Annotated in this window: 59 protein-coding genes and 3 riboswitches (1 of these 62 running past the window's edge); of the genes, 12 read left to right on the top strand and 47 right to left on the bottom strand. The window is 45.1% G+C overall.

What is annotated here, in order from left to right; translation table 11 throughout:
- The 13 genes from cobJ to BI182_RS03500 all read right to left on the bottom strand — a co-directional run.
- Nucleotides 1–149 carry the 5' end (the start) of a precorrin-3B C(17)-methyltransferase gene (gene cobJ / locus BI182_RS03560; RefSeq protein ID WP_070369545.1) on the bottom strand. The gene continues 589 nt to the left of window position 1, outside the view, so only the first 149 of its 738 coding nucleotides appear in the window; the start codon lies at nt 147–149; the stop codon falls past the left edge of the window.
- Between the two features lie 26 nt (nt 150–175).
- On the bottom strand, nt 176–1,231 hold the full coding sequence (locus BI182_RS03555) for a cobalt-precorrin 5A hydrolase (protein WP_286805587.1): 1,056 nt from the start codon (nt 1,229–1,231) through the stop codon (nt 176–178).
- Between the two features lie 4 nt (nt 1,232–1,235).
- Nucleotides 1,236–1,994, bottom strand: coding sequence for a precorrin-4 C(11)-methyltransferase (cobM, locus tag BI182_RS03550; RefSeq protein WP_070369546.1), 759 nt, complete (start codon nt 1,992–1,994; stop codon nt 1,236–1,238).
- Between the two features lie 30 nt (nt 1,995–2,024).
- Nucleotides 2,025–2,816, bottom strand: coding sequence for a sirohydrochlorin cobaltochelatase (locus BI182_RS03545; RefSeq protein ID WP_228879227.1), 792 nt, complete (start codon nt 2,814–2,816; stop codon nt 2,025–2,027).
- Between the two features lie 30 nt (nt 2,817–2,846).
- Nucleotides 2,847–4,145, bottom strand: a complete 1,299-nt coding sequence (gene hemL / locus BI182_RS03540) for a glutamate-1-semialdehyde 2,1-aminomutase (RefSeq protein ID WP_286805584.1) — start codon at nt 4,143–4,145, stop codon at nt 2,847–2,849.
- A 157-nt stretch (nt 4,146–4,302) separates the two neighbouring features.
- Nucleotides 4,303–5,268, bottom strand: a complete 966-nt coding sequence (gene hemB, locus BI182_RS03535) for a porphobilinogen synthase (RefSeq protein WP_070369549.1) — start codon at nt 5,266–5,268, stop codon at nt 4,303–4,305.
- Between the two features lie 165 nt (nt 5,269–5,433).
- Nucleotides 5,434–7,851, bottom strand: coding sequence for a hydroxymethylbilane synthase (gene hemC / locus BI182_RS03530; RefSeq protein ID WP_286805582.1), 2,418 nt, complete (start codon nt 7,849–7,851; stop codon nt 5,434–5,436).
- A gap of 22 nt (nt 7,852–7,873) precedes the next feature.
- Entirely contained in the window at nt 7,874–8,458 is a 585-nt protein-coding gene (locus tag BI182_RS03525; protein WP_286805580.1) for a precorrin-2 dehydrogenase/sirohydrochlorin ferrochelatase family protein, read from the bottom strand.
- Entirely contained in the window at nt 8,436–9,728 is a 1,293-nt protein-coding gene (gene hemA / locus BI182_RS03520) for a glutamyl-tRNA reductase (protein WP_286805578.1), read from the bottom strand. The genes BI182_RS03525 and hemA overlap by 23 nt, the downstream gene beginning before the upstream one ends.
- On the bottom strand, nt 9,703–10,545 hold the full coding sequence (locus BI182_RS03515; RefSeq protein WP_228879246.1) for an energy-coupling factor ABC transporter ATP-binding protein: 843 nt from the start codon (nt 10,543–10,545) through the stop codon (nt 9,703–9,705). The genes hemA and BI182_RS03515 overlap by 26 nt, the downstream gene beginning before the upstream one ends.
- Nucleotides 10,538–11,239: a cobalt ECF transporter T component CbiQ gene (gene cbiQ / locus BI182_RS03510; protein WP_228879248.1), complete on the bottom strand. Its 702-nt coding sequence runs from the start codon at nt 11,237–11,239 to the stop codon at nt 10,538–10,540. The genes BI182_RS03515 and cbiQ overlap by 8 nt, the downstream gene beginning before the upstream one ends.
- A gap of 35 nt (nt 11,240–11,274) precedes the next feature.
- Nucleotides 11,275–11,574, bottom strand: coding sequence for an energy-coupling factor ABC transporter substrate-binding protein (locus BI182_RS03505; RefSeq protein ID WP_070369555.1), 300 nt, complete (start codon nt 11,572–11,574; stop codon nt 11,275–11,277).
- On the bottom strand, nt 11,552–12,298 hold the full coding sequence (locus BI182_RS03500; protein ID WP_070369556.1) for an energy-coupling factor ABC transporter permease: 747 nt from the start codon (nt 12,296–12,298) through the stop codon (nt 11,552–11,554). Before BI182_RS03500 ends, BI182_RS03505 begins: the two co-directional genes overlap by 23 nt.
- 184 nt (nt 12,299–12,482) lie before the next feature.
- A riboswitch (cobalamin riboswitch) is annotated at nt 12,483–12,660 on the bottom strand.
- A gap of 198 nt (nt 12,661–12,858) precedes the next feature.
- Between BI182_RS03500 and BI182_RS03495 the strand changes: the two genes are divergently transcribed.
- Nucleotides 12,859–14,895 (top strand): putative bifunctional diguanylate cyclase/phosphodiesterase, encoded by a 2,037-nt coding sequence (locus BI182_RS03495; RefSeq protein ID WP_250934522.1) that lies wholly within the window; start codon nt 12,859–12,861, stop codon nt 14,893–14,895.
- A gap of 201 nt (nt 14,896–15,096) precedes the next feature.
- Here the strand turns inward: BI182_RS03495 and BI182_RS03490 are convergent, their stop codons facing one another.
- The 4 genes from BI182_RS03490 to BI182_RS03475 all read right to left on the bottom strand — a co-directional run bounded on the left by BI182_RS03490 (nt 15,097) and on the right by BI182_RS03475 (nt 19,650).
- Entirely contained in the window at nt 15,097–17,082 is a 1,986-nt protein-coding gene (locus BI182_RS03490) for an FtsX-like permease family protein (protein ID WP_286805573.1), read from the bottom strand.
- A complete protein-coding gene (locus BI182_RS03485) occupies nt 17,075–17,842 on the bottom strand; it encodes an ABC transporter ATP-binding protein (RefSeq protein WP_286805571.1) in 768 nt (255 codons plus the stop codon). Before BI182_RS03485 ends, BI182_RS03490 begins: the two co-directional genes overlap by 8 nt.
- 121 nt (nt 17,843–17,963) lie before the next feature.
- On the bottom strand, nt 17,964–18,974 hold the full coding sequence (locus tag BI182_RS03480) for a sensor histidine kinase (protein WP_286805569.1): 1,011 nt from the start codon (nt 18,972–18,974) through the stop codon (nt 17,964–17,966).
- A 1-nt stretch (nt 18,975) separates the two neighbouring features.
- Nucleotides 18,976–19,650, bottom strand: a complete 675-nt coding sequence (locus BI182_RS03475) for a response regulator transcription factor (protein ID WP_286805567.1) — start codon at nt 19,648–19,650, stop codon at nt 18,976–18,978.
- 306 nt (nt 19,651–19,956) lie between these two features.
- Here BI182_RS03475 and BI182_RS03470 point away from each other — a divergent pair, with 306 nt between their 5' ends.
- On the top strand, nt 19,957–21,021 hold the full coding sequence (locus tag BI182_RS03470) for a chitobiase/beta-hexosaminidase C-terminal domain-containing protein (RefSeq protein ID WP_286805565.1): 1,065 nt from the start codon (nt 19,957–19,959) through the stop codon (nt 21,019–21,021).
- Nucleotides 21,022–21,092: 71 nt separating this feature from the next.
- Here BI182_RS03470 and BI182_RS03465 read toward each other — a convergent pair whose 3' ends face one another.
- From BI182_RS03465 to BI182_RS03400, 14 genes are all read right to left on the bottom strand, one after another.
- On the bottom strand, nt 21,093–21,935 hold the full coding sequence (locus tag BI182_RS03465) for an MORN repeat-containing protein (RefSeq protein ID WP_070369563.1): 843 nt from the start codon (nt 21,933–21,935) through the stop codon (nt 21,093–21,095).
- Between the two features lie 53 nt (nt 21,936–21,988).
- Nucleotides 21,989–22,750: a creatininase family protein gene (locus tag BI182_RS03460; RefSeq protein WP_070369564.1), complete on the bottom strand. Its 762-nt coding sequence runs from the start codon at nt 22,748–22,750 to the stop codon at nt 21,989–21,991.
- Between the two features lie 264 nt (nt 22,751–23,014).
- The gene (locus BI182_RS03455) at nt 23,015–23,728 is read right to left on the bottom strand and encodes a type 1 glutamine amidotransferase (protein WP_070369565.1); all 714 of its coding nucleotides are present in this window, start codon (nt 23,726–23,728) and stop codon (nt 23,015–23,017) included.
- Nucleotides 23,729–24,206: 478 nt separating this feature from the next.
- Nucleotides 24,207–24,391: riboswitch (cobalamin riboswitch) on the bottom strand.
- A gap of 209 nt (nt 24,392–24,600) precedes the next feature.
- The gene (gene cbiT, locus BI182_RS03450) at nt 24,601–25,179 is read right to left on the bottom strand and encodes a precorrin-6Y C5,15-methyltransferase (decarboxylating) subunit CbiT (protein WP_148637939.1); all 579 of its coding nucleotides are present in this window, start codon (nt 25,177–25,179) and stop codon (nt 24,601–24,603) included.
- The gene (gene cbiE / locus BI182_RS03445; RefSeq protein WP_286805560.1) at nt 25,172–25,798 is read right to left on the bottom strand and encodes a precorrin-6y C5,15-methyltransferase (decarboxylating) subunit CbiE; all 627 of its coding nucleotides are present in this window, start codon (nt 25,796–25,798) and stop codon (nt 25,172–25,174) included. Before cbiE ends, cbiT begins: the two co-directional genes overlap by 8 nt.
- Nucleotides 25,786–26,931 (bottom strand): cobalt-precorrin-5B (C(1))-methyltransferase CbiD, encoded by a 1,146-nt coding sequence (gene cbiD / locus BI182_RS03440; protein ID WP_286805558.1) that lies wholly within the window; start codon nt 26,929–26,931, stop codon nt 25,786–25,788. Before cbiD ends, cbiE begins: the two co-directional genes overlap by 13 nt.
- A gap of 12 nt (nt 26,932–26,943) precedes the next feature.
- Nucleotides 26,944–27,675, bottom strand: a complete 732-nt coding sequence (cobI, locus tag BI182_RS03435; RefSeq protein WP_286805556.1) for a precorrin-2 C(20)-methyltransferase — start codon at nt 27,673–27,675, stop codon at nt 26,944–26,946.
- 2 nt (nt 27,676–27,677) lie between these two features.
- Nucleotides 27,678–28,307: a precorrin-8X methylmutase gene (locus BI182_RS03430; RefSeq protein ID WP_286805554.1), complete on the bottom strand. Its 630-nt coding sequence runs from the start codon at nt 28,305–28,307 to the stop codon at nt 27,678–27,680.
- A gap of 58 nt (nt 28,308–28,365) precedes the next feature.
- Nucleotides 28,366–29,250, bottom strand: a complete 885-nt coding sequence (locus tag BI182_RS03425) for a GHMP family kinase ATP-binding protein (RefSeq protein WP_228879280.1) — start codon at nt 29,248–29,250, stop codon at nt 28,366–28,368.
- Nucleotides 29,247–30,611, bottom strand: coding sequence for a cobyrinic acid a,c-diamide synthase CobB (locus BI182_RS03420; RefSeq protein WP_286805552.1), 1,365 nt, complete (start codon nt 30,609–30,611; stop codon nt 29,247–29,249). The genes BI182_RS03425 and BI182_RS03420 overlap by 4 nt, the downstream gene beginning before the upstream one ends.
- A 79-nt stretch (nt 30,612–30,690) precedes the next feature.
- Complete coding sequence (locus tag BI182_RS03415; protein WP_286805550.1) at nt 30,691–31,968, bottom strand: heme ABC transporter ATP-binding protein; 1,278 nt, start codon at nt 31,966–31,968, stop codon at nt 30,691–30,693.
- Between the two features lies 1 nt (nt 31,969).
- A complete protein-coding gene (locus BI182_RS03410) occupies nt 31,970–33,001 on the bottom strand; it encodes a FecCD family ABC transporter permease (protein ID WP_286805548.1) in 1,032 nt (343 codons plus the stop codon).
- A 94-nt stretch (nt 33,002–33,095) separates the two neighbouring features.
- Entirely contained in the window at nt 33,096–34,052 is a 957-nt protein-coding gene (locus BI182_RS03405; protein ID WP_228879300.1) for an ABC transporter substrate-binding protein, read from the bottom strand.
- Nucleotides 34,053–34,158: 106 nt separating this feature from the next.
- Nucleotides 34,159–34,351, bottom strand: a riboswitch (cobalamin riboswitch).
- A 5-nt stretch (nt 34,352–34,356) separates the two neighbouring features.
- The gene (locus BI182_RS03400) at nt 34,357–35,151 is read right to left on the bottom strand and encodes a sugar phosphate isomerase/epimerase family protein (protein ID WP_286805546.1); all 795 of its coding nucleotides are present in this window, start codon (nt 35,149–35,151) and stop codon (nt 34,357–34,359) included.
- Between the two features lie 129 nt (nt 35,152–35,280).
- On the opposite strand from BI182_RS03400, the gene BI182_RS03395 reads away from it, so the two are divergent.
- Nucleotides 35,281–36,021 (top strand): MJ1433 family protein, encoded by a 741-nt coding sequence (locus BI182_RS03395; RefSeq protein ID WP_286805544.1) that lies wholly within the window; start codon nt 35,281–35,283, stop codon nt 36,019–36,021.
- Between the two features lie 174 nt (nt 36,022–36,195).
- Here BI182_RS03395 and BI182_RS03390 read toward each other — a convergent pair whose 3' ends face one another.
- The 7 genes from BI182_RS03390 to BI182_RS03360 form a co-directional block, all read right to left on the bottom strand.
- A complete protein-coding gene (locus BI182_RS03390) occupies nt 36,196–37,164 on the bottom strand; it encodes a glycosyltransferase (protein ID WP_070369577.1) in 969 nt (322 codons plus the stop codon).
- A complete protein-coding gene (locus BI182_RS03385) occupies nt 37,157–38,296 on the bottom strand; it encodes an NAD(P)/FAD-dependent oxidoreductase (protein WP_286805541.1) in 1,140 nt (379 codons plus the stop codon). The genes BI182_RS03390 and BI182_RS03385 overlap by 8 nt, the downstream gene beginning before the upstream one ends.
- Before the next feature lies 1 nt (nt 38,297).
- The gene (locus tag BI182_RS03380; RefSeq protein ID WP_286805540.1) at nt 38,298–39,410 is read right to left on the bottom strand and encodes a DegT/DnrJ/EryC1/StrS family aminotransferase; all 1,113 of its coding nucleotides are present in this window, start codon (nt 39,408–39,410) and stop codon (nt 38,298–38,300) included.
- A gap of 15 nt (nt 39,411–39,425) precedes the next feature.
- Nucleotides 39,426–40,157 (bottom strand): glycosyltransferase, encoded by a 732-nt coding sequence (locus BI182_RS03375; protein ID WP_286805539.1) that lies wholly within the window; start codon nt 40,155–40,157, stop codon nt 39,426–39,428.
- A gap of 18 nt (nt 40,158–40,175) precedes the next feature.
- Nucleotides 40,176–41,207, bottom strand: coding sequence for an S-methyl-5-thioribose-1-phosphate isomerase (mtnA, locus tag BI182_RS03370; RefSeq protein ID WP_286805537.1), 1,032 nt, complete (start codon nt 41,205–41,207; stop codon nt 40,176–40,178).
- Between the two features lie 2 nt (nt 41,208–41,209).
- Nucleotides 41,210–41,965, bottom strand: a complete 756-nt coding sequence (locus tag BI182_RS03365; protein WP_070369582.1) for an MTAP family purine nucleoside phosphorylase — start codon at nt 41,963–41,965, stop codon at nt 41,210–41,212.
- Between the two features lie 119 nt (nt 41,966–42,084).
- On the bottom strand, nt 42,085–43,482 hold the full coding sequence (locus BI182_RS03360; RefSeq protein ID WP_286805535.1) for a DUF2284 domain-containing protein: 1,398 nt from the start codon (nt 43,480–43,482) through the stop codon (nt 42,085–42,087).
- Between the two features lie 278 nt (nt 43,483–43,760).
- On the opposite strand from BI182_RS03360, the gene BI182_RS03355 reads away from it, so the two are divergent.
- Together BI182_RS03355 and BI182_RS03350 are read left to right on the top strand one after the other, a co-directional pair.
- On the top strand, nt 43,761–44,453 hold the full coding sequence (locus BI182_RS03355; RefSeq protein WP_286805534.1) for an iron-sulfur cluster assembly scaffold protein: 693 nt from the start codon (nt 43,761–43,763) through the stop codon (nt 44,451–44,453).
- An 11-nt stretch (nt 44,454–44,464) separates the two neighbouring features.
- A complete protein-coding gene (locus tag BI182_RS03350; RefSeq protein ID WP_070369585.1) occupies nt 44,465–45,463 on the top strand; it encodes a GGGtGRT protein in 999 nt (332 codons plus the stop codon).
- 361 nt (nt 45,464–45,824) lie between these two features.
- Here the strand turns inward: BI182_RS03350 and BI182_RS03345 are convergent, their stop codons facing one another.
- The 3 genes from BI182_RS03345 to BI182_RS03335 all read right to left on the bottom strand — a co-directional run bounded on the left by BI182_RS03345 (nt 45,825) and on the right by BI182_RS03335 (nt 49,723).
- Nucleotides 45,825–47,147, bottom strand: coding sequence for a 5-methylcytosine restriction system specificity protein McrC (locus BI182_RS03345; protein WP_286805532.1), 1,323 nt, complete (start codon nt 47,145–47,147; stop codon nt 45,825–45,827).
- Entirely contained in the window at nt 47,131–48,972 is a 1,842-nt protein-coding gene (locus BI182_RS03340; protein ID WP_286805531.1) for an McrB family protein, read from the bottom strand. Before BI182_RS03340 ends, BI182_RS03345 begins: the two co-directional genes overlap by 17 nt.
- A 361-nt stretch (nt 48,973–49,333) precedes the next feature.
- Nucleotides 49,334–49,723 (bottom strand): hypothetical protein, encoded by a 390-nt coding sequence (locus tag BI182_RS03335; RefSeq protein WP_286805529.1) that lies wholly within the window; start codon nt 49,721–49,723, stop codon nt 49,334–49,336.
- A gap of 375 nt (nt 49,724–50,098) precedes the next feature.
- On the opposite strand from BI182_RS03335, the gene BI182_RS03330 reads away from it, so the two are divergent.
- Complete coding sequence (locus BI182_RS03330) at nt 50,099–50,611, top strand: SOUL family heme-binding protein (RefSeq protein WP_286805527.1); 513 nt, start codon at nt 50,099–50,101, stop codon at nt 50,609–50,611.
- Nucleotides 50,612–50,729: 118 nt separating this feature from the next.
- On the opposite strand, the gene BI182_RS03325 is transcribed toward BI182_RS03330, so the two are convergent.
- Nucleotides 50,730–50,999: a type II toxin-antitoxin system RelB/DinJ family antitoxin gene (locus BI182_RS03325; RefSeq protein WP_286805525.1), complete on the bottom strand. Its 270-nt coding sequence runs from the start codon at nt 50,997–50,999 to the stop codon at nt 50,730–50,732.
- 380 nt (nt 51,000–51,379) lie between these two features.
- Between BI182_RS03325 and BI182_RS03320 the strand changes: the two genes are divergently transcribed.
- The 6 genes from BI182_RS03320 (at nt 51,380) to BI182_RS03295 (ending at nt 55,247) form a co-directional block, all read left to right on the top strand.
- Entirely contained in the window at nt 51,380–51,976 is a 597-nt protein-coding gene (locus BI182_RS03320) for a TetR/AcrR family transcriptional regulator (RefSeq protein ID WP_286805523.1), read from the top strand.
- Nucleotides 51,977–52,002: 26 nt separating this feature from the next.
- Nucleotides 52,003–52,917 (top strand): EFR1 family ferrodoxin, encoded by a 915-nt coding sequence (locus BI182_RS03315; RefSeq protein ID WP_286805521.1) that lies wholly within the window; start codon nt 52,003–52,005, stop codon nt 52,915–52,917.
- Between the two features lie 133 nt (nt 52,918–53,050).
- Nucleotides 53,051–53,212: a YtxH domain-containing protein gene (locus BI182_RS03310; protein WP_286805520.1), complete on the top strand. Its 162-nt coding sequence runs from the start codon at nt 53,051–53,053 to the stop codon at nt 53,210–53,212.
- A gap of 17 nt (nt 53,213–53,229) precedes the next feature.
- Nucleotides 53,230–53,793: a hypothetical protein gene (locus tag BI182_RS03305; RefSeq protein ID WP_286805519.1), complete on the top strand. Its 564-nt coding sequence runs from the start codon at nt 53,230–53,232 to the stop codon at nt 53,791–53,793.
- A 243-nt stretch (nt 53,794–54,036) separates the two neighbouring features.
- The gene (locus BI182_RS03300) at nt 54,037–54,741 is read left to right on the top strand and encodes a hypothetical protein (protein WP_286805517.1); all 705 of its coding nucleotides are present in this window, start codon (nt 54,037–54,039) and stop codon (nt 54,739–54,741) included.
- 239 nt (nt 54,742–54,980) lie between these two features.
- A complete protein-coding gene (locus BI182_RS03295; RefSeq protein WP_250934491.1) occupies nt 54,981–55,247 on the top strand; it encodes a glutaredoxin domain-containing protein in 267 nt (88 codons plus the stop codon).
- Between the two features lie 222 nt (nt 55,248–55,469).
- On the opposite strand, the gene BI182_RS03290 is transcribed toward BI182_RS03295, so the two are convergent.
- The 5 genes from BI182_RS03290 to BI182_RS03270 all read right to left on the bottom strand — a co-directional run.
- On the bottom strand, nt 55,470–55,991 hold the full coding sequence (locus BI182_RS03290; protein ID WP_286805516.1) for a hypothetical protein: 522 nt from the start codon (nt 55,989–55,991) through the stop codon (nt 55,470–55,472).
- Nucleotides 55,919–56,254, bottom strand: a complete 336-nt coding sequence (locus BI182_RS03285; RefSeq protein ID WP_286805515.1) for a TfoX/Sxy family protein — start codon at nt 56,252–56,254, stop codon at nt 55,919–55,921. The genes BI182_RS03290 and BI182_RS03285 overlap by 73 nt, the downstream gene beginning before the upstream one ends.
- Nucleotides 56,255–56,714: 460 nt before the next feature.
- Entirely contained in the window at nt 56,715–57,062 is a 348-nt protein-coding gene (locus tag BI182_RS03280) for a hypothetical protein (RefSeq protein WP_286805513.1), read from the bottom strand.
- Nucleotides 57,063–57,152: 90 nt separating this feature from the next.
- Nucleotides 57,153–57,392 (bottom strand): 4Fe-4S dicluster domain-containing protein, encoded by a 240-nt coding sequence (locus BI182_RS03275; protein WP_353744735.1) that lies wholly within the window; start codon nt 57,390–57,392, stop codon nt 57,153–57,155.
- Between the two features lie 83 nt (nt 57,393–57,475).
- A partial coding sequence (locus tag BI182_RS03270; RefSeq protein WP_286805512.1) for an IS3 family transposase occupies nt 57,476–57,671 on the bottom strand: 196 nt, incomplete at its 5' end.

The following is a 57,671-nucleotide window of genomic DNA, read 5'->3' as shown; positions in this document are numbered from 1 at the left end:
ACTTCCTTGTCGCCAATTAAATCGGCAATAATATCGATGTAGGTTTTGTAGCCAACAATAATATCGGCATCTTCCAGGCTGGCTTTGGCCGCCTCGGTCATATGTTCATACAGACCGGGACCAATCCCGGTGACATAAATTTTGCTCATTTTTTCTCCTTTTATATACAAGGTTTTCAATTTTCATCCCGCCAGACCGACAGGGTAATACCGCCCAATTTCTGTTTTTCCAGCAGGCATTTTCCGAAGCCGGAGGCGACAAAGCCGCAGGGTTCGGAAACGGCATAAAGACCGGTGGTTTTAAAAACAAAATCGGACGCGTCAAAACGACTTTGGACCATTTGCACCATTTCATTGGGGATGATCACCTTTTTTGCGGCAAAGAAAGTACAGGCTTCGATAATTCCCGGTTCATCTGCTTTCAGACCGATGGTAGCCAGGGACTTGATCCCTTTCTCGCTGAGATTCAAAGCGGCCAGTGTCTCTGTGATGGCCTGAATGATCCGCTCGCCCGAGGTATCCCGACGACAACCGACCCCCAGTACCAGTTTTTTGGGCACCAGCTTGACGCTGGGTATTGGCAGGTCAGTTTTTTGGGTATCCAGCGTCGTGATAATCGCACCGGAATATTGATTGATTGTGGTTAAATCCACGACTGTTTTAATGTTTTGGGGCAGCACTACTGCATCCAGATCACAGTTTTCCTGATTAATCAGGGCAATCGGATCGCCATTCAAAATCAGCGCCGTGACATCCTTGGCATCAGTAAAATTATCGATGGTGCAATGAATTTTTTGAGCCAGTACATCCACCGCCATGGTACCTTTAACATCAGTGCCGGTAGTAATCACCGCCTGCGCCGACAGGCGTTTGGCGACCAGCCGAGCGGCGTCATTGGCGCCACCCAGATGGCCGGACAGCAGACTAATAACAAACTCGCCATTGGTATCCATCACCAGAATCCCCGGATCGGAGGATTTATGTGCCAGATGGGGGGCAATCGCCCGAACCACAATGCCGGTTGCCATAATGCAGCAGATGATCTGGTATTCCCCAATGATACTGCCCATAAAGGTAGTAATATCGGTGGTGATAATTTTTGTGGTTTCATTGGCGTATTTTTCTTTGGTGTAGATCTGACATTCCCGGTCATCCAAATGTTTTGCCAACCGGTTCGCCAAAACCATGCCATCCTTTGACAGGGTGACAATGGCCCATTTTTCAGTTTTCACGGTTTTATTCAACCCCTTGACGGTATTCGTGGGTAAAGCTGGGATCATACAACTTGGATAAGCTGTACTGATCGCCGAGGAAATCCCCCACTAAGATTTGGGCGGTCTTGGTAATATTTTCGTCCTTTACTTTCTGGGCAATGGTTTCCAGGGTTCCCATGACAATTTTCTGATCTTCCCAGGTTGCCCGTTGGATAATCGCAATCGGGGTGGTTGGGGCATAATGTTTCATCAATCGTGCCACCACATCGTCAATCATCTGAACCGACAAGAAGATACACATCGACGCCTGATGGGAGGCCAGATCTTCCAGCTTTTCTTTTTCCGGCACCGGAGTTCGACCTTCCAAACGGGTTAAAATAACGGTTTGGGATACATCCGGCAAGGTAAATTCTTTTTTAAGGGCGGCTGCTGAGGCCACAAAGGAGCTGACCCCGGGAATTACATCAAAGGGAATGCCCAGCTCGTCCAAGCGGTCCATCTGTTCCCGGATGGCACCATAAATAGAAGGATCACCGGTATGAACCCGGGCAATTTTCTTTCCTTCTTCCGTGCCCCGTTTAATCACGGCAATCACATCATCCAGGGTCATTGAGGCAGAATTAAAAATTTCGGCATCGGGCTTATGTCCGGCAATAATGGCTTTGTTGACCAAAGAACCGGCATAAATTATAATATCTGCTTCGTTGACAATTCGTTGACCCTTAACGGTAATCAGTTCCGGATCTCCTGGGCCTGCACCCACCATATACACTGTATTCATAAAATATTTCTCCTAAACTCTATAATGTCCCTACATTTCTGTAACGGGTTGTGCTTTCTTTAAATGATCTAAAAACATGTTCTGAATGCCGGTATATTCACCCAGGCCTTCCAGGATACATTCGACTTTAAACCGCTGTTCTTCAAGAACGGTTCGCCAGGAATCTTCTTCATCACTGGCCATGTCATTAATCGCATGATCACCGGCTACCAGCATAAAGGGCGCCAGATAAATCTTTTTATATTTCTTTTCCAGAAGTAACGGCACAATGTTTTCCAATTCCGGGAAACCTTCGACCGTCCCCACATAAACATCCTCATGGCCCTTCATTTTAAACATATAATCCAGGCAGGGATAGGTGGAATTGGCGTGGTGATCGCTGCCATGGCCCATATAAACCAGGGCTTCGCCTTTTTTGAGCTTGGGCATCTGTTTCATCACGATGTCCACCGTTTCTTCGTAATCTTCAACCGTGGTTAACAGCGGTCGGCCCAGGGTCAGGGATTCAAAGTCTTTTTCAAAGGCCTTCAGTTCTTTTAGGGTAATGTCATACTCATAACCGTTGATGATATGGGTGGTCTGACACTGCACGTGGGTATAACCAGCTGTTTTCAGCTTTTTAAGGGCTTCTTGCGGGGTATCCACGGATTCGTTGTCCCGGCTCTTCAGTTTGTTGATGATCATACGAGAAGTAAAGGCTCGATAAAAATCATGGTCCGGGAATGCTTCTTTTAAGCGGTTCTCGGTAGCTGTGATGGTTTTTTTTCGGGTCTCAGGGTAAGATGTACCAAAACTGATGACCAGTAACGCTTTTTTTTCCATTAAGTGGTTCTCCTATTTATGTTATTATTTCTATTTTGATTCAGATAAAGACAGTAATGCCTGGTAGTGATCTTCGATGGTTTTCTCAATGTCCGCTTTGGTGTGGGCGGCGGAGAGGAAAATACCTTCGAATTGGGCTGGCGGCATCAGGTTGCCAGCGTCCAGCATGGCTTTAAAATATTTGGTGTAGGCTTTGGTGTCCGAGGTCATCACGGCAGCATAGCCATCAATGGGGACATCGGTAAAGAAGCAGCAGGTCATCCCTTTGAAACGGACCATCTGGGCTTTGACACCGGTTTTTTCAATGTTGGCCTTAAAACCGGCTTCTAACAGCTTGGCGTTTTCTTCCATTTCGGTGTAAACCTCGGGATGATCCCGGAGGTAGGTCAGGGTGTTGAGTCCCATTTTCATGGCGATGGGATTTCCGGATAGGGTTCCCGCCTGATAAACACCGCCTAAGGGGGCTACGGTAGCCATAATATCCCGACGTCCACCGTAGGCACCAACCGGCATGCCACCACCAATGATCTTACCGAGCGTGGTCATATCCGGTTTAATATCCAGGACTTCCTGGGCACCACCGTAAGCCAGACGGAATCCGGTAATGACTTCATCAAAAATCAATACTGTTCCTTCGGCTTCGGTAATGACCCGCAGCTCTTTCATAAAACCCAGATCGGGTGGAACAACGCCCATGTTACCGGCCACTGGTTCGACGATGATGGCGGCAATTTCGCCGGGGTTTTCGGCAAAGAGGGCTTTGACGCTGGCAATGTCGTTATAGGTTGCTACTAAGGTATCTTTAGCTGTGCCCGGGGTCACCCCGGAGCTGGTCGGAACGCCAAAGGTCAAGGTGCCGGACCCGGATTTTACCAGCAGGCCATCGGCATGGCCATGGTAGCAGCCTTCAAATTTGATGATCTTATCCCGGCCGGTATAGCCTCTGGCGACCCGTAGGGCACTCATCGTCGCTTCGGTGCCGGAACTAACCATCCGCACCATTTCCATGGTGGGATAGGCCTCAGTGATCAGTTTGGCAACCTCAACCTCAATGGCGGTTGGAGCTCCAAAGCTGGTGCCTTTTTGCAGCATTTCCTGAATCCCGTCAAAATAAACGGGTGAGACATGACCTAATATCAGTGGCCCCCAGGAACAGATATAGTCGGTATACTCGTTGCCATCAACATCATAAATTTTGGCACCCTTGCCATGGTCAATAAAAACCGGTGGCATCTCCACTGATTTAAAGGCCCGTACTGGACTGTTGACACCGCCAGGGATGTATTTTTCGGCTTCGATAAATAATTGTTCTGATTTTTCTCGATTCATAATCTCTCCAATAATAATTATTTCACTATCGTGTAAAACTCAGGTGTTCGCTCCCAACCGTACCGACCAATGACCAAGGGGTCACAACATGATGTAACAATTGTCGGTACTGCGTTTGTCTTAAACAATAGATTCATGACTTATAAATGATTTGCTGTTATTGATAATCCTTCAGCATCGCCTGCAGTTCTTTGGCAAAATAGGTGATGATGATGTCGGCGCCAGCCCGTTTGATGCTGATCAGGCTTTCAAAAATCGCCCGGCGATCCATCAGATTGGCATCGACAGCATTTTTGATCATGGCATATTCGCCGCTGACCTGATAGGCGGCCATCGGTAAATAAGAAAGTTCCTTGCCCTGAGCGATGATATCAAGATACGGCATGGCAGGTTTAACCATCACAATGTCAGCTCCTTCATCGATATCCAGAACCATTTCTTTTAAGGCTTCCCGGGAATTGGCCGGATCCATCTGATAGCTGCGGCGGTCGCCAAAGGCTGGGGCCGAGTTGGCGGCATCCCGGAAGGGGCCATAAAAACTGGAAGCAAACTTGGCCGAATAAGCCATGATCGGAATCGATTCATAACCGGCTCGGTCAAGGGTTTCTCGCATATGATCGATGCGGCCGTCCATCATGTCCGAAGGGGCGACCATATCAGCTCCGGCTTCGGCATGGCTGAGCGCCGTTTTGCTTAAGGTTTCCAGGGTCTGAGCCCGGCGGATCTCACCGTTTTCTTCAAAGAAACAACAATGGCCGTCGCTCTTGTACTCACACAAACAGACATCGGTGATCACATACATTTCCGGATCAACCTTTTTAATCACCCGAATGGCTTCCTGAACCAGACCATCGGCTACAAAGGCAGGGGTAGCTTCACCGTCTTTTTCGTCAGGGACTCCAAACAAAATGACATAACGAATGCCCAGTTCTTTTAACGCCAGGGTTTCCGCCCCGAGCATATCCAAAGACAGGTGGTACTGGTCTTTCATCGAGCCGATTTCTTTGCGCACTCCCTGTCCATCGACTATAAACAGCGGATAAACCACATCATTCATGGACAGCTGGGTTTCCCGGATTAAATTCCGAACCGCCGTATTTTTTCGTAATCGTGTTGGCAACATATTGCTGACCTCCTAATTTACTTCTAGTTATTTGCATGCACCGTACCGACCAATTGTTAATCTGTTGTTCGCCGCGGAATCGGACAGGCTCTGCCATGTCCGCTCCGATGCGTACAACATGATGTAACCAATTGTCGGTACTACTTCAGCTCTTTTACTCAAGTTTTATTTCTGTGAATCCTTCAAAATCGCATCCAGCATGCCCTGAATGGTATAGGTTTCGGCTTCGATATCGACAGTGATACCCAGCTCAACACATTTCTTTGAGGTCTGGGGCCCAATCGATACGCATTTTGCGGTGTTAATGGCATCAATATGGGCGGCGCCGATTTTTTCGACAAAAAACTCGACGGTGGTGGAACTGGTAAAGGTAATATAATCAATTTCTTTGTTATTTAACATTGCCAGCGGATCAACAGTGGCATGATCTTCGCGGATGGTTTCGTAGCTTTGAACCTCGTCGACTGGACAGATTTTTGACAATTCTTCGACCACATAGATCCGGGCATTTTTAGATCGGGGAATCAGCACCCGGCTGTCTTTAGTGAGCAGCGGCACCAGACCGCTGACCAGTTCTTCGCCGACATATTTATCCGGCACAAAATCGGCTTGCAGGCCCCGGGCTAAGAGGGCATTTTTGGTACCTTCGCCAATGGCGGTAATATGCAGGTTGCCAAAGGCTCGGGCATCTTTGCCACAGCGGGCCAACGAATCAAAGAAGACTTCCACGCCATTGATGCTGGTAAAAATAATATGGCTGTAGTCCTTAAGGCACTTCACCTTTTCGTCACAGGCGGCTTCGTTAATGGGGACAATTTTGATGGTTGGGAATTCAATGGCATTGCCACCCAACTCCGTGATCTTTTCAACCATTTGAGAACTCTGTTCCCGGGACCGGGTGACGATAATGTTTTTGCCAAACAATGGTTTTTCATCAAAGAAGCGCAGTTTTTGCCTTTTATTCACGACTTCGCCGACCACAATCAGGCTCGGCGCCGTGATTTTTGCTTCCGCGGCAATATCATAGATGGTGGTCAGGTTTCCGGTGACCACCCGCTGATAGGGGGTGGAGGCCCGATGCACCACAGCCACCGGCATTTCCGGATTCATGCCGTTTTTAACCAGTTCGTCACAGATCTTTTCCAGATTTTTAACGCCCATTAAAAAGACGATCGTGCCTTTGAGTTTGCCCAGCACCGGCCAGTCCAGATCTGATGAACCGTCGTAGGCGTTCGATTTTAAATGCCCGGTGATGACATGAAACGATGATACACAGTCCCGGTGGGTAATCGGAATCCCGGCATAGGCCAGTCCGCCGATAACCGAGGTAATCCCGGGGATCACTTCAAAGGGTACCCCAGCGTCATAGAGGTCTTCCCCTTCTTCGCCACCCCGGCCAAAGACATAGGGGTCGCCGCCTTTTAAGCGCAGGACCAATTTACCTTCCTGGCCTTTTTGGACTAACAGGGCATTGATATCTTCCTGACGCATGGCATGATTGCCAGCCCGTTTGCCAACATAAATTATTTCGGCATCGGTGCGGGCGTCATTTAGAAAGCTTTCATTAACCAGAGCATCATAAACCACCACATCAGCTTTAGTTAGAATATCCTTGGCTTTAACGGTCAGTAGGCCGGGATCGCCGCAACCGCCTCCGGCCAGATAGACCTTTCCCGGTTTTTCATGCACTGCCTGATAACATGCTTTAGCTAATTGTTTTCCCAAATTTTCTGCCTCCTCAGGTGCACCTTTTATGGATCGGGTCACCACCCGACTCCCATCTTCCAGACCATACAATCCGTATACTGTAATTTCCGCTGCTTCTATTTCGCAAAATGCGCCCACCGGAATATGACAACTCCCGTTTAAGGCATTTAAAAAACTTCGTTCCGCTTCCATCTGAATGATGGTGTTTTGATCGCTGATGGCAGCCATCAGTTCGTTAACCATCTGATTGCCTTCCCGAACTTCCACCGCCAGGATGCCCTGGGCCGGTGCCGGGATAAAGCTATTCTCCGGTAAGGTCACGGTCTGGTAGGCTGAGTCTTCCAAGCGGCCAATCCGTTTTAACCCGGCTGCCGCCAGAATGATGCCATCCAATTGCTGCTCCTGCATTTTGCGGATTCGGGTGTCGATGTTACCACGAATACCCACAATTTCCACATCCGGCCGCAGTTTCTGCAGCTGAGCAATTCGCCGCTTGCTGCCGGTGGCCACCACAGCACCCTTGGGCAACTCATCCAGGGCAGTAATCCGATGGGGTGTCAACAGGACATCCCGGGGATCCTCCCGAACCGGTGGCACCGTTAAGACCAGGCCTTCCGGCAGCTTTGACGGCATATCCTTCATACTGTGGATGGCCATATCGATCTCACCGGATAGTAGCGCATCTTCTAACTCCTTGGTAAACAAGCCCTTGTCGCCAATTTTATCAAGCGGTTTATCCTGAACCAGATCACCTTTAGTTTTAATAATCACCATTTCAAAGTTTACCTGCGGATGGGCTTTCGCCAGTACATCAATCAGCCACTGGCTTTGGGTGCGGGCCAGGGTACTGCCCCGTGTTCCAACTTTTATATTCATTTATCCTATCTCCAATTGTCAGTTATTTTCCTAGTTTTGACCTGAGTTCCGCATTGGAACATCGGGACAAGGCTTTTAGTTCTGCGGCTTTTTCGTTCGGCGACCCATCGCCAGCTAAAACTGCCTGGCGCAGCAATCGCAATAAGGCGGTTTTTTCGGTGTAGCTGTCATCATAGTGCTCGGCCAACTCAGCAACAATCTGCTTCGTTAAGAAGGGACTTGCCCCTTCGGTACAGACCGACAGGGTTAAGTCCCCCCGGCGAATGACGCTGGGAAAAATGAAATCCGAATCATCGGGATCGTCGACCCGGTTACACCAGATTTTTTGGGCTTGACAGTCCTTTTTGATCTGCCCATTCAAGGCACGATTATCGGTTGCCGCCACCGCCAGATCAATGTCAGCCAACTGATCTTTGTGATAGCTGGCATAAATCAGGGTCAGCTGATTGTTCTCTGTTTTAATAATCCCCTCAGAAAAATCCGGACTCACAGCGATCACCTGCATGCCGTTTTCCAATAAGATGACAATCCGTCTGGCGGCCACCTTCCCGCCGCCGACCACCAGGGCCTTTTTATTTTTTAAATTAAATAACAGCGGTGTCATCATTTTGTTGATCTGCCAATGTTTTTTTGTCCTGAATACCCGGGAACAGGTAGGTCACGGTTTTTTCAATGCCAATAATTTCCTCTTCGCATTCCAGCGACTTCAGCTGTTTAATCGGCGGCATCACCATTTCCCTAAATTTAGAGCGGATTACCTTGGCCAGATAGACTTCTTCTTTTTCGGTCAGGTTTAATTTTCCGCAAAGGTTCTCAATCGTTTCCTCGGCCAGTTGCCGGGAGGTTTCGTTTAAATCCCGGACCATGTTGTCGACCTTGGCGTGCGTCACCCAGGACAACAGTCCATCGATTTCATCCTGAATTTCGGCTGCTATTTTTTCGGCGACTTTGACCCGATAGGCCATCTTTTCATCCATGATGTTTTTAAAATCATCAATGGTCAGCAGCGTAACCATCGGCAAATTGCCAACGGCTTCTTCGACATCCCGGGGCAGCGCCAGATCGATCACTGTCAGCGGTTTATGGAGCGGCTTCATTTCATCGGCCTTTAAAACAACATGGGGTGATGCGGTGGCGGTAATAATCACATCCATTTCAGGAATAATCGCATAGCGGTTTTCATAGTGGATCGTTTGGACGTTTTCATGAATCGCTTCGCACTGATCCATATTATGAAAGGTCCGGTTGGTCATGTAGGGATTCTGAAAGCCCTCGGCCTTCATATAGCGCAGTGCCAGCACGCCCATTTTTCCCGAACCGATGATCAGTATTTTTTTATCGCCATAATCATTAGGATACTCCCGCTTGATATGCTTCACTGCGGTTGAACTTAAAGATAAGGGGGTTTCGGAAATTTTATAATCGGTTTTTACTTTTTTAGTAAAAGTGATCGCTTCGCGAAACATTTTTGTCAGGTATTTGCCACAGCCTTTAATTGCCTGAGATTTTTCCAGCGCATCCTTGACCTGGCCAAGGATCTGGTCCTCACCCAGAATCATCGAGTCGAGACCGGTGACCACCTCATAGAGATGAACCATCGCTTCCCGCTCTTTTTTGACAAACAGATAGGGCGCCAGTTCTGCTGATTTTTCGCTGAGATAAAAATCGGTTAAGATCTTTCCAGCTGCTTCAGGGTGGCGGGTTGACACATAGATCTCGCTGCGGTTGCAGGTCGACAGAATGATCACCTCGGCGATATCCGGCTCACCTAAAAGGGTCCGGATCGCTTCATTCAGGGTGCGATGGAGAAAAGCCCCTTTCTCCCGAATTTCTAAAGGTGTATCCTTATGATTAATGCCCGCTACTACCAGTTTCATCCGTTTGAACCTCCTTTTTCTGATTCCTGATCGCTTCTTCCAGAGCGGCAATACTGCGAAACCCTTTAATCCCCAGACACTGTTCCAGGCGAGTCATCGTCGCCTGTTCCAGACTGGCCGTTTCCAGGGCTTCGGTGTTTTTAAAAACGTCGGTGGTTTCACCTTCGACCAGTACCCCGCCATGATGGAGCACATAAGTATAATCACAAAATTCATAAATAAAATCCATATCATGGCTGGATAAAATAATCTTGATGCCTTTGGCCAAAGCGCCTTCAATAATCGCTTTAACCCCGGCCTTGCTTTTGGGATCCAGCCCCAGGGTCGGTTCATCCATCAGGATGATCTCCGGCTCGACGGCTAACACCCCGGCCATGGCCACCCGTTTCTTTTGTCCATAACTCAGATAGTGAACCGGTCGGTCAGCCAACTGCGTGATACCAGTCGCTTCCATGGCCGCCTGCACCCGCTGATCGATTTGCTCCGCTGCCATGCCCATGTTTCGCAGGGCAAAGGCCACATCGTCATAAATGCCGGAATAAAAGACCTGCTTATCCGATTCCTGGATGACCAGCCCAATCGATTTGCGAAATTCATAAAGTTTTTTTTTCTGATAGGATAAAGGTTGATCCTTAAAAAAAACGGTTCCCCCGGTCGGCTTGAGTAGCCCAATCAAGGCCGACATCAGGGTCGATTTGCCGGCCCCGTTTTCGCCGATCAGGGCGATGCAATTGCCCCGGCTGCCGTCAATCGACACCCCCTTGAGAGCGATGGTGCCATCTGGATATTGATAGGTTAAATTTTCTGTTTTAATCATTTTTAAGACCTTTCCGATAGCTTACATGAAAGTCTCCCTGGTATTGCTTCAGCTCCAGGGTTTTTGTCATTTCCTCGTAGCTCTGGATGGCCATGAGAAATAAATTGCTTAACATCATTGCGATGGATTGGAGTGCAACTCTTACATTACGGTAGCCAAACCGCAGTTCCTGCGCAGTTGCCATCAGTTTTATTTTGTCCCAGTAATCAAAGATGAAGCGGTAGGTTAAAATAAATATTTCTAAAAACGTATTACTGATGTGAGCTTTTTTCATGACTCCGGCGATCTGCATTACCGGGGTGGTGTAAATTAAAAAAAGCATACAGGAAACACCAGCCATAGCTCGGCAAAAAACCAGACTGGCCAGCACCAGATTGGTGGTGGTGATGCCGATGGTGAACTGGGAAAAGTTAACGGCCCATAAATAATCGCCGCCACCTTTTGAGATCGTAAACAATAACGCCAGGGCTCCGGGAATAACAAAGAGCGAATCAAAAATCAAGGTATGTAGATAAATCCGTACCGGAATTTTTGCCCACAGCAGGGTACAACCCACCATAACACCAAAAACCCCTGCCATATACAGGGGTTGATTGATAAAAAAGACTGACAGGAGCATGACCAATGAAACCACTACTTTGACAGTAGGATTGGCATTACTGAGTTTATTGGTATGGGCAAAACGATCAATCATGTCCGTCTCCTTCTAAAGATGCTGTTAATATTTGGCTAAGCTGATTTATCAGCCTTTTCATTTTTTTTCGATTTTTTATAAAGATAGAAAAAGCAGATTCCCAGTCCGCCGACGCCTAGCAGCTGTTGGAAATGAAATAGGTTTTCTTCCAGATCGCCGGGATCAAACAAACTTTCAAACCAGGGCACATAATTTTCATCGATTGTGGTGATAGCTGTTCCGGCGGCATCATCGGCTCCCGAAAATTCAGCGTCCGGCAAAGCAATCTGAGGGATAACAATCAGGGCGCCAATCAGCAAAACCAGAATAACTTTAGTTATCAGTGAGAGTTTCATTGGAAATAATCCCCTTTTCTTTATATTGGTAAATAGCATTAACTACCAGGACGGTTAAAATACCTTCGATAATGGCCAGCGGTATCTGGGTAATCGCAAAGATACTTAAAAACTTAACCATTGAAGCGGCAATCCCGCCAACCGGATCCGGGAAAGCCAGGCCCAACTGGATGGAAGTGGTTACATAGGTTGCCAGATCGGCTAAACACGCCGCCAGAAAAACGGTTAAGGCCTTCGGCACGTTGAGTTTTGACAAACCTTTGTAAATCCCATAAGCCACAAAAGATCCCACAATTGCCATTGAAAAGGCATTGGCGCCCAGGGTTGTCAGTCCGCCATGAGCCAACAGCAGCGCCTGAAACAATAGCGCAATGGTACCAACCACTACAGTGGCAAAGGGACCCAGTACAATGGCACCCAAACCAATCCCGGTCATATGTGAAGAGCTGCCAGTTACCGAAGGAAGTTTAAACGCTGATAAAGCAAAGGTGAACGCCGTGGCAATGGCTAACAGCACTTTTTGTTCGGGTTTATCTTTAAATATTTTTCCCACCTGATATAATCCAAATGCGATAAACGGTAGGGAACATATCCACCAGAAGACTGCCCAGCCAATCGGCAGAAACCCTTCCATGATATGCATGGCGTTGACTGGCTGTGATGCCAGAACGACCATAAAAAACACAATACCGGCAACGGTCATGGTTCTTTTTGCTTTTTTCATCTTAACGATCAACCTCCATATTTTTATAACCTCTTGAAAAAACCTTTCCGAAAAAAAAACCTTTTACCCACATTACGATGGGAAAAAAGGTTTCATCATTATACGTATTCATCAATTCGATAACTAAACGCCAAAGAACCAACTTTTGTTAATGTTACTAACTTCCCTTTTCCCTGGAAGGACACTTTAGTACATCATTTTAGTAGGTTTCCTGACTTATAGCGTTTATTCCCCTTGCCTTCCCAGACAATACGTGCCCAGTGACATATTAAGGAGACATAACTAATTACAGTGACCGGATCGTTCTGGATTCTAACCAGATTCCCTCAATGAAATTTTCATCCTAAATGATTTTTTACATTTCTTATTTAATTGTGTTTATATTATAACATGGATATGACAAAAGTACAGGTTTTTTTAGATGCCTTAAGGCTAAAAAACGGCTTTCCTGAAATCACTGCAGATAATTTTTTAGTTAGCGTTCTATCACTCGCAATCAGATCCCAAAAATGATACAATAGAGCAGCATATTTGTAATTCTTTAATGGTAAAGAGGTGGTATGATGAACAACATTAAATTCAAGCGAACCATACCGGTTGTGTTCGATTTATTAAATGCCGAAGATGATCCTGCCCAAATATTATATTATCAAAATCTAATCACCTGTATGTGGGCGTCGCCCCTTTTATTTTTGGGCGCCCTGGCCAATATCATTGTTGTGTACTTTTTTTGGGACGGCAATTTATTTGAGGTACTGTTAAACAGCGGGATATTTTTATTGCTGGGGCTAAGCTTTGAATTCATTTCCCGAAAAGAATTGGCCATCAATTTATTTGATCATCTCGTTTCACTCACCCAATCCATCACTCTGGCTTTTATCGTCGTCCAATACTACCAGATTATCGGTCCGGCAGTATGGTCTGTTTCGTTTGTGATGATTATCCTTTCACTGATGCGATTAAAAATAACGATGCTTTATTACATTGCCATAACCACCTTTGTCTGCGGCTTGTATGTCACCTTTTTGTTGCCAGTTGACGGATTTCTTTTTAGCCCGGTTTATTTTTTAATTCAAAATCTGCTGTTCTGCTTTATTTTCTGCCTGGCTTCAGCAACTTTTTATCTGAATTTGAATCGCTATGATAAAGCCGTGGTTCGTCTGAATGCGGTTACTTCGCAAAAAGAAAAAATTGCCCGGCTCTACAAAAAACTAATCCTTACCAAAAAGACACTGACCGTTCAGAATCAGGAACTTCAGGCCTTCAATGAAGAAATAAGGAAGAACGAAGAACGGCTCCATTTTCTGGCGTATTACGATGGTCTGACCGAGCTCCCTAATCGCAAAATGATTCTGGAACGCTTGCATCTGCTCGTTAATCTTTCCGAAAATGAAAAGGCATCCTTTTTTATTGTCTTTATCGATCTGGATAATTTTAAAAAAATCAATGATACCATGGGCCATCTCTATGGTGACGACTATTTAAGGTATACTGCCAAGCGTTTGAAGGAGCTCGTTCATGAAGATGATTTACTTGGCCGATTGGGCGGCGATGAATTTGCCCTGATCATTCAGCGGAATATCAAAGAAGATGCTGCTTACAACTACGTGGAAAGCCTGCGCAATGAACTATGTGATAAAATCAAAACCAGCTGCTCAGAATTTAAAGTCAGTGCCAGCTTCGGTATCTCGGTCTTCCCGCAGGATGGCAAGGATCCCATTGAGCTGCTTAACAGTGCCGATACCTCAATGTACAAGGCCAAAGAGCTGGGCCGCAATAACATTCAATTTTTCAGACCGGACATGAAAGAAGAAATTCTTAATAAGATTCAAATGGAATCCCTGCTCTTGAAAGCCTATGAGAATAAGGAATTTTTCATTGAGTATCAGCCTCAGTTTAATGCCGAGGATCATCGCATCCGCGGCTTTGAAGCCCTGATCCGCTGGGACTCCCCCCACTATGGCCGGGTTGCTCCGATGAACTTTATCCCCCTGGCTGAAGAAATGGGGCTGATCATCGGCATCGGCCACTGGGTGCTTCTGACCGCCTGTCATAAATTCAAGGAACTGGATATGCGTTTTGATCAGAATCTCTGCGTCTCGGTGAATGTCTCGGCGGTGCAAATGCGGGACAAAAACTTTGTCGACACGGTTAAAAACGTTCTTTCCGAAACCAGCATGGATCCCAGGCAGTTGGAACTGGAAATTACCGAATCCCTCTTTATCGATAACATCGAAGAAACCATTGACATGCTCAATGAAATCAAAGCGTTAAATGTCCGAATTTCCCTGGATGATTTTGGCACCGGGTTTTCGTCCCTGAGCTATCTAAGGCGGCTGCCGATTGACACCTTAAAAATTGACAAATCCTTTATTGATGATCTCTCCGATCAGGATTCCTCAATCCGCATTGTCGGCGATATCATTTCACTTGGTCATAACCTGGATGCCCACATTGTTGCCGAAGGTATTGAAAACAGCACCCAACTGGACTATTTAAAAGCCAACAACTGCGATTGCATTCAGGGCTTTATGTTTGGCAAACCCATGAGCGTTAAAGACATGGAAGCACTACTTCAAAAAAATCCCCTGAAATAGGAAACGCACAAACTACCGTACCGACCAATTGTTAATCTGTTGTTCGCTGCGGGATCGGACAGGCTCTGCCATGTCCGCCCCGATGCGTAGGGTCTGACCCCTAGGTCACAACATGATGTAACAATTGTCGGTACTAGGTTATCTTTTTTGATAGTCAAAAATCCCCTGAAATCGGGGATTTTTTAGTTGCCGCAGTTGTTCTTAATGAATCATCTTATAGTATGATCTGGCGGTGAGCAGATAGACGCCGGTATAAACCAGGGCATAAACGACAACACCAGCCAGAGTGCATAAAAAGATCAGCGTTACGTTGGTCAGCCGGAAGGCAGCCAGCATTTTGGTGATCACCGGGAAGGCAAAAGCCACATGAACAATGGCACCGGCCAGGGGCAAAAAGAACACCATCAGAATCTGCTTACGGATGGTTTTTTTAACCTCGGTTTTATCCATTCCCACCTTCTCCATGATCTCAAACCGTTCACTGTCTTCATAGCCTTCGGAAATCTGTTTGAAATAAATAATCAACACCGTGGCCATCATAAAGAGTGATCCTAAAAATACCCCCAGAAACAAAAATCCACCAAAAAAGAAATACAATTCCGTCAATGCTTCATACAGGTTTTGGATGTTGATATCCGGATTGCTCTGGGTTATCGCTGTCCGCAAATTAGCCGAAAAGGTGTTGAGGGTGTCCTCGTCCCCATCGAGATTAAACATCAGGGCATGAAGAGTGGTCTGGGGATCATCGTCATTCTTCATGGTCTGATAAACAGCTTCCATGACGGCATCATCTTTGACAATCAGGTAGTAGGTTTGGCCCATATCCTGGGTCTTTTTAAAGTCCATTGGAATGGCTTCCAGCTGTTCAGTAATCAGATACTGCGCATCGCCAAAAACAATGGTCGCTTGGCCATAATTGTCACCCACCGAAAAGATCAGCATTTCATTTTCAGCCAGACTTTTATTGCCACCGGTTAAGCGGTTATAGTCGTCCAGGGGAATCAGGGTTATGTTCGAGATCCTTTCATAATACCTGGCATCGGTGCTTTCATCCTCAACCATATCCTTCAGAAAATGACTACCTTCCTGAAAAGCTCGAAAACGAGCCAGATCAAAAGAAATTTCATCGCTACTCCTTATCTTCAGTTTCTCTTTTTCCGATTCAACAGTCGCTTTGACCTCAGCGAAATCGGTGTTGTCTACTTCTCCGATAATACTGACATCCATGGGATAAAAATCCCGCCGCATCCCTTCCTGGCCGACATACAGCGATACCGTTGTCGACAGGGTAACTAACACCATGGTGCTTAGAATACAGATATTGGCCAGCCCGACAGCGTTTTGTTTCATCCGGTAAATCATCCCCGATACTGAAATAAAATTGCGGGACTGATAATAAAATTTTTTGTTCCTTTTCAGTTGTTTTAGCAGGGTAATGCTTCCAGAAATAAATAGGGCATAGGTTCCGATGATTACAAATACTACCGCTACAAAGAAAAGCATCAGTGCCTCAAGTGGCGTTTTAACTGACAGGGCAATTCCATAGCCCGCCCCCAGCGAAATCAGCCCGATCACGGTAACGATCCAGGAAGATTTTGGTTCTTTCTCCCCATGTTGTCCGCCTTTTAGGAGATCGATGGGGTTTGAGAGTTTTACTTGTAAAAAATTCGTCAGGAGCGTCAAGCCAAAGATCACCAGAAACACCCCGGTAGTGATTAACAGCCCCCAATAATCAATATGAAAACTTAAGGGGCTCTTGAAATGAACGATATTCAAAAGCAGTAAAAACAGCAGTTTGCCAATCAGTATGCCGCCGATCAGTCCCAGGCTCAGGCTGATCACCGTCACAAAGACGGTTTCATAAAATAACACCCGGGCGATATGCTTTTTTTCCAGGCCCAGGATGCTGTATAACCCGAGTTCTTTTTTGCGCCGCTTGATCAAAAAACTATTGGTGTAGAAAAGAAAGATCACCGCAAAAATACCGATTACGATGATGCCCAGAAAAAGTATGATTTTTAAATTCGTAGATCCGGGCATTTGATCGAGGCCCTTATTACTGTGGATCGAAACCATGGTGTAAAAAGCAATGATTGATCCGATACAGGTTAGAATATAAGGAATGTAGGTATTTCCATTCTTCTTGAGGTTAACCAGTGCCAGCCGGGGATAAAAGAATTTATTCACAATCCTCACCTCCCGACGCCAGCACCGACAACGTATAGGAGATTTTCTGATACATATCATCGTTGCTCATCGAACCCCGATAGATCTGATTGTAAATTTCGCCATCTTTAATAAACAAAACCCGGTTGGCATGACTGGCAGCTGCCACCGAATGAGTAACCATCAGAATCGTCTGACCCAGTTCATTGATGGCTGAAAAAATCTTTAGCAGATTCATTGCCGCCTTGGAATCCAGGGCTCCGGTCGGCTCATCGGCCAGTACCAGCTTGGGCTGGGTAATCAACGCTCGGGCCACAGCCGCCCGCTGTTTTTGTCCCCCGGAAACCTCATAGGGAAATTTCGGCAAAATTTCTTCGATGTTTAATCGTTTGGCCAAGGGACCCAGTCGGCTGTTCATTTCCTGATAATTTTTTTGAGCCAGCACCAGCGGCAAAAAGATATTATCCTGAATCGAAAAGGTATCGAGCAGGTTAAAGTCCTGAAAAACAAAGCCCAGATTGTCCCGCCGAAAGGCTGAGATCTCACTGTCCTTGATGGTAACAATGTTCTTTCCATCAAGAAATACTTCGCCACTGGTAGGCTTATCCAACGAGGCCAGAATGTTGAGCAGGGTCGTTTTTCCCGAACCGGATTCCCCCATAATAGCCACGTACTCGCCCTGGTCCACCGAGAAGCTGACGTTGGATAATGCCTGAACCTGATTTCCGCCAAAACGGGTGGTATAAATTTTCTTTAAATTCTTTACTTCAAGTAATCGCATATTTTTTCCCCTGATCTTAGATTTATTTTATCGATAACCAAAGTATAACGAAAAAGAAAAGCGCCAGCCATCGCTTTGGCTTACATTTCGGTTGTTAATCTTACACTTTTGTAAGATTGGCCTATAACGCTTCAAAGCCTCGGGTTGCCAGATCAATGCTGACCCGGGTACCCTGACCCACCTGGGAGGATACCGTGATCGAATGTGAGAGCTTATTTAACACCTGCTGACAAAGATAAAGACCAATCCCAGTGGATTTTTTATCCATTCTGCCATTGTAACCAGTAAAGCCCCGGTCAAAAATCCGGGCTATATCTTCGGCCCGGATGCCGACGCCGGTATCTTCGATGATCAGGGTTTTTTCTGCGCACTGATCCAGATAAATGGAAATCTTACCCTGATTAGTGTACTTCAGGGCATTGGAAATAATCTGTTCCAACACAAAAACCAGCCATTTTTCATCAGTCAGAACCCGGCAATCGAGTTCTGCCAACTCCAGCGATATTTTTTTATTGATAAAAATAATGCCATATTTTTTCACCGCCTGTCTAACCAGATCCCCCAGATCATACTCAACCAGTAGCAAGTCTGCGGACATGCTCTCCAGCCTTAAATACTGCAGCACCATCTCCACGTATTGTTCGATCTTAAAAAGCTCCTGCCGATATGCACTGATCCGTTCCCGTTCCCCCTCTTCGGTCTGCAGCAACAACCCCATGGCCGAGATCGGGGTTTTAATCTGGTGGGCCCATAAGGTGTAATAGTCAATCATATCGGTTTGACGGTTATCAAACTGAGAGATCAGTTCAGCCCGGCTCTTGGCCAGCACCCGGATCAAGGTTTGATAATTCTCTTCCAGTAAACCCCGGGGCTTTGGTAATTCCCCTAACCCGGCAGTGGCCCCGCTAATTGCTGCATTCAAACGCTGATGTTTTTGATAAAAGCGCCAAAAATCGATACTGGCAAAAACGACTGCCAGTGCCGTTACTAATTCGGCACTGTAAACAATCGGCTCCAGCGGCAGATAGTAGAGCGCATAGACCAGCGCATAGACCAGCATCATTAACACAAAGGCAGCAATTACCTTGATCCGGCTTTTCAGGTAGGCCTTAAAAACAAATGTCATGTTCATCTTAGTCTCCAATCAAATAGCCAATGCCCTTTTTGGTGGCAATAAAATCCGACAATCCGGCCTCATCCAGTTTTTTGCGGAGCCTGGCGATATTAACCGTTAGCGTATTGTCATCCACAAAGCAGTCACTGTCCCAGAGCCGTTTCATAATCACATCCCGGGAAACCACTTCGCCCTTGTTTTCCAGCAGAATCTGGAGGGTCTTAAACTCATTTTTGCTCAGCTCCACTTTTTGATCCGCATAATGAAGGCTGGCATCACCGAGATTCAAAATCGCACCTTTATGTTCCAGCAGGTTGACCTGACCCTGAAAGGAGTAGGTTCGCCGCAGTAGGGCCTGAATTTTTGCCATCACCACCGCCAAATCAAAGGGCTTGGAAATAAAGTCATCCCCGCCCATATTCATGGCCATAACGATATTCATATTGTCACTGGTGGAGGAAATAAAGATAATCGGCACCTTGGAAATTTTGCGGATCTCGCTGCACCAGTGGTAGCCGTTAAAAAATGGCAGCGAGATATCCAGAAGCACCAGCTGGGGATCGTAGGCCACAAAGTCATCCAAAATATAATGAAAATCGTCGATGGCCGCTGCTTCAAGTCCCCATTTTTCCAAATGATTTTTCAGTGCCCTGGCAATAATCTGATCATCTTCGATAATTAGTATTTTATACATAGAATCCATCCAATCATTTTTTATCCGGCAGACAAAATACTCATGAGCAAGGCGAAACAGGCATGATTCGTTGCCGGTTATTCACTATTATAAAGCAAATTAAGCAGATTTCAAAATCCAACTGATTAGATTGTTCATATTTTTTAAAACTCGTCAATAACAACTATATAAAAATCCGGTAAATGGGTATAGATTTAATAACGACACGGTTAATTATTTGGATGATCAATTCCCTGCCATTTTTTAACTTTTGTAGCGCAGAATTTTTACGTGTTTCGATTCCAACCCGGACAAGGAGGGGTAAAAATGACTGATCACGAACACTCACCTGACCGCAATGACGCCAAATCAGCTCATGACGAATTAAATTGGGCTGAACTGGAGCGAACTGAGGTCGACTCAAATCAAAACCACTCATCACCAATTGTTCCACCACCAAAAAAAAGCAAAAAAAAATTGATTATCATCCTGGCAATTGTTGGTAGTATTCTGATTCTTGGTAGCCTCACTTTTTTCCTGTACAATCAGTTTGCCTCAGCCAATCTGACCAGTGAAGAAAAAATTGAGAAAACCACCGATCAGGATGAACTAAAAAAACTCTATGACGAACTGCTCAGTTCCTATGCAACCTCCGGAAAATCCGAAGCTGAAATTCTGGCCTTACTGGAACGGGCCGCCAAAGAAACTGGGGATCAAAGCTACATTCAAAACAAAGACAGCTATCTGGTTAAAAAGCCCAGTTTTAACCTGGCTCCGGGCAGCTATGAGGGTACCCAAAACCTGGAAATCATCAAGGGTAACTCTGGTGATACAATTTATTATACCATTGATGGCAGTGTTCCTGACAAGACCTCGCCAAAATACACCAGTGCCATTCCCCTACCCCTTGGCGAAACCACGGTTAAAGCCGTCGCAGTGAGCGATAAAGGCTTTTCCAGTGCAACGATTGAAGGAAAATACATCCTGACCGCCCCCCAAGCCAATACCCAGTCTGTGCTAACCCCGGAAGAATTCATTAACAAAATCTATGGCGTATGGTATAAAACCGATTATGGCAATTCGTTGTCGATTTCTCAAACGACCTATACCGAGCACATCCCCAACCCTCTTAGCAATGCAACCGGTGATTATAGTGTTGTTTCAACCACTGATAACGGCGGGACCATCAAGGTTCTTAATTTTACGGTTGAAGGCTACAATGCAGGTGATATCCTGATTGAATTTGATTTTGGAACCCCTGGTGATAATCAGATGCGGCTCCGTCATGAAGGCAAACCCTGGTGGGACTATGCCGCTGCTGAATATATCGGTAGCGGTCAATATCATTTACCTTTCCAATTTGCCGGATCCGATATTATTACCCTGAATTAGCGCACTACTGCCAATACTAAAAACTCCCAGTCGTATGACCGGGAGTTTTTCTGGGTTACAGTTATTAAATTCTATTCCACACTCCAGGCTTCCACATTAGGAATGGTGTTTTCCTCGCCGCCATCGGTGGTGTAGGTATAGAGGTATTCAACGGTACCCCAGACCGTTACCATTTGACCTTCAACCAGCGGTGCTTCACCCGAATTCAAGCGATAATAAACCTGAACCATCTGATTAGGATCATCATTGACATCCATGATAAAATCACAGAAGTATTGCTGATTTTCATAATTTTCATAAACCTGAAAAACCCGCCCTGTCATCTTGACTTTTTTTCCAGTTTCGTTTTTGGCGTTATCAACGATTTCGGCGTAGGATATTTCTGCGGTTTGCGCTTTAAACGGATCCAGGCGCACCTTTCGCTGAACCAGCGTCTCGTTATAGTAGCCCATGTCAAAATCACCTTCGTAAATCACCTCGCCATAATAGTTGTAAAGCGTACCCTGTCCGTCATAACGATTATCAGTGTAATTGCCATCATATATGAGATTCTTATTAAGATATTCTTGTCCCGGCCCATTTAACAAATCATTCTGGTAGTAGCCTTCCTGCATAAACCCATCTTCCCAGACAGTTTGCCCGCTCCCCTGAAAATGACCTTGTTCCCATTCGCCCTCATAGGTCCAGGCCACTTCATCCTCGTCGGAAACAGTAAAGACACCATTCCCCTGGGGTAAACCTTTGACCAATTGACCCGTATAAGTGCCGGTTTTCTCACCAAACGACAAGGCCAGAGTGATTTCCTGATTTTTTACCGACTCTGACTTGTTGCCAAAAATTCCCGGGATCAGCGAACAGCCCGACAGGAACACGACTAAACCAAGCATTGTCAGTAGCACCATTAATTTTTTCATTACTTAACCACCTCTTTTCATTTTATCAGAACTATCCTTTTACCACCAAAAAACTAATACTCCCAACCCCGGCTATTCATTTCTTCAATGGCGCTGGCCACCAAATCGACAAAGATCTCAAGCATTTGCTCGCCTTTTTTTATGCTGGCTTTTGTGGGGTCGCCAGTGGCCCCAGTGGCCGTGAGTTCCTTGATATCCCAGATAATGTCAACCTTTTCATTGATCTTAATGACATTTTCCGGTACCTGGGATACCGCATCTTCCAGCTTGACCAGTTCCGGGCGTAGCGCCATCATAATCGAGGTTTCGCCTTCACCGCCATGGCCCAGTCCGTTCCAGACTTCAAAGCGGTCACCCATAATCGGGCCAACCTTGGTCCACCAATCCGGCAGATAAAGAAATTTTGCCTCGCGATGGCGATCCTTGACCTTATGGGCGGCTATTTCGAGCGCCGGAATATTACCGTCATGACCATTTAGAATATAAATGTGTTTGATGCCATTGTTAATCAGACTCTCAAAGATATCCTCGGCAATGGCAATCTCGGTTTCATAGCGCAAGGTGATTGACATCGGGTAAGAGTTATAATGAATCGAAGTCCCAAAGGGAACGCAGGGTAGCACTACCACATTGTTAAGCTTCTGCGCCACGCGTTTGGCCACCTCGGAGGGCACAAAAAAATCCGGCCCCAGGCAGCAATGCCAGCCATGGCTCTCGCAGGATCCAAAGGTCACAATGGCGGTGACCTGATCGGCATTTTTTAACAGTTCCTGAACTTCCAGGGCGGTCATTTCGTTAAGCATTACCTTTTTCATTATAAAATTCCTTTCAATCAAATTGTTTCTTAGACTTTTGCACAAGTGCCGTGAGCTTCGCATTCAGTTTCGCACGAAACAATTTTTACACTGTACGGCGTACAGGCTATCGCCTGTTCGCCTACACGTTACAAAATTGTTTGTGGAAACTAAACGCAAAGCAATTTTTGATCAACTCTTTTGAATTTTAGAATTGCTTAAATAGATTCTGATTTATATTTACCCACTTTTTCACCAGTCAGTTGTTGTGAATAAAGATTTTTATTAAATCCGGTCAGCTTCAACCAGTAGTTTCAGCTGGTCTAAAAAAGCTGCCATCCAGAGATTGTCCTGAAGGATGTATTCCGGGTGGGCCATGACTTCCTCCGGCCGCTGTACAAAATCACTGGGGATCATTTCATCGCCGCAATTTTTAATCAGATCTTTAATAATTGCCTGGGTATTTTCCAGATGAAACTGAAAGCCAAAAACCCGTTTCTGGTAGACGAAGGCCTGGTTTTGACAGGCGGCACTGGCTGCAATGACGGTGGCCTCCGGCGGCAACTCGACAAAGGTGTCCCCATGCCAGTGAAACACGACTGGATTGTCCGGGAAAAAGGCAAACAGTGGCGATGCTTTGGCTTCTTCAAAAAACGTGATCGGAAACCAACCGATTTCTTTTTGCTTATTTTTCACAACCTTCCCGCCGATGATATCCGCAATCAACTGACTGCCGAGACACAGTCCTAGGACTACCTTGTTGGCTTCAATAGCGGCTTTAATGAATGCTTTTTCGGCCTTCAGCCAGGGGTATTGCGCTTCTTCATAAATGTTCATCGGCCCCCCCATCACCACCAGCCAGTCAAAATCACTCACCTCTGGAAGCGCTTCATCGTTATACAATTGTGTCGCAGTGACGGGATAATTGTTGGCTTGGGCCCATTTTAGAATACTGCCGGGATTTTCAAAGGCGACGTGCTGTAAATAGTGAATTCTCATCTGTGACCTTCCTATCTGAATAGTTATCAGTATTTTTTATAGCAAGTATACCATTTTCGGCGCTTTTTCAAAAATATTTTTTATTAAAAGAAATTTATTCCAATAAAAAAAGCGCATCCATAAGAAAATGCACTTCTTTTATTGGTGCTCAAATTTTTGGCCAGAAAAATCTAAGCAGAGGAATAATGTTTTCTATCAAAAATGTAAATTAATGAAAGCAAGGTAAATTCGGGGATGTCACACACCATCCCCGAGGAAGGGTATTAAATACTGACTTGGAGATGTCCCTTTATTCGAAGAGATTCTAAAATTGGCTAGGAGAAAGTAACCAACTGCCGGAAATCACACACTTCCCGGTTCGCTTGCGATCGTCACCGACGGCAAGACGAAAAAAAATCCTTCTCCAACGGAGAAGGATAAAAGAATCATACTTACAAATCTAAATATAATGCTCTTAAAGTCCTCTAAATCGGAGGTTGTTAAGAAATCACTACAAACAGGTCTTCTGGCTTAACAATCAACTTTCCATCTCCCTTCCCGCTAATTTCTTAACAGTGGCTATGAGACGGTCATCATGTTTTACAGCTGCGATTACAGCAAAGGATTTACACCTTTTTCCCTTGAATATAGGACAAGTTCACTATTTAATTGAATTCATTTTACACTAAGAACGTCTTCTTGTCAATAGCAGTTTTGCTGCAATTCCGAAAGTGTCGCAAGCTTACCAATCAGTTTTGCACGAAACAATTTCTACACTGTACGGCGTACAGGCTATCGCCTGTTCGCCTACACGTTACAAAATTGTTTGTGAAAACTGCTTGGACGCAACCATTGTTCGTTTTATTGAGTTTCGTAAATACCGAAACGGTTGTTTACTTCACATCGCCGGTGATAATAAAAATTGGATTGGCGGCCTTTAACATCGTTAAACCACCGATGCCTTCGCCCCGGCTGATACCGACCTGAATCAGTTCGACATTGTCAAAATACTGATTCATCAACGTGGTGGCCTGGGCGGCGTTCTCCAGGGTCACAAAGTTGGCAATGACCCGGCCGCCGGGGCGGGTATTGGCTTTGCACCACTGAAAAAGGCTTTCCATATTCCCACCGGAACCGCCGATGATGACTCGGTCTACCGGCTCTTTGATTTCAGCCAGCGCCTCAGGCGCCTTACCGGGAATAATCACCACGTTATCGGCATTAAAATGGTCTTTGTTTTTTTGCACCAGCTCCAGTGCTTTCTCTTTGGCTTCCACGGCATAGACCTTGCCATTTTCTGCAGCATAGGCCGCTTCCATGGTCAGACCGCCGGTACCGGCGCCGATATCCACCACCACGTCACCCGATTCAATTCCCAGTAGCGAAATGGTTAAAATACGGATTTCCCGTTTGGTCATTGGGGCCTTGCCGCGAATATAGGCCTCGTCCTTGTATCCTGCTATCTTACTCATTGATCACCACCACGACTGCCAGTCCTTCCTCCTGATAACTCAGGGCTTCTGCCATCGTTAAGCGGGTGATCTTCTCATTAGGATAGGACAGCTCTTCGCCGACATAAAGAATACTGTTCTCGCAACCGGCTGTCTGCAGGATTCCGGCAATAAAGGCCGTATTATTATTTTTGTCGGTAAGAATACCCAGCTTTTTGTTTTCTGCCAGCGCCGCCGCCAAATCCTGATCCCGACCGTGCAAGCTCAAAAGCCTCGCATCCTCCCAGCTAATAGCCAGTTTGGCAAAAAAATACTGCAGTGAGCTGATCCCAGGAATACAGACAATGTCCTTTTCCGGCACCAATTTTTTTGCATAGGTCAGCAGACTATAAAAACCGCAGTCCCCGGAAACTACCAGGGCGGTTTTGCGGGTCTGATAGCCCTTAGCAACCTTTTCCATCAGCTCACTGAGAGGGGTTCCCTTGCCGATAAAAAGCATCTCCTTGCCACTGGCATCAAAACTTTCGGCGTGGCGGGTGCCACAGAGAATCACTTCCGCTGCGGCAATTTCTTTTAAGGCGATCGGTAAGATATAATCCGGATGCCCCGGTCCCAATCCAATAATTTTTAATGGGTACATAATCGTTTCCTCAACTCTTCTGCGTCTTTGCTTTGTCCTAAAAAGCCATGGATCTTGGAAAACAGCACCACTTCGATATCAATAGTGCCATAAACCCGATCAGTGACTTTCTTCTTTACCACTTCGGCCAGCTGATTAAAATAGTCCGGCAGATTTTCGGCCAGGATTATATCGGTGGCTTCGTCGGTGGTTTTGGCGGCCATGATTTTTGCCATGGTATCCCGGGATGCACCCAGGATACCGGCATGGGCGGTCAGAATCTCCATCCGGCCATCAGCCACGCTGCTATGGGTATTAAATATTCCGCCCGCTACCTTGACAAGCTTACCCAGATGCCCAATTAAAAGAATTTTATCAAAACCCATCCGCTCGGCCTCATCCAGCATAAAGCCGATAAAATTGCTGGTCTTAACCAGCACATCTTCATTAAGCCCCAGTTCCTCCGAGAAGTCTTTGCCATAATTGCCGGGCACAAAGATGATTTCATTAAAGCCCTTGGCATGAAGCACCGAGAGTTCCAATTTCAATGAAGCTTTCCAGGCCTCTTCACTCATCGGTTCCACAATGCCGGTGGTGCCGATAATTGACAGTCCGCCTTCAATCCCCAGCTTGGGATTAAAGGTGCGCTTGGCCAGCTCAACTCCCTGGGGAATCGACAGCTCCACCTGCCAGCCTTTGGGTAAATCGGGCCGATGCTTGATGGCATCAGAATCCAGAACCGCACGAATTTCCTGGGCGATCATCTCTCTGGGGGTGGGATTAATGGCCGGTTGACCTGGGGGGATGCTGAGTCCCACCGAGGTCACGATACCGACGCCAATGCCGGCAGCAAAGCTGATCCCATCCTGATCAGATGGGGTGACCTTTGCAAAAATCTTAATGCCATTGGTCACATCCGGATCATCCCCAGCGTCTTTGACTACCGAACAGGACGCTTCGTACTCGGAAAAAGTCTGATCATGAAGCACCAGATCCAGGGGCCAGCCTTTGGGCGTATTGATTTTTACCGTATCCCATTTCTGCTGATTTAAAAACATCAGCAGGGCGGCTTTGGTGGCCGCCGTCGCACAGGAACCGGTGGTATAACCATAACGCATTATTTTGCCATTTTTTTCGACGGTTTTATTAAACATCAAAACCCTCCCTTACTGAAGGGGATAATTCTTCTTGATTAATAAGGTCGATAAGTAAGGAATCTTACCCTTTAACACCTCAATATCCCGGATCACCTGCTGGGTTTCCATGCCAATGTTGGACACCAGCACAAAACTTTTCTCCAGCCCCCGGGCTTCCAGCTCCGCTGCCATCCAGGCATTGTTGGCAGAAATTTTCATCACCACAATGTTCTGGTGGGCATCCAGGATCGCCCGGATTTCTTCCACCGGCTGGGTCATGGCCACAATCCCCAGTGATTCTTCGCCCTGGGTCAGGGGAATGTTCAGTTGGGCCCCCAGATTACAAAATGATGGCACCCCGGACAGGGTGATCACTTCAATATCCCGTTTTAACAAGTATTCCATCACATAAGAATAGGTGCTGAAAACCATCGGGTCACCCAGGGTAATAAAAGCGACATCTTTGCCCTGGTTAAGGAGTACCTCTATTTCGTCGGCATTCTCCTGCCACTGTTTTTCAAGAGCTTCCCGTTCTTGAGACAGGGAAATCATTGGGAAATTCATTTCTACAACCTTGGAAAGATCGGAAATGTGGCTTTTAACTATTTCAAAGGCAACACTGGTGCTGCCCATTTTTTTTACCGGCGTAATCACTGCATCACAGGCATCCAGAACTTTAGCCGCCTTAACAGTAAGCAGATCCGGATCTCCGGGACCAACCCCGATACCATAAAAAATTCCTTTTTTTGATTCTGTCATCATCCTTACCATTCCCTTCCCAGTTGATAGAGCATGGCGTTAAGAATGGCCGCCACCACCGGGCTGCCGCCTTTGCGGCCGTTGATGCGGATGATCGGGCTGTCGATTTGATCCAGGGCTTCCTTGGATTCGGCCGCCCCGACAAAACCGATGGGGGCACCAATAATCAAGGCTGGTTTGGCAGTACCCCGTTTCACCTGTTCAATTAAAGTATAGAGCGCAGTCGGTGCATTGCCGATGGCAAAAATGCCAACGCTGTCATCTTTTAAGGCTTTTTCCATACTGACGGTTGAGCGGGTAACGCCCCGTTCTTTGGCTTCGGCAGCGACATCGGCGTCGTGGACAAAATTGACAATTTCAATGCCGTGATCGGCCAGTGCTTTTTTATTGACGGCGACCTGAATCATCCGGGTGTCGGCGTAGATTTTTTTGCCCTGTTTCAAGGCTTCCATCCCACTTTCATAGCCGCTATTTAAAATTTCCAATAAATCGGCATACTCAAAATCGGCGGTGGTGTGAATAATCCGTTTGACCATTGGCGCAATCGCTTCCGGAAAAACCTTGTCTCCCAACTCTTCAGTAATAATCTCAAAACTACGCTCTTCAATTTCTCTCGGGTTGTTAATGTATTCCATCTTGTCTCGCTTTCGTAAATGAATTTTTTTATTTATTGCATCAATCGATGCTCTATTTTTACACCGTTTCGGTGATAATTTTTATTCCGCCGGGGATCAGGCGATTGTGATAGATTTCGGCGTAAACCGAATCGGGAACAAATTTTTTAAAGGCCTTGTGGAAATCCTCTTCCTGAAAATCACCCTTGTCATACATAATCCCAATCACCGTGCCACTATGGCCGATGACGGTGCCCAATCCGCCAAAATCCCGGGACAGACCAATCAGACAATCCAGATAGTTCTTATTTAACCGCTTCTGGTTAAGGATAGCGCTCTTGGTACAAGCCGCGCCGATATCTTTCAGGCTGTTGGTGCGCACCCCTTGTTCAAACTGAGCGACAATTTCGGCAAAGGTTTCTAAATCCTCTGGTGAATAGTCATCCTGGGTTTCATTAAAGGTCATGGTATCAATGCCGCCATGAAAATCAACAATCAGGATGTCCGCCGACACGGTGCCGTCAAATTCCTTTAGCACCGAGCCACTGATATGATTAAACAAATTTAATTCTTCAAACATCAAATTATCGGAGGGCTCAATGGTCGTGCACAGGGCACCGATCTCTTTGGGGGTCAGACCCAAGTTAAAATATGCCGAAAGTCCGGCGGCCATGCCGGCAATGTCAGCGGTACTGCTGGCCATGCCTTTCTCCAGCGGAATCTCGCTGGTCATGGTAACATGCAAATGCTCCATTTCCGGCTGGGGAATTGCAAAGTGCCGGAAAACTGCTTCGACCAGTTTTTTTGTTTTGAGTTTAAGACACTCAATATTCCCCGGACCTTCTTCAAGAATAATCCGGGAATAACGGTCAATCGGGCTGGATACCAGACAGGGGCTGCCATCATACCAGCCCTGGATGTATTCGCCGCAGGTGCCCGGGGTTTTAACTGTAACCCGCCTCATGCCTGCCCCGCTTGGTGCTCAAGAACCACATTTAAGAGACTGGTTAAAAACAGCGGATTGCTGTAAAAATGAATATGAGGATAGCCAGCCAGAACGTTTTTCTGGCGATAGCCGCAAGTCCAGGTTTTACCTTTTTTGGTGATCACATAGGCAGTCGGCAAGGCTTCGGTGGTACTCACCAGACTGTGATGAAATTCGTGTCCCCGGATCTCGATGGTTTTGCCGCACAGATAGGCGGCGATATTGACATAGCCAAACCGCTGCAGCCGTTTGGTCATCTGAGCATCGGCCTCGAAAAAGCCCACTGCTGGATTGGTTTCGCCGCTGTTTAAGGTCATCGAGTTGGTTAAATACATCAGCCCGCCGCACTCGGCATAGCAGGGTAGTCCTGCTTCCAGCTTACTTTTGATATCGGCGATCATTGCGGTGTTGGCTGCCAGCTCGGCGCCGAAGATTTCCGGAAAGCCCCCGCCGATATATAGGCCGTCGAGTGATTCAGGTAGACTTGCATCATTTAATGGACTGAATTCGACCACTTCCACCCCGGCATGCTTAAGCGCCATAAAATTGTCATCATAGTAAAAATTAAAGGCCCGGTCTTTGGGCACACCAATGCGCAACCCCTGATATTTAACGGCGTAGTCTGCAAAAGGATCGGCATAAGCCCTGACCTCCTGATCGTGCTGGCTGATTTTCCATAAGGTATCGAGATCAATATGGGCTTCGGCCAATGCTCCGGCCATATCCACCTTGTCCCGGAAATCAGCAATCTCTTCCACTGGCACCAGCCCCAGATGACGGCTGTCCATAACAATATCGGGATTGTTGGGGAAATACCCCAGACAGGTCACATCGTTATAGGCTTCTATCATTTCTTTTAATAAGAGATAATGGGATTCGGTTGAGATCCGGTTGATGATGACCCCGGCAATTTTGGTATCGGGATCAAAATCGACATAGCCTTTAACCATTGCCGCCGCACTTTTGGCCATGCCCCGACCATCGATGATCAGAATCACCGGCGCATCAATGGTTTTAGCCAGATAGGCGCTGCTGCCGACATCCGATTCCAGACTATGGCCGTCATAAAGACCCATCACCCCTTCAACGATACCCAGATCGTTTTCTGCCAGACGACGGGAGAATAACCCCCGGATCGTTTCTTCGTCTAACATCCAGGTATCCAGATTAATGGACGGCTCGCCGGTTACAAAGCGGTGAAACATCGGATCAATGTAATCCGGCCCGGTTTTGAAGGGCTTTACCCTCAGTCCCCGTTTCTTGAAGGCCGCCATGATGCCCATGGTGACGGTTGTTTTGCCGACGTTACTGCTGGCTCCGGCCAGCATAAAATAATTCATAATTGTGTCTCCTTTTTCCAATGACATATCTCGTTATTCGCATTCACTGATCGACCGCTAAAAACCGTTTAATACGAAATTATTTATCTTCAATTAGCGTCAAGGCTTTAACTATTTCAATAAATTCCTGATGATCATCAATTTCATTAACCGTCTTGTGCTTTTTGATCGCTTCCAGCCGCTTTTGCAGCTGACCTTCGGTAAAATCATTATTCAGACAATTGCGGTGGAAATATATCTCCCCCGGTAGCTTTTCCAGACCGTTTAGATTTGTAATGTTGCCGTGGCCAAAGGGCAGATCAGAAATCAGAATCAGGTCGCTCTTAGCCATAACGGCCAGGTTTTTAACCTGTTTTTCACTGCTGATGGCCGTAAAGGGGCTTTCTTCAATCATCGGAATCCCCAGTACATCACAGATAGTCCAGTCATCGCTGCCCTGGTTGACCACCCCGGCGGTGAGCTGATGACCCATGGCTTCGAGTTCTTCAAGCACCTGGGACGCCCTGTTGCCGCCGCAGATCACATGAATCCGCAAGCTGCGGTAGTCCTCCGATTCTTTAATCACCCGCAGGGGAATAATTTCCGGTTTTCCAAACAGCTTGTTCTCCTTGATAAACATTTTCATCTCATAGACTTTTTTAAGGTTAGGCTCGGTGATCACATCTTTGGGGATGCCATCGACAATCGCCTTGCCGTCTTTCATTAAAATCAGGCGGTTACAGTAACGGGCCGCCAGATTAATATCATGCAGCACGGCCACCACTGTCATCGATTTTTTCAGATTAAGATCACGAATCAGCTCCATCACTTCAATCTGGTGGTGGATATCGAGGGCGGAGGTGGGTTCATCCAACAGAATGATGTCCGGTTCCTGGGCAATCGCCCGGGCAATAATCACACGCTGCTTTTCCCCGCCGCTGAGATTATTGTAAAGCCGTTTTCTAAACGGGAGGGTCTTGGTAGCCCGCATCGCCTCCGTCACAATGTGGTAGTCATTCTGACTTTCCCTGGTCCGATAACTTAAGTAGGGGTTTCGTCCCATCAGAACAATATCCTCAACGGTAAAATCATAGTCGATATCAAAGGACTGGGGCACGACTGCAATCATCTGGGCCCGTTCCCGTTGGCTATAGCGGGTATTGTCCTTTTCTTCCAGGGTGATGACCCCGGATTTCACCGGCAACAAACCGGATAAACATTTTAACAGGGTTGACTTCCCGGTGCCGTTAGGACCAATCAGGCCGACAAACTCACCCTGGCAGATGGTGGCGTTAAAGCCCTTAAGAATATCTTTTTCACCATAGCCGGAGACCACATCCTTAAAATCCAGCATGACTTTTGGCATTAATCGTTCCATCTCAGGCACCTCCTTGCTTGCGTTTTCTAAGCAGATAGACAAAGAAAGGCCCGCCAAAGGCGGCGGTGATAATCCCAACGGGAATTTCCTGCCCGGCCACCGTTCGGGCCAGGGTATCGCAAAGAATCAGAAAGGCCCCGCCAAAGAGCAATGAGAATGGAATGAGTACCCGGTGTTTGGGCCCGGTTACCAACCGCACAATATGTGGCACCACCAGTCCCACAAAGCCGATGATCCCAGTTACCGAAACCACCGCCGCCGTCAGCAGGGACGAGGTAATCAGAATTTTCTTTTTTAACCGTTCGGTATCGACGCCCAGCTGGGTGGCGGTTTCCTCGCCCAGGAGCATGATATCGAGCTCCCGCACTGAAGTCAGCATGATCACCCCGCCAATCAGCACATAGGGCAGGACTGTTAAAACCTGATCCCAGCCCTTGCCGTTTAAACTGCCCATGATCCAGAACATAATCTGGGTCATCTCTTCCTGATTAAAAATCATCAGTAGATACATAATCGCACTGATGGTTTGACCAATGGCAATCCCGCTGAGCAGCAATGTCGCCACCGGTACCTTGCGCCCAACCCGGGAAATATTATAAACCACCAGAATCGTGGTAAAGGAACCAACAAAGGCTAAAATCGCCGTACCATTCATTCCGAACAAACTGCTGGAAAAATTCATGACAATACCAATCGTCGCCCCCAGCGCCGCCCCGGAGGACACTCCTAAAATATAGGGGTCGGCCATCGGGTTTTTAAAAATGCCCTGGTAGGCGGCGCCACAGATAGCCAGCACGCCACCGGTAATAAAGGCCAAAATAATCCGGGGCAGACGGACATTCCAGATAATCGCAATGGCCCCGTCACTGATATTTTCCATCCCCAGATCGATATGAAAAATCTGATCCAATAGAATTTTATTGGCATCCCAAAAAGAAATCGATGCCACCCCCAATAAGGTACAGACGTAAATGATGATGATGCACATGGCAATGGACAGGATGATGCCATATTTCTTGACGGTATTCTTCATGTATTCTCCCACTAATCATTTTGTCTGTTCACCCCCTGAGTCTCTCTACTTAAGAAAACCAGGGGGCGAACAGCCTTCGCCCCATCAGACAAACTTATTTGGTAAATATTTCCGGATAAATGCTTTCGGCTATTAAGGCCATCCCCTCAATAATTCGGGGACCGGGCCGCTGAATCATATCACTTTCCGGGGTCAGGTATTCAAAGTAGATCAGTTGATCATTAATGATCGCATTGATCTTATCAAAACCAGCGGTGGCTTTAACATCCTCCGGTTTGGTATAAAGCGAAATATAAACATCCGGATTATCAGCAATGATTTCTTCGGTGCTGAGCTGCGGCCATTGTTCTGCTCCATCAGCGGCAATATTGACGGCGTTCAAATCGGTCAGCATCGAATCCAAAGTGGACCCGGGACCAGCGGTATAGAATTTTCCGATATCAAAGAAAACTGACTTTTGGGTTTTGGCAGTCTTCGCCTTTTCGATTAACGCTTCTCGGTCAGCTTGCATTTTTTTAACTATTTCAGTCGCTTTGTCGTTGGCATTGGTGACCTCGCCAGCCTGAACAATATTGGCCAGGACGCCGTCAATATTGGCAGCATTAAAGGTAATTACCTTGGCGCCAGTGGCTTCCAACTGTTGTTTGATATCATCGGAGACAAAATCCGAGGCCACCACAATATCCGGTGCCAACTCAATAATTTTTTCCAGGGTTGGTGCGTTAAAACTACCAATATCGGTCACGGCTAAAGCGGCTTCGGGGTAATCACAGTATTTGGTCCGTCCGACGACCTTGTCCCCCTGATCCAGGGCAAACAGGATTTCGGTTGTTGCCGGAGACAATGAGACGATCTTCTGGGGTTCTTTTTCAATGGTCACTGAATTACCGGCATTATCGGTTACCGTGACCGGGTAAGTAGTCGAGCCGCTTTTTGTTTCGACGCCTGATTCATCCGCTGTCGTTTTGCCTGGCTGACAGCCGGTAAAGGATACCATTAAAGCAATCACAGCAAGAATCACCAACCAATTTCGCATGCTTTTCTTTTTCATTTTCGTCCTTCTTTTTCTTTATTTTTTTGCATTTTTTTGCAAAAATAAATCCAGCTTCCTGTGGAGGCTGGATACTAAACAAACGGTTTAATCCTGTTCTTCCCACCGAAGAATATCAATGATTATGAGTGTCCTGACTTATGCGTATTCTTGATTCTCACTTCCCATCCTTAAAGACAGTGGCACAAAAATCTCGTTGGCAATTACAGTAGCGGGGGCTGTAGAGGTCTTCCACCTCTTTCCTCATCACTTCTTTATTTATATTAGTGGCAGTGTATCATAGAATCGGCAACTTTTCAATTGATTATTTTTGCGGTGGTTTTTCATCATTTATGGCCAGACTCTCAAGCACCGCCCGGGCAAAATCAAGCGGTTCCTTTTCCCGCCAGTCTTCATTGGCCAGCACCTCATAGGAAATGGTCGTAATCGTTGGCACGGTCAGAATTTCGGCCATTACCTGATCTAAGGGAATGCTGCCTTCGCCGGGAATCCAGTGGCGGTCAGCCTTAAAATCATTGTCGGACAGGTGCAGGGCCTTAATCCGGTCTCTATACTTTTTTAGAATCCGGCCACAGTTCTGTTCTTCCAGAAAATCGTGGGAGCTGTCATAGCACATCCCAAAGCGGGGGGCATTAATCTGATCGAGCAGATAACAAAGCAGATGCTGCCGGGAAACATTTTCCACCGCCAGATCAACATCGTATTTTTCGGCCGCATCAGCCAACTCGGAGAAGAAGGCCAGGCCTTTATCGAGATCCGGCTCAAATTCATCGAGATCATTGGTGTGCATCACCATCGCCGGGATTTCAAAAGCCTGGCAATCTTTGAGATAATCTTTGAACATCTTTAACTTGGGTTTTATCTCCATCCGGGAGGCGGTCCAGATGTCGCTGTAGCCGATAAAAGGGGCATGGATATTGGTGATCCCCAAACCGTTTTTTCGAACCAACTCCGGGAATTCTTCTTTTTTCAAGGCCCAGGGCTCAAACTCATCCTCCCAGGAAATCATCGCTTCTTCAAAACCGGCATCGGCAATGATTTTGATGCGATCTTCAAATTTCATAAAATAGCCAAACCAGGAAAACATACTATACTTCATAATGGCCTCTCATTCTCAAATAAATTTAGGTTTTTTGCTGATATTTACCCATGCCCTTCAAATTGCCACTCTGGTCATCTTTTAAAAACTGCGCTATAATATCTCTAATACTAAAATTGGAGCGTATTCATGAAAAAATATTACAAAGGCATTCTGATCGGCATTGGCTTTATCGCCTTATCCGCCATTCTTTACTATTCGCATTTTTTGATTTTCAAGGATTCCCATCATATCTTTTTGTATCTGCTGGGCGACATTGCCTTTTTACCGATTGAAGTCTTGCTGGTTTCGGTAATTTTTCATAAGGTCATTGAAGATAAGGACAAAAAAGAACGGCTCAAAAAAGTCAACATGGTGCTCAGTGTTTTCTTCTCCGAGGCTGGTGTCGAACTGATGCAGTTCTTTTCCCGGGAAGATCAACACCTCCCAGATTTTCGGGAATTTCTGCTGATCAAACCGCAGTGGGATAACCGGGATTATAAAAACGCCCTGAAGAATCTGAAGGGGGTTCGCCATCATCTGAGTTTTTCCGGGCCCTGCCTTACGAATCTCAGCGAATTTTTAACGTCGCACCGGGAGCTTTTTTTAAAACTGCTGGAAAACCCGTTTCTGGTTGAGCATGAAACCTTTACCGACCTGATCATGTCACTTTCTCATGCTGAGCAGGAACTGTCCAGCCGCAAAAACCTGCTAACGCTTAATGACAATGATTACCGCCACCTGATGACCGATATTGAACGGGCCTACCAACTGCTGCTGGTGGAATGGCTGCTGTATATGAACCACCAGCGCAAGTCCTATCCGTTTTTGTACTCTTTTTCGATCCGAACCAATCCCTTTGATCCCCAGGCCGAAGTCGAAATTCAATAACCAACGTTCTTCTCAACCTTTAGGGTTATCGCTCAACTACCGTACCGACCAATTGTTAATCTGTTGTTCGCCGCGGAATCGGACAGGCGATGCCATGTCCGCTCCGATGCGTACAACATGATGTAACAATTATCGGTACTGGGTTATCTTGAGACAACAAATAGCTTTTTGATCTTACTCGCTGATCGTTTCCACCGACTCGATAGTATATTTCTGTTTGCTGAAAACCAGCTCCATCAGCATTGACAGGTATTTGATGATCACCGCCAGAATCACAAAGACGCCGAAAAAGCCAAAGACGATGACCAGCATCATTGAGGTATAGCCGGACACCACGTCTTCGGTAACATAGCTGACTAGAGTATAGATGCCGATGCCAAAGGTGGCCACCATCATAAAGACCGCTGCCAACAGGGTCATCTTGTAAGCCACGTTGGTAAACAGAATCAGCGAATCGGCGGCCATTTCTTTGCGCTGATAGCGGGTTTCCTTATCGTAGCCCTTGGTGCAGGAGCGGTCATTGTCGTACTCGATGGTGTCAATCTTTAAGCCACAGTTGGCGTAAACCGCCTTACGGTAGGGAATCGTCTTGCTCATCGAATGGACCCGGTTAATCGCCCGGCGTGACAACACCCGAAAGTTTTCGGTTCGCAGGGGATGGGGGCTGCGGGAATACCGGTTAAAGACTGCATAAAACAGTCGCGAGGTCTTGCGGCCGCATTTTTTCGGGGCGGCATTGACGATATCAAAACCGGTCAGGCTGTGGTAATAGACATCCATCATCAGCTCGGCATCATAATCCATCACCATGTTATCAAATTCAAAGACGAAATCACCGATGGACAGATCAATCCCGGCATTCATGGCCAGCTCAACGCCCTGATAAAAGCTCATGTTGACGACGTTGATGACGGTACCTTTGATGCTTTTGCCAATCTCCCGGATCACTGCCAGGCTGTTGTCATCCGAAGCGTCATTGACGCAGATGATCTGGTAGTTTTCAAAATTGGCACTTAAAACCGCATTGATTTTTTCCAGAAAATCCCGGATTCGCTCTTCATCATTATAAATATAGATCACCGCCGAAACAAAGTTCTTTTCTTTGTCCCGAACGGTCACCTTCTGTTCTTGCTGTCTAGTCATTTTTTAGTACCTCATCCAAATCGTAAACCGTGTTTATTTTTCCCGATAATACCGAGACAAAGGTTGGCTTTTCGCTGACCTTGCGGATCACCGTCGGCCGGGAGTCGTCCACCTCGGAAGCCTTTAAGATCGGCTTCATTGAATAGAGTGAGCCCTCGTAGCTAAAACCGTACTCGGCCTTTAGATATTTCTCAGCCATATTGGACATGTAGGGCCAGGCGGATTGGGGCTTTGCAACGCAATCGTTGCAATTGCCCAGCTGTTCGGGACTGCAATATCCCCAGCTCTTTGTTTGACAGTTAAACTGCGGCAGGCTGTCAAAGGACGAAACATGGGGGGTAAAGGTGACTGAAGTCAGGGAATGATAGCCGCTTTTGCCAAAGGGCATTACCGAAAAAAAAGGCCCGTCCATCACCGTAATGCCGACCTCCCGGAGTTTGTCCTGGGGTTTACAGAGAATGATTTCACAGAGCTCATACTTAATTTTAAAGGGCTCATAACCGGCCAGACTAAGAATCTGATTGGTGGAACCATAGGTGGCGTTAAGCAGGAAGCCCGTTTCTAAAGCGGCACCGCTTTCCAGCGTCAGGACGTAGCTGTCTGGCCCCTTATCAATCTGCTGCAGTCGGACGCCATAGTTGATTTCAACATTTTTCATTCCGGTCAGCGCATCGACAAAAAACTGCCCCAGAATCCCGGCGTCATAGGTATATTCCTTGGTCAGGTAGGCGCCGTCACAAAGGCCCTTTTTAAAATACTTGTCGGGCATTAATTCTTCACAGAGAATCTCGGCGGCCTGACAGAATTGGACAAACTGTTCCCGGTTGGTCCAGCTGAAGCTGTCGCTGGTGGCGTAAACCTGATCAAAGGCACTGTGAATGCAGAAATCATAATCCTTGATAAAACGGTTGAAATAATGGGCTGATTTGATGGCCGTGGCATAAGACCGGGGATAATGATAGCCCATGTGAACCCGGGCCTGGTTGATGTAGGTGGCCCGCTGAAAGGGGGATTTTTCCCATTCCAGCACCAGCACCCGCTCGCCCCGCTCGCCACAGAGCTTGGCGGCATAAAGACCGTAAAGCCCGGCGCCGATAATGATCTTGTCCCATTTGCTTTTGTTTGCGGTCATCTTATTGCTCCAATGCCTTGGGCACAAAAGCATTGATGGCAGCCACTACCGTATCAATCTCAGCGTCGGTCATCCCATAAAAAAGCGGCAGCGATAAAACCTCGTCGGCCAGTTTTTCGGTAATCGGCAGACTGCCCGGGCCGATCTTTAAATACGCATAGGCTTCCGACAGATGGGGTGGGATCGGGTAGTGAATAATACTGCCAATGCCCTGTGTTTCCAGATAATCTTTCAGCTCATCCCGATAGGGCGTGGTCACGACAAACTGATGCCAGACTGTGGTAGCCTGGACCCGCAGCTTTGGCAGCGCAATTACAGGGTTGTTCATTTTGTTAAGATAGGTCATGCAAACCCGGTTGCGGTCGGCATTAAGCGCGTCCAGATAACGAAGCTTAACGTTTAGCAGCCCGGCCTGAAGTTCATCGAGCCGGGAATTGGTGCCGACCACCTTATTATAATAGCGCTTCTCACTGCCGTAAAACCGATACATCCGAAAGGCCTGATCCAGTTCCGGGCTGTTGGTGGTAATCGCCCCACCATCACCAAATGCGCCAAGATTTTTGGATGGATAAAAACTGAAACAGCCGATATCCCCAAAAGAACCGGTCATCTGACCCTGATAGGTGGCGCCATGGCTCTGGGCGCAATCTTCTACCAGATAAAGGTTATGCTTTTTGGCAATCGCCACGATCTTATCCATTTCGCAGCAGGTGCCGTAAAGGTGCACCACCAGAATGGCTTTGGTCTTGTCGGTAATTCTTTCTTCGATTTTGTCCGCATCGATGCTATGAAAGGCGTCCGGCTCGACAAAAACCGGGGTGGCATTGTTTATCGTAATCCCCATGACACTGGCAATATAGGTATTGGCCGGAACGATGACCTCATCACCGGCGCCAATGCCCAAGACCCGAAACGACAGCCACAGGGCATCTAAGCAGTTGCCCAGACCGACGCAGTAATCGGTGCCGACATAACTGGCAAAATCTTTTTCAAAGCGCGCTACCTCATCCCCAAGCACATAGCTGCCGCTTCTTAAAATTTCCAGGGCTTTGTTTTCGTATTCCGCTTGGTGCTCGTTGAAATGCCGAAGTAAATTGTTCGCTGGTACCTTCATCTTAACTCCTTGCTGTCAGCCTTTTGTTCGATCTTCTTTGATAAACTCTGACTTTAAAAATTTGATCTGCTTGAGATAGGATACCACAGTTTTAACAACCTTTACCTTAGTATCGTAATCATCTTTCCAGATTACCGGAATATCATAAACGGCAATGCCCTGGCGCTCGGCCCGCAGCAACAGCTCCACGCAATAAAACCAGCCATTGTCCTGGCTGGAAGCGGCAATTAGCTGATCAAAGGTGTCTTTGCGGTAAAAATCAAAGCCACAGAGGGCATCGGTAAACTTATTTTTAAACACCACGTGCAAAAGGCTATTAAGCCCCCGGGAGGTCAATTCCCGGGTTGGCTTGCGTCCCATCACGGCCGAATTTTTCATCAGCCGGGAGCCCTTAATAATTTTTACATCCGGCTGGTTTGAAAAAATGTCCTTCACTTCTCTTAAGTGCTCAATACTGGTGGACAAATCGATGTCCATATAGCCGATCACTTCACAGCTGTTGGCAGCGGCACCGGTTCGCAGCGCCACGCCAACCCCTTTTTCCGGAGTTTTTAGATATTCGACTTCTTTATACTTTTCACACAAACGGCGGCTGATGGCCTCGGTGGCATCGGTGGAGCCGTTATCGATGATAGTCAGCTGATAATCAAACAGCTTGTTTTTTTTGAGGAATATCAGGGTTTTTAAAATCCCTTTTTCCAAGCGCCGCTCTTCATCGAGAACGGGAAATAATATATTTACTTTCATACGTCATCCTTTAGCTTTTTATTCGTTTAGCTTGGGAATATTTAGATCATAAGGCGGATAGACCACTCCTTTTTCGGTGATGATCGCCGTGACATTCTGGTGCGGGGTGACATCAAAGGCCGGATTTTCCATGGCAACCCCTTCTGGTGCCACCTGAACCCCACCAATATGGCTGATCTCGCGGCAGTTCCGTTGTTCGATGACGATTTCATCGCCGGACATCATCACAAAATCAATGGTCGAGGTTGGTGCCGCCACATACATCGGGATACCATGGGCCTTGGCCAGTACCGACACCGAATAGGTGCCGATTTTATTGGCGACATCGCCATTTACCGCAATCCGATCGGCGCCGACAATGACACCATCAATTTTGCCTTGCTTCATCATCCAGCCCGCCATGTTGTCGGTGATCAACGTTACCGGAATGCCGTCGGCGTGGAGCTCATAGGCCGTCAGCCGGGCCCCCTGTAAAAACGGCCGGGTTTCATCGGCATAGACAGAAATATTCTTGCCCGCTTCATGGGCGGCTCGGATCACGCCCAGGGCGGTGCCGTAATCGGCGGTGGCCAGAGCACCCGCATTGCAGTGGGTCAAGAGGGTATCACCTTCGTGGATCAGTTCGGCACCATGCTTGCCCATGTCCCGGCACATCTGAATGTCCTCGGCACAGATCGCATCGGCTTCCTGTTTTAAGATCGCCACCAGCTCGGCCGGCTCTTTATCGGCATTGGCCGCCATCACGTCTTCCATCCGCTTAATCGCCCAGAATAAATTCACGGCGGTGGGACGGGTAGACGCCAGTAATTCGCAAACTTCTTTCATTTTAACATAAAAAACATCTTTTGGCTCGTTTTGATATTCCAACGCACCAAAATAAACACCGTAGCCAGCGGTTACCCCGATGGCCGGTGCACCCCGGACAATCATATCGACAATCGCTTTGGCAATTTCCCGATAATCGGTATAGGAATTAACAATAAACTCCGTGGGAAGCTTGGTTTGATCAATCAGACTTAGCTTCCCCTCTTCAAAATAAACAGCTTTCAAGCCTACACCTCTAACTTATCGATGAGCTTAAAGATCAGCGCTTTTACTTTTTCGGCATTTTCGTTTAAAACCCGGATGACATCCTCGTTGGTGACTGGCTTAATGTCGGGATGGCCTTCGAGCCCGGCATCGTAATCGGTGGTCAGGGCAATGTTCACCACCGGGATTTCCTGTTCCAGACAGAGATAGCCTTCCGGATACTGGGTCATATTAACCACATCGGCACCCAGCATCGCAAACATCCGGCTTTCGGCCACGGTAGAGAAACGGGGCCCGTTAATAACAATCACTGTCCCGCCAAAATGCGCCGTAATTCCGCATTCTTTAGCCGCTTCCATCGCCAGCACCCGCAGGTTTTTATCGTAGGGATGGGCCGAACTCAGATGATTGACCTTCGGTTTTTCAAAAAAGGTATCCTTGCGGCCGGAGGTCATATTGATAAACTGATCGGTGATCACAAAATCGCCGGGTTTGATATCAAACTTAAGACTCCCCACACAGCAGGGCGAGATAATCGCTTTGACCCCCAGGGTTTTTAAGGCATAGATATTGGCCCGATAATTAATTTCAGACGGATTGAGCGTATGTTCTTTGCCGTGCCGGGGCAAAAAGGCCACGGTTTTTTCGCCTACTTTAACCAGGCTGATATCGTCCGATGGCTTGCCATAAGGAGTGTCGACTTCAATTTTTTTCACATCACTACTAAGCTCATAAAGACCGGAACCGCCAATAACACCAATGTCTGCTGAATAATACATCATTTTTCTCCTTCAAATTGTTTTTTTATCGTTGCTGCAAAAGCGCCGTGATATAAATTAGATTGTGCCCAGGACGGCCAAAGCTCATCCCAAACACAATCCAGGTCGTTACTACTATTCTATTCGGGAATCACCAGGGTTGCCAGGGTTGACTTGGTGACAATGGTTTCTTCCTCGTCATCAAGGCTGGCTTTAAAGCCCAACCACTGATAGTTGCTGTCGTCCTCTTCTTCTGCGACTGTCTCTTCACTCACTTCCGAAACCGCTTCTTCAACTGCAACACAGCTGACTGCTGGTTCGGTCACTGCTGCTTCAGCTGCCGCTTCTTCGACCTGGGGTACAGCCAGATCCGGACACACTTCCCCGGCTGGCTCAGTCGCTTCATTTTCCGCCGGTATTTCTTCGCCATCGAGAATCAGCTCGGTCATTTTTGGGATTGGACGTTTGACGATTTCGTCATCATCAAGGTTAGCCTTAAAGCCCAGCCATTGATATTTGCTGTCGTCTTCTTCCTCAATCACCACTTCGGGAGCTTCCGGTTCCGGTTCGGCCGTTAGGGTAACCACTTCCACCAGCACCTCTTCTGCCTTAACTTCCGGGGCCGTGTCTTCCTCGTAGATTTTTTGTGCTTCCACTTCTTGTGCTGTCATTTCCGGAATCACATCTTCTTCGCCCTGAATGGTGACCGTATAACCCTTTTTCATGACTTCATCTTCAGGGTTCTTATCGGCTTTATAGCCGACCCAGCTTTTCTGGGGCCGATACGCTGGAATTTCATCGTCAATGATTTTAGCTCTGGCGGCAACCGCCGCTCTGCCACCATGGATGGTCTCTTCCGGTTTGATGACTTCCGAAACTTGGAACTCATCCACCGGCGCCCGGTGTTTGTCCCGTTCCCAGCTCTTCTTTTTATCGGGAAAATATTTTTTGAGGATTTCTTTGGGAATTTCTTCATTGCAGAGGATTGCCGACACCGAGGTCAGCACCTCCGGCAAGCGGTAGGTATCGCCCCACTTGATTGTCATGCCGACCTCATATTTAAGCAGATCGGCCACATTAAAGCCGAGCGATTCCAATGAAAAGCGCATCATGCCGGGATGACGGCATGGTTCATTGGTTTTTCTGGCACAGGCCAGCCCCTGGGTTTCGCAGATCGGGCAATTGCCGGGGATCAGACCGATCACCCCATCGACTTCGTTTTCAATTTCTAACAGGGTTTTCCAGGTCATCACCTTGATCGCCTGGAGTTTGTCGGTACAGTAGTCTTTAACCGCCTGAGGATCACGGATATTTCTTAAATCTTCCCGGGAGACCTCAAACTGTCTGCCGATGATGTGCATGTATTTAAACTGTTTTAGAAAGATTGCTTCATCAAATGCGTAAGGGGGGCAGGACCAGTATTTGGAAAAATTCGGGCATGCCTTACAAAAGCCCAGCGTCTTGTCCCGGTCGAAATACTCATCCATTAAGTACTCCACTCTTTTTGCTCCCAGGCTAAGTTTATTTTTCAATTCCATTCGTTTACATCCCTTCTCAATCAATCCGCAGATCAATCGACCAATTATCTATCGTTTCATTTAATAAATTTTTAAGATAAGTTCCCGAACCAAAGATAAAATTCACCTATTTTAGGTTCTTGCCCTATTCTACATCGATTTCGCCATTTCATCAATTAAACTTTTTGTCCTATTCGGGTATTTTTCCCCGATTCGTAAAAATGACAAAATATTACCTGTTTATTTTGAAATTTTAAGTTTATAATTAAAGGAGTAATTTTTTGAAGGGAGATTAATGAATGGAATATTCTCACGAAATTAAAAGAATGTGTACCGTTGGTAATAACGCAAACCACGGTTGTGCCCCAATCCCAGAGGAGGGAAAATGGGTTCAGGCAAAAGAAGTCACCGACATCTCCGGTTTGACACACGGTATTGGCTGGTGTGCCCCACAACAAGGCGCCTGTAAATTAACCCTTAATGTAAAGGATGGCATCATCGAGGAATGTCTGATTGAAACCATCGGTTGTTCGGGAATGACTCATTCAGCTTCGATGGCCTCTGAAATTATGCCAGGAAAAACAATCTTAGAAGCACTTAACACGGATTTAGTTTGTGATGCAATTAACACCGCCATGCGGGAATTGTTTTTACAAATCGTATATGGCCGTACCCAAACGGCATTCTCCGAGGGCGGCCTGCCAATTGGCGCCGGACTTGAAGATTTGGGCAAAGGTTTGCGAAGCCAGGTTGGTACCACCTATGGTACCCTTGCCAAAGGCCCCCGCTACCTGGAAATTGCCGAAGGTTATATCCAGAAATTGGCCTTAAACAAAAACGATGAAATCGTTGGTTACTCTTTCGTTCACCTTGGAAAAATGATGGAAAGTATCAATAACGGCGTTGAGCCAGCTGTCGCTTTGGAAAAAGCCTCTGGTAAATACGGACAATTCGACGATGCGGTCAAATACATCGATCCAAGAAAAGAATAGGAGGAAATCACATGGCATTATTTGAAAGTTATGAAAGAAGAATCGCTAAAATTGAAGAAGTTTTAGCTGCCAATGGCATTGCCTCTTTAGAAGAAGCAAAAGCGATCTGTGATGAAAAAGGCATTGATGTGGCTGGCATTGTTAAAGGCATTCAGCCGATCTGTTTTGAAAACGCCTGCTGGGCTTACACCCTGGGTGCGGCTCTGGCCATTAAACGTGGCATTACCAATGCGGCTGACGCCTCTGAAGTCATCGGCGAAGGCTTACAGGCTTTCTGTATTCCCGGTTCAGTGGCTGAACAACGGAAGGTTGGTTTAGGTCATGGGAACCTCGGTGCAATGCTTTTACGAGAAGAAACCGAATGTTTTGCCTTTTTAGCTGGCCATGAATCCTTTGCGGCGGCTGAAGGTGCCATCGGTATCGCCCGCTCGGCCAACAAGGTTCGTCAAAAACCGCTGCGGGTTATCTTAAACGGTCTGGGCAAAGACGCAGCTCTGATTATTTCCCGGGTCAACGGCTTTACCTATGTCAAAACCGACTATGACTACGCCACCGGTGAACTAAACATTGTTTCCCGAACCCCGTATTCCGACGGCGAACGGGCTGCCGTTAACTGCTATGGCTGTAACGATGTGCAAGAAGGCGTGGCCATCATGCATTATGAAGGGGTTCATGTTTCCATCACCGGAAACTCCACCAACCCGACCCGTTTCCAACACCCGGTTGCCGGCACCTATAAAAAGGAAGCTTTAGAACAAGGCAAGAAATATTTCTCCGTGGCCTCTGGCGGCGGTACCGGCCGAACCCTGCATCCGGACAACATGGCCGCTGGTCCAGCTTCCTACGGGATGACCGACACCATGGGCCGGATGCATTCTGATGCTCAATTCGCCGGTTCGTCTTCGGTTCCTGCCCATGTTGAAATGATGGGTCTGATCGGAATGGGGAATAACCCAATGGTTGGTGCGACGGTTTCGGTTGCGGTAGCCATCGAAGAAGCAAGTAAGTAGGCTATAGCCCAATTTGTTACGGTATCATGCGATTTCAGAGCAGTTCATTTGAGATCATTTGAAGTCGTAAGACACAAGTAGGCCACAAATTTATCATAGAAAAACCCAGGTTGTTAAGCCTGGGTTTTTTTGATTTATTGTTTTCTCTGGTCACCCTGATTAAGAGTCCGGTAAGAATAGCAGAATAACCGCCTCAAAGAGTTATCCCACCACTTTATCACCGTTTTTTTATAATTCTAGGTTTTCCCTAATGGAATCGAACTCCCGACCTACTGAAGTATCAAAGTTTGTTGATAATAGGCTAGATGTAATCAGCTCTTGTTTATCATGTAAAACTTTCAATAAGAAATTAGATTATAATTTATAACCCGTCAAAATGGCTTTTGAATGATAATTCACTTTCTTTCATCTGCGTTTTAAATTGATCATAATCTGCTACATTATTAGGAATAAGCAACCCATATTTGCTGAGCCTTATATTTTCACGAGCTCCAACATCTTTTTCATATGTAGAACCGCTATTTAGATGCAGCTCAAGATTTTTTATCTCACCACTTTCGGGGTAAAAGTAATAACCATTCGTTGCATCAAACCTAAACATATATGCCAAGACCTGAAGATAATCTTTATTCCCAATGTTATTAATTGGTTTATACTTGGCATCAGCAATAGTCCGATTCTTGTTGTCTCGACTAATAAAGTCAGGGTAAATTAACCCCACATTACCAGCAAATAGCCGTTGAGCGCCTTCTTTACCTTTATTCCTTGGATGGTAAAAGAACTGACCAATCAGTGAATTTATGTACTCCTCCCAAAGCCATGCACCATCAAACAGAATTCCGTGAAGTTGACGGACACCTGAACCGATTTGTTGTTTCTCATACTGCAAAATCATGATGCATAATCGCTGGAGTTCTCGATAATCATGGTAAAAAGCATGACGAATGGGTTTTTTCCTATTTGCGATGATAATTTTCCTTCGGTCATAGTATTCATAGTCCGTAGTTGCTTCATAGATTGCTGATATCTCATCTTTAGCTCGTCGGAGCAACTTGTTGCCATAGGGTTTAGTTTTAATGAATTCAATCGTATGGCGGATTAATTGCATCAGATCGTTATCGAATGAAAATTCACGCTGATTATAAGAAATATTTCCTGTAAAGGGTGTGTTTCTTATAATATGTCGTGCAATATCAATGGTTCCTTTTAGGTTGCCATCATTATATTGATAGTTTTTGTATGTTTTAAAAAGCCCTTTTCGCATCGCTGATTTGAGATAGTAGGGAAAAAGAAACACCAGTAAATTAAACATTCTGCTGTTTTGATCAGCATCAGTGTGCAACTCTAAGAAATTAGGAAAGTCTAAAACACACTCCAATAAATACTGAAAAAAATAGTCGCTTTTTCCTGTAGAAAAACGCGATTCAATTACAAGACGTTCTTTACCGTATCCAAGGAATCCCAAAACGTTGCTAGTGCGATAACAATCATTGATGCGCTGAAGAATCATCTGATCTTTAGTAATATCTTCCGCCTCACTTACTTCTTCAGGAAAAACGAAAACCCCTTCTTTTTCTAGCTGCTTCAAAGTTTTGTCTAAAATTTTTTTTGTTAAATGATTAATGCTTTCAAATTCATTTTTTTTAGTAAATACATTATCTTTAAGTTTAATAATCGCCGTCATCAACGTCACCTGTTTGAGGTTCCACATAGCCATAAGCTTTCGCAAATTTTTTCATGATTCCTTCTTCATCATACATACCACGAACATAATCTAACAGTAATGGTGAAAGGTAATCAGTCCACAATTGTTCTACACTCAAAATCTTAAGCTTCAGGAAATAAGATGCACCAATATGATAGTTCTCGTTCAATTCTTCGACTTTTGAAATTTCGTTGTTCAGGGCTGTCATCCGTTGAATTGCGTCTTCTTTACTTTCATCAAGATAATCCAGCATTTCCAGGCGCTCATCAGCTTTTATTTCAATAAATCTAAAACGACGACGCATCGCAAAATCAAAACTATCGACCGAACGATCAATATCATTCATTGTTCCAATAATATAAACATTCTCCGGGATATAAAATTTTTCACTTGAATTATCGTATAGATTAGCATACTGAGTTGACACTTCTCCGGCTCGTCCACGGTATCCCGGATCAATTGAAAAGAATAGTTCTCCCAATATTTTGGAAATTTCTCCACGGTTTATCTCATCAATAATAAAAATATATGGTTTCAGTTTCTCTGGTTTGAATACAAACTCAGACGTAGATGTTTTATTTGCCTTGATTGCTTTGAAAATTGCCAAATCATAAGAGTATTGTTGGGTATTGCTTAATTTTCCAAAAAAATCTCTTACATCCTTCACCTGAGTAAATGTTTGACCCGATGCCAACATTTCTTTTAACTCATTAATATTTATACTAAGTTTGTCCGATGTTTTGTTTTCAGGTATTGAAATATTGATATGCTTATCGTCTATCCCGGTGATATGAAATTTGGTACGAGTAACAGTTTCCAGCTCATCTACTCCCAACTCAATGTTCGAGAAATATTCCGACATCATTTCCTGCACGGATGTTTCTTTCTCAATAACTTCTTGCGATTTTTGCGAGTTATCAAAGTTTGTCTTGGCTCGAGTAACAAATCTTTTAAATACGCCATCCTGAAGCTCAAATCCCATGCTGCCATCATCGTTTGTTTTTGGGCGTAACCCTTCTACAAAGTCTGTGTAGTCATAACTTGGATGAAACTGTACAAATTCGATTTGCTTTTTTTGTTCTTCACTTAGAAGCATATAATCAGAAAAATAGCCGTTACTAACAATATCCGTAGCAATTTCTTTTGCTAGATATGTTTTTCCTGTTCCCGGGGCACCACGAAAAATAATATTTTTAGATTCGATCAAATTGCTAGAATATGGATTATTGTAGCCTTTAGACTCCATAACTTGCGCTTCTTCGATAAGCTTTTCTTGGTCAGGTTGAACAGCTTCTTTGATATCCTTTTTGCGGTAAGTAAGAACAAATTCATCACCTTCACGGCCAAATCGTTTTAAACATTCTTGAATGAAAATAATCGTTGAAAAAACATTCCAGCAATAAAAAACAAATTTCCGGTCATTGTCATAGCTATAAATCAAATACTCAAGTGATTTCCTATGCTTCCTGAATTCTTCGACACTTGTGAATATTCCTCGAATAATTTCTGTGGCTGGCGTATATTGGCAAACTGGAAAATTCTCTTTTTCTTCTACTGACAAAGCTACAATCGACCGCTCAAAAACTTGACAAGCTAAACGAGGCATTGTTTGATTAGAGTTTCTTCTTTCCCCTTTATTATAGTTACGGCGAATAATTTCGCCTTCGGATTTCTTGAAAAATGAATCCAAAGGCTTATAGTTGTCTCCTAATCCAAGGTTATCCATTGTGAATCGGGCATCTGTTGATATAACTTCATTAGCGGTGATAACCAGTTCATATTTTTCTTGTTTTGTTTCAGTCATATAATTTAGTTCCCTCCAAATAATAATTTTCAGTTGCTTTTCTTATGTTGTTTTTTTCTTATGGTAATAGTATAACCAATTATTTAAATTTTGTATTCAATATGTTGTTCATATTATACGAATAGTTTGAAAGTGTTGGCTGATTAATGAATAATTTGACATTTGATGATTTTTGCGTTTTTTTTCGCACGTTTTTTCTAAGATACTGTGGCCGTTTCACACCGCTTCAATATCAACGCCACCAGCATCTTGTCTGGAGACACAGCGACGTTTGGAAGATATGGGGACGTTTCGTTCGTCATACTCCAGCTATACAAAAGAACTGGTTTTTTATCCACTTGTTTTTATCACAAACTGTCACCTATTCCAATAAAGTGAGCCGATTCTCAATCAGAGCTTTCGCAATTCTCATGGCCTTGATCAAATTTTCAAACCGTCGATAATGAGCGCTACCTTCAGCAAATTTCTCCTGTGCTTTTTCACACTTACTGATAATTGAAACCACTGGCCTCAGTGCTTCGGTTAATTCTTCTTTTGTAACCTGCCCCAGTTCTTCTGTCATTTGGTCCTTTAGGGATAGTTCACTTTCAATCAGTAGCTTTGAGATAACCATTGCTTTAATTCTATTTCTAAGCAGTGAATACTGGGCAGTTCCTTCCGCAAATTTCTTTTGCATCTTTTCACAGTTGCTGATCGTTTTAGATACTTCCCGAAGTGCTTCGCTCAATTCTTCATCCGTGTAATTGTCCATATGATTGCTCCTTTGATTTCACAGTACCTTGCCACAAACGGTGTCTCACAGAGACATGTGGACGTTTCGTCATAACTCTCATTTTAATAAAAGCACCACCATCGCCTTTCCCAGCCCGTGGCCCGACTCAATTTACTATGGGCACTCCACCGCAATATCCCGCAATACTGCCACAGTGTTTCTTAGATCTGAGATTGGTTTGATATTTGGCGTTGTCAACAATTCTTTTCCTGCTGAAAAAATCATACCCTGATTTGATGTTATCTTCAACAGCAAACTGCTGTAGTTGCAAAAATGATCAGCCGTTTTAAAAAAAGTCGTATAAAAATCAAATTTGGGGTAACAATAGTTTATAAACCACAAGGAGGAAAGATCATGCCAAATTATGAAACCCCAGAATACACAGTGATTGAGAAAGATAATGATTTCGAGCTTCGCGCCTATAAAAGTTATCTGACGGCTTCGATCGACGATAAAAAAAGTGAAAACGCCAGTGGATTTAATCAGATTTTTGATTACATCAACGGGAACAATTCCAAACATCAGAAAATTGCAATGACTGTCCCGGTGTTTAATGAACTCGGAACAGGTATTTCAATAACAGCGTTTGTTCTTCCCGCTAAATATGCCAACGAACCGCCCCCAGAACCGGGTAATTCACGAATTGCCATTAATAAAATCGATGAAAAAACCGTTGTTGCCATTACTTTTTCCGGCTCCGTCAAAAAAGAAAAGCTTACTGAACTCCAATCAAAATTACTCCAATGGCTTCAGGAAAAGAATCTTAAGACCCATGGCAATTTCCGTCTGGCCCGTTATAATTCCCCCTTTACGCCTTTGTTCTTAAGGCACAACGAACTGCTGATTGATCTCGAGAAGCCCCTCTAAACCCCACACTATTAAAGCGCTGAAAAAAAGACCTGTCGTGCATGACCCGGGGGACGTTTCGCTTAGCCAATCCGTTTGCTTTATTAGGTAATCTTCCCAGGCCTCATCCGTCCAGACTTTATTCATCGTCAGCCTCAATTAGCTCATGAATGGTTCCCTTGCCAGCCTCAAGACTTTTGATGGATTCTCTTAATCTTTCCACGTTTGCTTCACCATAGAAAAAATCATCATTGATCGTCAAATCAAAGGGAATTCCATGCTTACGAACCACCGCTCTTGCAAAAACATTGATCGCTGCTGTCATATTTAAGCCCAGTTCTGTACAAATCATATCAAAGTTTTTTTTCAATTCTTCATCCATACGGATGTTGAGATTTGTTTGTGCCATAATTTGTCACCTCTTATCTAATATTTAAAGATATAATAGCCCATTTTATTGACATTGTCATTAAATATAATTACAATACACATCTTATTCACCCATTATTCAAATCAAAGGCACCACTTTTATCCATTTGCATGTCTAGGAACGTTTTTCTGCGCTTACTTTGCTCTTTCCTGTTTCATCTGCTGTTGTTCTAACTTGCCTGACATCGACTGACTGGCATGACAAACAAAACACCTCCACATCATATAAACCTATATGAAAAGACTAAATCCAAGTGTTTGAAATGAATTGAACCCTTGCCATTTAAAGAACATCTTGACAAAATCAGATCATCGCTTTAAAATAAAACCGACGGTCGGTTTTTTTAAGGAGGAATTTTTATGGCTAAATGGGAAACAAAAGAAAAACGGATGGATGACATCGTCAATGCTGCCGTTGCGGTTTTTCTTGATAAGGGTTATGAAGGAGCCTCCATGGAGAGCATTGCCAAACAAGCGCAAATCAGTAAAGGTGGCTTGTATCATCACTTTGGCAGCAAAGACGAAATTTTATTTTATGCCAGCGAAAAGCTGAATGAACCCATTTATGCGTATGTTCACCTCGCTTTAAAAGAATCTGATCCGATAGCAGGGCTTCGATTTTACATCCGGAACTATGTCTCATACTGGTTATCGCACCAGAAGGAGCTTACCTTTTTCTTTTTAACCATGATTAAAGCCATTGCAACTCCGGAAATGTGGAAAGCGTATGCAAATTACTATACGCATATCAGTGACTTTATCAAAGCACTCTATGACCGAGGCATCAGCAGCGGACAATTTGTTGAACACAATACCCGGGCCAGTGCCCTGACCCTGATGTCAGCACTGGATGGTGTCCTATCCTATCTGGTGATGAATGAAAACATCGAGCTTGAAGCTGTCATTGGAGATTTTGAAGCTCAGTTTATCAATTCGGTATTAATCTCAAGGATTTAAGGTTTCTACCCAAGGAGGCTATTAGAATGAAAAAAATCGGGATCTTTTATTTTTCAGGTACCGGCAATACAGAAATTATTGCCCGGCTGTTAGCTGAGTCCTATGAACGCAACCAAGTAGAAGTTGAACTATTTCGAATTGAGGATGTTGTAAATCATAAAAAGACATCAGTCATCAATGATTTTGATCTGATTGGAGTCGGTCATCCCGTTCTGGGATTTGGCGCTTCAGGTATTACTGACCAGTTTGCTCAGATGCTGCCCAGCTGCCCGGGGAAAAAAGCTTTTGTCTTCAAGACCGCCTCTTCTCCGCACTACCTTAACCAGGGGGCGTCCGATAGGGTTATCCAGACAATGGAAGCAAAAGGCTATCGGGTCTTCCATAATTCTATCATTGCCATGCCCTGCAACTTGTATATTAAATATGACGATCAACTAAATAAACAGCTATACCAGGCTGCCGTTAAAAAAGTAGAACGCATCGTCACCGATACCCTCAGCGAACAGGAACAACACTTAAAAATAAATGGGGTTCTAAGCAAATTGCTTCGGGTTCTTTACTATGGGGAAGAACATTATGGAGCCCAATACTTTGCGAAAGGCCTTGCTGCTTCGGCTAGTTGCACACACTGCAAAAAATGCGTTCGTGACTGCCCAACCAATAATATTTCCGAAGCGGAGGATGGAATCTCTTTTGGTTCCAATTGCATTTGGTGTATGCGCTGTATTTACGCCTGTCCCAATCACGCCATAAAAGCTAAACATCTGTCTGGCTGCGTATTAGACCCCTACACCGGTGGATTTAATATTGATCAACTATTAAATAACCCTCAGATTGACGGCAACTATGTCACCGAAAAATCAAAGGGTTATTATAAGCATTTTATAAAATATTTTAGCGAAGCTGAGAATAGTGTAAAAAATTCATCATCGAAACAATAACAAAAAATCAGAACGATCAATAAAACGAATCTCCCAGTTATGGTTTCTGTGATCTAATCACCGATTTCAAAAAAAGCCTTTGATACAATAAGAAACATTCACTTGACCCATCAAATTTTATTCGGAGGTAAAAATGTATATCAAAATAATCGACTCCCGTGTCAAAGGCGCACTGGGGCTTCTTTGCTACAAACGGCTTGGCTGCCTCAACGGCAGTTACCCCATTACTGACAAACTCCATCAAAATGGGATTTATGGAACCATTCCCGGTTTTATGATCCGTTCTTCGTTTTAAAGTGAAGGTGCTGTTGTATGAAAAATAATCGATTCTTATTTCTCCTGGTACTGACTTATTTTACTTTGGGATTTATCAATATTCACTTCGCCATTTTAGGTCTCATCTGTATGATGTTGCCCTTTATTTTATTGTTTAGAAACCGTAAAAAAACCTGGTGCCAAGGCTATTGCCCCCGGGCCAGCCTGCTGAGCACGACCGGTAAACTTACTTCGAAATTATCGTTTAAAACGCCAGCCTTTTTTATCCAGGGTAAGATGAAATGGATTATGCTTATCTATTTTGGTATCAGCCTAACCTTTATCACCATGACCACCATTCGTGTTGGATTAGGCTTTTCACCCGCTTTGGAATACCTGCGTTTTCTGATTGTGATTCCCCTGCCATTTGAAATGCCTCAATTGATCACATTTGAAAGGCTCCCAGCCTGGTTGACGCATCTGTCCTACCGTTTTTATTCCATGATGATGACCACCACGTTTATCGGTGTGATCCTGTCACTGGTTTATAAACCACGCACCTGGTGCACCATCTGTCCCATTTCAACCATTTCCGGCGAGTATATAAAATATACCCGTTGACCTCTTGTACATTCCACAGAGTATGGTTGTCAAAATCAACACGCATCCGTATTCCACAGTGACGACAAATTCGATAAAACTTGACAATTCGCCACTCCTTGATAACGCAACGCTTGCAGGGTTTATCAAACTCGCCAGACTCCTTACTGATAACCTTCGCTTTTACGAATTTTATTTTAATCAATGGATTTACAATTAAAATAAACTTAGTTATAATAAATAAAAAAATCTGGAGCGTTGTTTATGAAGACATTTAAGTACAGTACGATTGTGACTCTGGTTCTGACGGTTTTATCTGCAATTGCGATTTTTGCGATTGACGATATAATCCCCGATTTAGTTGTCGACCCGTTTAAAAGTCATATTCTTAATAACCTCGATAACTACAATTCGTTTCTTTTTGGCATCTTTACCGGATCGCTCGTCAGTCTGATTGTCGCAATTGTCAGTTATGCTACCGAACGCCGACGGTTGATTGCCGAAATCTGGAACAATGCCAGAAAACTCAATGTCAATTTTAAGTTGCTACTGCTCGACAACATTGACTACAACGGGCTGACGCCTGAAAAACTGATTGAAACCGTTGAAAAACAGGCGTTTAACCGGCAGGTTCGCGAATGGCTGAGTTTTTACAGTGCATCCTACCTGATCAGCATTACCCAGCTGGATTTTCTGTTCAATCGGGGAAAAATGATTAAAAAGATCAAAGCGATTGATAAAAATGTCGACGTCTTAAAGTCCGTCGCCGACAGTCTGATGAATGCGTTTTTGAACAAGCAGCTGAACAACAACTATGGCGTCGTTGAGATTGAGAATGTCTTTAAAGTGATTAGCTATCAGGACGAGGAACAGGTGATTCAAACGATGGAGCGACAGCTGGATGACCTGCTGGCGTCTTTTAATAAAAACAATATCCGCCACCATATGAACATATCCCGGCAAGCGTAACACTACAATTGCTCTCTTCCGGGTATGTGTTCACTTTTTAGCGCCTTCATTTACCGCATTAACTCGGTTTATCCTAAACTGCTTGATAACCTGTTTTATTTTCTCCGTTTTTGAATACCTCCGTTTTGCCACCCGGTTTTTGAAACGTTTTTTTGAAAAATACTGGCGTTTTAAGTGACCAGTGGTGGGTAGAATAATACCATCACATTGATCCCTGATGATGTAAAGAAAGGAGACCCATGAAAAAAGAAATAAAATTGTATACCTGGCCGTTTTGTCCGTATTCCAATGGTGCCAAAAAACTGCTTGATGAACGTGGAATTGCCTACACCGATGTTGATATTTTTAAGAATGACGACCTGCGTTATCAGTTACAGGCAGAAACCCATCACTATAGCGTCCCCTTTATTTTTATCGGGGAAACCTGTATTGGCGGCTTTTCGGACCTGAAAAAACTCGACGAGGAAGGCGAACTGTCTGACTTGATTGACGAAAAAAAGGATTAATGCATAAAAAAAACGGCTATCACACACTAGCCGTTTTTTTATGCCGTCAAAAATATCCATAAAGATGGTTTGATGCCTCACGCTGCGGTTGTTTGGCGCATCATGAAGATTTCATTGCGCTGATTGTTTCGGATTGTCGAAGCTTTAATGTCGTTAAAAACAATATATCGCCGCTATGGCAGATTGGCTGTGACTGCCTCACATCAAATGTGACCAACGATTTTAATCAAAGCGAATCGGCATGGTCTTAATCGCTGCGCCAACAACAGCTGCTGTGATCGCAACAATATCAATCCCCATCGGAAATCGAAAAAGCAAACTGATTGCAAGGTAGATACAGCAAAGTAATGTCATTTTTAAAAACACCTTTAAATGCGCCTCTGCATATGCTTTTCTTTTTTCACTGCCCGCTGCTTTTGCTTCTTCAAAGCTGGGTCCGCCATTAATCCAGTAGACATATTCACCGGCATAAATCATCCACATTAATCCATCAATGGCAAGCACCATGAACATCAGGATCATTTTAACCTCAGCACCCGCCCCCCAAGTCATCTTTAAGTGTTCCTGCATTATTCTGTTGATCCCCATTGGCATCAGGGTGCTTGCTGCCAGAAAGAACAACAGCCACAAAATAAGTGGTTTGTAAGTCTTTTTATATGCTTGCTGATTCATCATTTTTTCTTTTTCTTGGGTTTGGGCATTGGCAGTTCCTGATAGCTGGCCCGCAACAATTCCCCCAGCCACTCCCGGTCATCCAATGATTCAATCAAAAACTGTGGCTTGGCCCCGGGGTATGGCAGCCCCTCCTCAACGGTTGTCAGGTGTTCTTCGATCATGGAACGCCCCACTTCGGTTTTCTTTAAAAAAAACTGATTATCGCAGATCAGACCCACAATTTTTTCGTCAAGATAGACGCCATATTCGCCAAACATTTTTCTGTAGCTGACGTTTCCCGCTACCATTAGTTGATCACAAACATACTCTGCAAATTCCTTACTGGTTGCCATTGTTATCTCCTTTTATATTCTGGTCAGATACAAGCCGACAAACTACCTTACGCGCCAATTGATTTAACCAGTGCCCGCTTTAGCCGTTTACCATCACATGACACAGGCATGACTCGGGGACGTTTCGTTCGTCATATTCCGGTTTGACAAAGGTGCTGTTTTTTACATTTCATCGACTTGTGTTTATCACAAACTGACCCATATTTCATTAATTATACCATCCATCAGCCTTTTGGTCTCACAATATTTTGAAACCATTTGTAACCAAACAGTGCCCCCATTGCTTCCCCAGTACCGTCTCAATTGGTGGATACTCCCCGATGTGATGTAAGATCATTTTTTCATCAGATTGAGCAATGGTAGTTACTGATAGGCAGACCGCAATTACAAACTTATCTCTGACAATTTCTGTATTAGACAGAATTCACAACCACACAATAACCATCTTCTTGATACTCATTCATTTTTTATCTTTTTCATTTACCTCATTAACCCGGTTCATTTCAAACTGATCCATCACCTGTGACAGATTTTCCGAATTCATTAGCGCTGTTGGGAAATCAGAAATCGAAAGTGAATTGACCCACGAAACCGCTTGATCTTTATTTTGCGGTTTATCGGACAATGGCAAAATACGAATATTGTAGTCAACAATGGGAATGTCGTTTTCAACTAAGATGGTTTCCAAAGCTTTGGCAACTTCAGCAATTTTATCATAGGAAACATCTTCACTAAACAACGTCACATCGATCGTAATAGGCAATGGCGGATTGTGGATATCCAATTGCATGTCACGCTCAAGTAACAAGAAATTCGCTTCCTTGACAAAACGAAATGCAAGGCTTACTTATTTCTATAAGTGTAGTCCCTTTTTGGGGCATTCCTCAATGCATTTGAATCACAGAATACATTCCGTTCCATTTATCCGTTTTCGAGAATTATTTGTCATCTCAACATTCATCGGACATACCTTTTTACAGCGGCCACAGCCGTTGCACTTTTCTTCATCTATTTTAATCCTAAGCAGTGAGAAATAACTCGCCGGTTTTAAAAAGATTGTAATGGGACAAATATATTTACAAAATGCACGGTTATCCTTGCAAGCAAATGCAAGAATTGTTCCAATATCAAAGTACATGATATTTCAAATTATAAGCTATAAAACATTGGTCCTATGTCAAGATTTAGTACAAATTAAAATGAGAATTTGACACCCACATTTTAACCTGCTATTTGTAAATTTTCATTTTGTGTTTTAGTAAAAAGTTTTTCAAAATTATTCGGCGACATATAATTACAATGACTGTGGATTCGAGTTGTATTATAAAAGGTTTCCAGATACTCAAAGATCAGCCGGTAAGCATGGTTATAATCAAGGATTTTAAAGCGATTGAGCCATTCACGTTTAATAATAAAT

This window comes from Acetobacterium sp. MES1 (genome assembly GCF_002237635.1).
GTDB classification, from domain to species: domain Bacteria; phylum Bacillota; class Clostridia; order Eubacteriales; family Eubacteriaceae; genus Acetobacterium; species Acetobacterium wieringae.
The sequence above is the reverse complement of the archived record's forward strand: the minus strand, read 5'-3'. Positions and strand labels throughout refer to the sequence as shown.

Excerpts from the sequence above, each read along its gene's own strand:
- cobM (WP_070369546.1), bottom strand. The coding sequence starts at position 1,994 with ATGAATACAGTGTATATGGTGGGTGCAGGCCCAGGAGATCCGGAACTG.
- BI182_RS03545 (WP_228879227.1), bottom strand. The coding sequence starts at position 2,816 with ATGGAAAAAAAAGCGTTACTGGTCATCAGTTTTGGTACATCTTACCCT.
- hemL (WP_286805584.1), bottom strand. The coding sequence starts at position 4,145 with ATGAATCGAGAAAAATCAGAACAATTATTTATCGAAGCCGAAAAATAC.
- hemB (WP_070369549.1), bottom strand. The coding sequence starts at position 5,268 with ATGTTGCCAACACGATTACGAAAAAATACGGCGGTTCGGAATTTAATC.
- hemC (WP_286805582.1), bottom strand. The coding sequence starts at position 7,851 with ATGAATATAAAAGTTGGAACACGGGGCAGTACCCTGGCCCGCACCCAA.
- BI182_RS03525 (WP_286805580.1), bottom strand. The coding sequence starts at position 8,458 with ATGATGACACCGCTGTTATTTAATTTAAAAAATAAAAAGGCCCTGGTG.
- hemA (WP_286805578.1), bottom strand. The coding sequence starts at position 9,728 with ATGAAACTGGTAGTAGCGGGCATTAATCATAAGGATACACCTTTAGAA.
- BI182_RS03515 (WP_228879246.1), bottom strand. The coding sequence starts at position 10,545 with ATGATTAAAACAGAAAATTTAACCTATCAATATCCAGATGGCACCATC.
- cbiQ (WP_228879248.1), bottom strand. The coding sequence starts at position 11,239 with ATGATTGATCGTTTTGCCCATACCAATAAACTCAGTAATGCCAATCCT.
- BI182_RS03505 (WP_070369555.1), bottom strand. The coding sequence starts at position 11,574 with ATGAAACTCTCACTGATAACTAAAGTTATTCTGGTTTTGCTGATTGGC.
- BI182_RS03500 (WP_070369556.1), bottom strand. The coding sequence starts at position 12,298 with ATGAAAAAAGCAAAAAGAACCATGACCGTTGCCGGTATTGTGTTTTTT.
- BI182_RS03495 (WP_250934522.1), top strand. The coding sequence starts at position 12,859 with ATGATGAACAACATTAAATTCAAGCGAACCATACCGGTTGTGTTCGAT.
- BI182_RS03485 (WP_286805571.1), bottom strand. The coding sequence starts at position 17,842 with ATGCGATTACTTGAAGTAAAGAATTTAAAGAAAATTTATACCACCCGT.
- BI182_RS03480 (WP_286805569.1), bottom strand. The coding sequence starts at position 18,974 with ATGAACATGACATTTGTTTTTAAGGCCTACCTGAAAAGCCGGATCAAG.
- BI182_RS03475 (WP_286805567.1), bottom strand. The coding sequence starts at position 19,650 with ATGTATAAAATACTAATTATCGAAGATGATCAGATTATTGCCAGGGCA.
- BI182_RS03470 (WP_286805565.1), top strand. The coding sequence starts at position 19,957 with ATGACTGATCACGAACACTCACCTGACCGCAATGACGCCAAATCAGCT.
- BI182_RS03465 (WP_070369563.1), bottom strand. The coding sequence starts at position 21,935 with ATGAAAAAATTAATGGTGCTACTGACAATGCTTGGTTTAGTCGTGTTC.
- BI182_RS03460 (WP_070369564.1), bottom strand. The coding sequence starts at position 22,750 with ATGAAAAAGGTAATGCTTAACGAAATGACCGCCCTGGAAGTTCAGGAA.
- BI182_RS03455 (WP_070369565.1), bottom strand. The coding sequence starts at position 23,728 with ATGAGAATTCACTATTTACAGCACGTCGCCTTTGAAAATCCCGGCAGT.
- cbiT (WP_148637939.1), bottom strand. The coding sequence starts at position 25,179 with ATGAGTAAGATAGCAGGATACAAGGACGAGGCCTATATTCGCGGCAAG.
- cbiE (WP_286805560.1), bottom strand. The coding sequence starts at position 25,798 with ATGTACCCATTAAAAATTATTGGATTGGGACCGGGGCATCCGGATTAT.
- cbiD (WP_286805558.1), bottom strand. The coding sequence starts at position 26,931 with ATGTTTAATAAAACCGTCGAAAAAAATGGCAAAATAATGCGTTATGGT.
- cobI (WP_286805556.1), bottom strand. The coding sequence starts at position 27,675 with ATGATGACAGAATCAAAAAAAGGAATTTTTTATGGTATCGGGGTTGGT.
- BI182_RS03430 (WP_286805554.1), bottom strand. The coding sequence starts at position 28,307 with ATGGAATACATTAACAACCCGAGAGAAATTGAAGAGCGTAGTTTTGAG.
- BI182_RS03425 (WP_228879280.1), bottom strand. The coding sequence starts at position 29,250 with ATGAGGCGGGTTACAGTTAAAACCCCGGGCACCTGCGGCGAATACATC.
- BI182_RS03420 (WP_286805552.1), bottom strand. The coding sequence starts at position 30,611 with ATGAATTATTTTATGCTGGCCGGAGCCAGCAGTAACGTCGGCAAAACA.
- BI182_RS03415 (WP_286805550.1), bottom strand. The coding sequence starts at position 31,968 with ATGGAACGATTAATGCCAAAAGTCATGCTGGATTTTAAGGATGTGGTC.
- BI182_RS03410 (WP_286805548.1), bottom strand. The coding sequence starts at position 33,001 with ATGAAGAATACCGTCAAGAAATATGGCATCATCCTGTCCATTGCCATG.
- BI182_RS03405 (WP_228879300.1), bottom strand. The coding sequence starts at position 34,052 with ATGAAAAAGAAAAGCATGCGAAATTGGTTGGTGATTCTTGCTGTGATT.
- BI182_RS03400 (WP_286805546.1), bottom strand. The coding sequence starts at position 35,151 with ATGAAGTATAGTATGTTTTCCTGGTTTGGCTATTTTATGAAATTTGAA.
- BI182_RS03395 (WP_286805544.1), top strand. The coding sequence starts at position 35,281 with ATGAAAAAATATTACAAAGGCATTCTGATCGGCATTGGCTTTATCGCC.
- BI182_RS03390 (WP_070369577.1), bottom strand. The coding sequence starts at position 37,164 with ATGACTAGACAGCAAGAACAGAAGGTGACCGTTCGGGACAAAGAAAAG.
- BI182_RS03385 (WP_286805541.1), bottom strand. The coding sequence starts at position 38,296 with ATGACCGCAAACAAAAGCAAATGGGACAAGATCATTATCGGCGCCGGG.
- BI182_RS03380 (WP_286805540.1), bottom strand. The coding sequence starts at position 39,410 with ATGAAGGTACCAGCGAACAATTTACTTCGGCATTTCAACGAGCACCAA.
- BI182_RS03375 (WP_286805539.1), bottom strand. The coding sequence starts at position 40,157 with ATGAAAGTAAATATATTATTTCCCGTTCTCGATGAAGAGCGGCGCTTG.
- BI182_RS03365 (WP_070369582.1), bottom strand. The coding sequence starts at position 41,965 with ATGTATTATTCAGCAGACATTGGTGTTATTGGCGGTTCCGGTCTTTAT.
- BI182_RS03360 (WP_286805535.1), bottom strand. The coding sequence starts at position 43,482 with ATGGAATTGAAAAATAAACTTAGCCTGGGAGCAAAAAGAGTGGAGTAC.
- BI182_RS03355 (WP_286805534.1), top strand. The coding sequence starts at position 43,761 with ATGGAATATTCTCACGAAATTAAAAGAATGTGTACCGTTGGTAATAAC.
- BI182_RS03350 (WP_070369585.1), top strand. The coding sequence starts at position 44,465 with ATGGCATTATTTGAAAGTTATGAAAGAAGAATCGCTAAAATTGAAGAA.
- BI182_RS03345 (WP_286805532.1), bottom strand. The coding sequence starts at position 47,147 with ATGACGGCGATTATTAAACTTAAAGATAATGTATTTACTAAAAAAAAT.
- BI182_RS03340 (WP_286805531.1), bottom strand. The coding sequence starts at position 48,972 with ATGACTGAAACAAAACAAGAAAAATATGAACTGGTTATCACCGCTAAT.
- BI182_RS03335 (WP_286805529.1), bottom strand. The coding sequence starts at position 49,723 with ATGGACAATTACACGGATGAAGAATTGAGCGAAGCACTTCGGGAAGTA.
- BI182_RS03330 (WP_286805527.1), top strand. The coding sequence starts at position 50,099 with ATGCCAAATTATGAAACCCCAGAATACACAGTGATTGAGAAAGATAAT.
- BI182_RS03325 (WP_286805525.1), bottom strand. The coding sequence starts at position 50,999 with ATGGCACAAACAAATCTCAACATCCGTATGGATGAAGAATTGAAAAAA.
- BI182_RS03320 (WP_286805523.1), top strand. The coding sequence starts at position 51,380 with ATGGCTAAATGGGAAACAAAAGAAAAACGGATGGATGACATCGTCAAT.
- BI182_RS03315 (WP_286805521.1), top strand. The coding sequence starts at position 52,003 with ATGAAAAAAATCGGGATCTTTTATTTTTCAGGTACCGGCAATACAGAA.
- BI182_RS03310 (WP_286805520.1), top strand. The coding sequence starts at position 53,051 with ATGTATATCAAAATAATCGACTCCCGTGTCAAAGGCGCACTGGGGCTT.
- BI182_RS03305 (WP_286805519.1), top strand. The coding sequence starts at position 53,230 with ATGAAAAATAATCGATTCTTATTTCTCCTGGTACTGACTTATTTTACT.
- BI182_RS03300 (WP_286805517.1), top strand. The coding sequence starts at position 54,037 with ATGAAGACATTTAAGTACAGTACGATTGTGACTCTGGTTCTGACGGTT.
- BI182_RS03295 (WP_250934491.1), top strand. The coding sequence starts at position 54,981 with ATGAAAAAAGAAATAAAATTGTATACCTGGCCGTTTTGTCCGTATTCC.
- BI182_RS03285 (WP_286805515.1), bottom strand. The coding sequence starts at position 56,254 with ATGGCAACCAGTAAGGAATTTGCAGAGTATGTTTGTGATCAACTAATG.
- BI182_RS03275 (WP_353744735.1), bottom strand. The coding sequence starts at position 57,392 with ATGTACTTTGATATTGGAACAATTCTTGCATTTGCTTGCAAGGATAAC.